Source organism: Curtobacterium sp. MCBA15_009 (assembly GCF_001864895.1).
Taxonomy (GTDB): domain Bacteria; phylum Actinomycetota; class Actinomycetes; order Actinomycetales; family Microbacteriaceae; genus Curtobacterium.
Map to the genome: position 1 here is coordinate 351854 of NZ_MJGO01000039.1, position 54217 is coordinate 406070.

Below are 54217 nucleotides of genomic sequence, written 5' to 3' on the forward strand. Positions count from 1 at the left end.
GGAGTCGTACCGTCACCAGGGGTCGTACCGTCGCCCGGAGTCGTGCCGGTCCCGGTGCCGGGAGTGGTCCCGGTGCCGGTGCCGTCACCGACGATGCCGATGCCGTTCCCACCGATGGTGATGGGCAGGTCGATCACCGGGGTGACCTGCGTCCCGGAACCCGTGCCGTCCGACCCAGAGGTCGAACCACCCACGACCGGCGCGGAGCCCGTCGAGGTCGACGAACCGGTACCCGTGCTGGTGCCGTCACCGACGACGCCGATGCCGTTCCCACCGACCGTCACCGGGACCGAGACCACCGGAGTGACCTGCGTCCCCGAAGCCGTGCCGTTTGAACCGGAGGTCGAACCACCCACGACCGGCGCGGAGCCCGTCGAGGTCGACGAACCGGTGCCCGTGCTGGTGCCGTCACCGACGACGCCGATGCCGTTCCCCCCGACCGTCACCGGAAACGAGACCACCGGAGTGACCTGCGTCCCCGAACCCGTGCCGTCCGACCCGGAGGTCGAACCACCCACGACCGGCGCGGAACCCGTCGAACCCGTCGAACCCGACGTGTCCGTACCCGTGCCGGTGCTCGTTCCGTCACCGATCAGACCGATGCCGTTCCCACCGACCGTCACCGGAACCGAGACCACCGGAGCGACCTGCGTCCCCGAAGCCGTGCCGTCCGACCCAGAGGTCGAACCACCCACGACCGGCGCGGAACCCGTCGAACCCGACGTGCCCGTACCCGTGCCCGTGCTGGTGCCGTCACCGACGACGCCGATGCCGTTCCCACCGACCGTCACCGGGACCGAGACCACCGGAGTGACCTGCGTCCCCGAAGCCGTGCCGTCCGAACCCGAGGTCGAACCACCCACGACCGGCGCGGAACCCGTCGAACCCGACGTACCGGACGCGGAGCCAGTGCTCGTACCGTCACCGATCAGACCGATGCCGTTCCCACCGACCGTCACCGGAACCGAGACCACCGGAGTGACCTGCGTCCCCGAACCCGTGCCGTCCGAACCAGAGGTCGAACCACCCACGACCGGCGCGGAACCCGTCGAACCCGACGTACCCGTACCCGTGCCGGTGCTCGTACCGTCACCGATCAGGCCGATGCCGTTCCCACCGATCGAGACCGGGACCGAGACCGCACCGAGCACCTGGGTGCCCGAGAGCAGTCCGTCCTGACCCGAGGTGCTGGCCGACGCGGGAGTGCCGGTCGAGGACGAGGAGCCGGTGGGCCGCGCCGAGTCGGTGCTCGTGCCGGCGCCGAGGACGCCGACTCCGTTGCCGGAGACGGTGACCGGGACGCTGACGACCGGGGACACCTGCGTCCCCGAGGCCGTGCCGTCCGACCCCGAAGTGCTCGGCGCCGCCGAAGACGACGCCGCCGAGGACGGGGCGGACGACGACGTGCCGGCGGGGGTCGACGTCGACGCAGCGTCGCCGCCGACGGCCACGGCATTGCCGGTGGCGGTGACCGGAGCGGTCACGTCACCGGCCACCTGCGTGCCGGAAGCCGTGCCGTCGGCACCGGACGTCGCCGGTGCCGAGGTCGCTGCTGCCGAGCTCGGTGCTGCCGGAGCCGGTGCAGCGGCGGGTGCTGCGGTGGAGGCGGCGTCGCCACCGACCGCGACGGCGTTGCCGCCGACGTGCACCGGAGCGGTCACCTGCGGCACGACCTGCGTGCCGGAGGCCGTGCCGTTCGCACCCGAGGTCGTCGGAGCCGTGGACGGCACCGCCGCGCTCGAGGGGGACGGCGAGGCAGCGGCCGGGGATGCGGTCGCCGACGACACCGCGTCGCCGAGCACCCCGAGTGCGTTGCCGGTGAGGGACACCGGGGCGTCCACGGACGGGACCACCTGGGTGCCCGAGACGGCGCCGTCGGCTCCGGAGGTCGTGGCCGCGTTCGCCGCAGCCGTCCCTCCGAGTGTGAGGCCGCCGACGCAGAGGGCGAACCAGAGCCCTCGCGAGACGTACTTGTTCATGGTCGTACTCCCTGATCGAGATGTCGTCCGACCGCGGTCGCGGTCGGGTGTGCGTGCCTGCCGTGGTGGACAGGTGCACCGATCTCAGTCAGGGGCGACGTCGTGCTCGCCGACGACCGATGCGGGGACCGCGTCGTCGGAGAGCGTGCCGCGAGACCCCGCGGCGAGGGAGAACGAGTCGTCGGTCGAACCGACGGTGCCGACGGCGGTCGCGCCGCCGGTGGTCGAGGAGGCGCTGCCACCGAGGACACCCGCGACGGGCGCGTCGGACGGGCCGCCGTGGCCGTTCCCGTCGGCGGGCACCCGGAGTGCCGTGCCGCCGACCGTCGCGTCCGCGACGTCCGCCGTCGCGCCGGGGGTCACCGTCACGCCGGAGATCACCGTCGTCGGCGTGACGGCCGAGTCGGAGATCCGCCCGTGGGCACCCGCCGGGCCCACCGGCTGCTGCCAGCGCGTCGAACGCGCAGCGGCATCCGGACCGGTCGTCGAGGCGACGGCCGGGCCAGCCGGGGCCGCAGCCGGCACGACGGAGCCGACCACCGGGGCGGTCGTGCCACCGGGCACGGGCGACGGAGCGCCGAGGACGGGATCCGAGCCTCCTGGCAGGGTCTCGCCGACGGACGGGACGACGCCGGTCACCGTGTCGGGGACCGATCCGACGACCGTCCCGACACCCGTCAGGGTGTCGTCCACGAGGTCCGTCACCGGTGCAGTGACGGTCCCGACCACGTCGTTGCCGACGACGTCGTCGACGGTGCCCACCACGGCGCTCACCGGGCGGCCGTCGGTGACGGCCTGCACGGTGTCGGTGACGGGACGGAGCGCGCCGGCGACGGTGTCGGTGACCGGCCGGGAGGCACGACTCACCGTGTCGACGACACCCTGCGTCAGGTGCGTGGTCGACCGGGCCGCAGGGGCGGCAGGGGCGGCGTGCGTCGGTGCCGCGGCCTGGTGGGGCGCGGGAGCCGGAGCGGGGCTCGACGGCGCGGCGGGCGCGGGCTTCGGGGCGACCGCCGCGGGTGCCGGAGCGGCGGGCGTCGGCTTCGTGGCCACCGGTGCGGGCTTCGTGGCCACCGGAGCGGGCTTCGCGGGAGCCGGAGGTGTCGGGACGACGGCCTTCGTGACCGGTTCGACGACACCGCCCACTGCGCTGCCGACGCCGTTCGTGACGTCGTCGACGGCCGAACCGAGACCCTCGGTCGCGTGGCCGAGGACGCCCTGGTGGGCGCTCGTCGTCGGCGGCGCGGACTCGGCCGCAGCCGCGGGGCGCGCCCCGAACAGCAGGGAGAGCAGCACGAGCGCGGCCAGTGTCCCGACGCCCACGAGGGCGATCCGGACGGCGGCGAGCCAGGGTGCACGAGTCGTCGTGTCCATGCGCTCACCTCCTGATCTCGGCTGCGCACGTAGAGTGGTTGACCGGCAATGTACGCCGCTCTGCGCCGAGACGGAACCCGTTTCGCAAGAAATCTTCAGGAAAGGCCGACCGTGGTCTCGATCTTCAACGCTCCGACCCGCAACATGGACGTCGTCACGCTCCACGAGGTCCTCCGACTGCGGCAGGACGTCTTCGTCGTCGAACAGGAGTGCGCCTACGCCGACGTCGACGGCCGCGACCTGGAACCGGGCACGGTGCAGTTCTGGGCCGGCCAGGGCTCGGTCGACGCCACGCTCCGCCTGCTGCGCGAACCCGACGGCACCGAGCGGATCGGGCGCGTCGCGACGGCGAAGCACGCCCGCGGCCAGGGCCTCGCCGGGCAGCTCATCGAGGCGGCGATCGCCGAGTCCCGCTCCCCCGTCATCGTGCTCGGCGCGCAGTCACACCTCGAGCAGTGGTACGCCCGGTTCGGCTTCGTGCGCTCGGGCGACGAGTACCTGGAGGACCGCATCTCCCACGTCCCGATGACCCGGACGCGCTGACGTCGGACCGCCCGGCCTGGGCGCAGCGGCCGCCTCAGGCGCGCCAGCGGCGGAGCTCGTCGAACGAGCGCCCCTGCCCGGAGCGGTCGGCGACGAGGCGCTCGAACACGATGTTCGTCTGGGTCGTCGCCACCGACGGGTCGCCGCTGAGCTCGTCGGCGACGAAGTCCCGGAGCTGTTCCGTCGACTCGCAGGCGATGTGCACGAGGAAGTCCTTGTCGCCGGCCAGGAACGACACGTCCTGCACGACGGGCACCCGGAGCAGCCGCTTCGCGAAGTCGCGGAGTTCGCGGCGGGCGGCGGCGTGCACCCGCACGGACACCATCGCCTCGATCGAGAACCCGAGCCGGGCGACGTCGACGTCGGCGCGGTACCCCCGGATCACCCCGGCGTCCTCGAGCGCCCGGACGCGGGCCAGGCACGTCGACGGTGCGATGCCGACCGCAGCGGCCAGTCGGTTGTTCGGGATCCGAGCGTCGGCCGCGAGCGTCCAGAGGATGCGTTCGTCGACCTCGTCGAGGCGCGGAGCGGGCTCGGGGCGACGGGCAGCGCGATCGGACACGACCCGACGCTACCGCGCGGACGCGGCACGGGCGACGGGACCGACCGCCGCGTCCGCGGCTCGGCAAGCTGGGAGGACACCGAGCACCTGCTCGGGAACGTGACCATCGTGGGTCCTGCTGCGTCGCAGGACCGGACGCGGACGACCGCACCCGGACAGGAGACCCCGTGAGCACCAGCGACCACGACGACGACCCGACCGCCAAGCCGTCGCTGCGCGAAACCGTCACCGCGGGCCTGGTCCAGAAGGCACTGGAACCGGTCCTGCGGGCAGTGCGCGACGAGGTGGCCTCGGCACGGCGGGAGATCGGCGAGCGCGTCGACGGGGCGAGGACCGGGCTCGTGCTGACCGGCATCGCCGTGGGCTCCGCGTTGACGACCCTCGTGCTGCTGGCGGGCCTCGTGGTCGCGCTCCTGGCACTGGTGCTGCCGGTCTGGGCGGCGACCGCCGTCACGTTCGTCCTGTTCGCGCTCGTCACCACCGTGCTGTTCGCGATCGGCATCCGGGGCATCCGACGAGGTGTGCCGCCGGTGCCGGCGGACACGGTCCGGGCCGCGAAGGACCGGGTGACGCACGCGGCCGACGCTCCGGCTCGACGCGACTGAGCCGTCCGGCGCTACATCGCGAGCGTCATGCCCACCACGGCGACCGTCATGGCGAAGACCTCGCCGCTGCGGACGGAGCGCCGGTCCGCACGGCCCCACTCGTACCGGAGCAGCCAGCCGCTGAAGGCGCAGTAGCCGACCACACCGGCCCCGAGCACGGCGGACAGGACCACGGCGTGCCCGCCGTGGTCACCGGCGACACCGACGGCGTGTCCCATCAGCAGCATCCCGGCCATCACGACGGACGAGAGCGCACGGTGGACGTCCATCGGCTCCGCCCGACGACCGTCGGCACGGCGGCGACGCATCACGGGCAGCGGTGCGAGCACCAGCAGCAGCGTCGCTGCGAGCAGGGTCCAGGCGGCGCCGGCGTGCACGACGGGCATGAGCATCGCGACGAGCATCACGGCCGCCGGCACGACGACGGCCGGGCGCGGACGGTACCGGTCGCCGACGATGCAGCACACCGACGCGAACTGCGGCACGACGAGCATGGCGTCGGCGACGGTCTCGTGCACGTCCGTGTCCTCGTCCCGGTGGGTGGTGCGGGGTCGGGGTGGGTCAGTCCTCGTCGCGGGCAGCGGCCTTCGCGGCGCGCTCCTGCTTCACCCGGGCGTTCTCGGCGTGCACCGCGGCCTGCGTGGCACGCTCGCGGACGAGCCACTCGGGCTTCTGCTCGAGCAGCGTCTTGATCTCCGCGGTGGTCAGCGGGTCCTCGATGCCGGCACGGGTGAGCCCGGAGATGGACACCCCCAGCTTCTGCGCCACGACCGGTCGCGGGTGCGGACCGTCGCGTCGGAGGTCCTCGAGCCACGTCGGGGGTTCGTTCCGGAGCTCGTCGAAGGCGGTCCGCGTGACGGGAGCGTCCCGGAAGGACTCCGGAGCGGCCGCCAGCAAGATGCCGAGCTTCTTCGCAGCCGTCTCGGGCTTCATGGTCTGTTCCTGCGCCATGGGGTCAAGGGTACGGCCCCTATGCTCGTCTGCATGACCGCGGCACTCACCATCGCCTTCGTGCCGGGGGTCTCCCCCGCCAAGTGGGCTCGCGTCTGGCGCGAACGATTCCCGACGATCGACCTCGTGCTGCGCCCGATCGGCGCCGGCGACGTGGACGACGCCCTGGCCGGCGAGGTCGACATGGCCTTCGCCCGCATGCCCGTCTCCCGCCAGCACAACGCGATCCCGCTCTGGACCGAGACGGCCGTCGTCGCGTTGCCGAAGGACTCCCCCCTGGCGGAGCTCGACGAGGTCGACCTCGGCGCCACCGAGGTGCACGTCGTCGACGCGGGCCCGGTGCCCGCCGACATCGACGGCGCGCTCGACCTGGTCGAGGCGAACGTCGGCGTGGCGGTGCTCCCGCAGTCGCTGTTCCGGGCAGCGAGCCGCAAGGACCTCGTCGCACGCCCCCTGACCGACGCGCCCGGCACCCGGATCGCCCTGGTCTGGCGCGACCAGGACGCCACCGAGGTGACCGAGGACTTCATCGGCGTCGTGCGCGGCCGGACGGCGAACAGCTCACGACGGGCACCGGACGCCTCGACGGACGCCGGAGCCCCCGGTTCGGGCTCGGCCTCGGCACGCAGTGCGAAGACCGGCTCGGGCAAGGGTGCCGGCGGCAACGCCGGCGCAGGTGCCGGCGGCAAGGCCAAGGCGAAGTCACCCGGCGGCGGCAAGTCGGGCAGTGGCAAGGGCTCGAACACGGGCAAGGGGCCGGTCCCCGGCCGGGGGCGCATGCGCGGCAAGCCGAGCCGGGGGTCGAAGGGCAACCGGTGACGGACACGCGGCTGGTCGCGATGCCGGCGACGCGCCTCCCGGCCTGGCTCGACCGCACCATGGCGGAGTACGTCGCGTCCCGGATGCAGGCGGGCGAGACCCGCGAGCAGGCCGAGGCGAACGAGCAGCAGTCGCGCGACCGCTGGTTCCCGGGCGGCTCCCCCGCCGACGGACACCTGGTGTGGGACGTCACCGACCAGGGCGGCACCGTCGTCGGGCACCTCTGGATCGGACCGTTCGCACCGGGCAGCCCGGACTGGTGGGTGTTCGACGTCGAGATCGCCGCGACGCACCGGCGACTCGGCCATGCCCGCCGCGCTCTCGAGCTCGGACACCGGGCCGCAGCGGAGCACGGCGCGACGAGCATCGGCCTCAACGTGTTCGGCTACAACACCGGCGCGGAGGAGCTCTACGCGGCGCTCGGCTACCAGGTGACGTCGGTGCAGATGCGCCGCCCCCTGGGGGACGACGACTAGCGCAGGACCGCGGCGGCAGCCCGCTCCACGCGGTCGCCGCGTGCGTCCTCGGCGGCAGCCCGGGCCCGGGTGACCACGACGGCGTCCGCGCGCTCGGCCGAGCCGGCGTCGAACGGTGGCTGCGGGTCGTACTCGAGCTGCAGCTGGATCGCTTCCGCCGCCGGACGCCCGGCGAGTTCCGCCGCGAGCCACAGCGCCATGTCGATGCCGGCGCTCACCCCGGCCGCCGTGACGACCGAACCGTCGTCGACCACGCGGTCGTCGACCGGCTGCGCACCGAAGGCCTCGAGCATCGGCCTCGACGCCCAGTGCGTCGTCGCCCGCTTGCCGGCGAGCAGCCCGGCGGCGCCGAGCACGAACGCCCCCGTGCAGACCGAGGTCACCCAGGTGGCACGCTCGGCCTCGCGCCGGACGAAGCCGATCACCTGCCGCTCGGCCATCGCGTCGAAGGCGCCCTCGCCGCCCGGCACGACGAGGACGTCCGCCGGGGCCGCCTCGGCGAACGTCGTGGTCGGCACGAGGGACAGCCCGCAGTCGCTCGGGACCGGGTCGAGCGTCGCGGCGACGTACTCGACGCGAGCACCGGGCACCCGGGAGAGCACCTGGGCCGGACCGGTCAGGTCGAGCTGCGTCAGGTGCGGGAAGAGCAGGAAGGCGATGCGCACCTCGTCCGGGCCGTGCGCCGGGGCGGTGCCGTCGGCCGCCGGCTCGGGCGTCGGGACCTCGGCGTCGAGCGGGACCGCCACGGTGTCCGCACGGACGGGGTGGACGGGCCGCACGCGCGGGTTCTCGGAGCTCATGCCGCGACCCTAGCCCCGCCGTCGTCCCCGTGGCTGCTCCGCGCTGCTCAGCGCTGCTCAACGCGCTGTTCAGCTCGCTGCTCAGCGCTGCTCAGCGCCAGACCCCGGACGTCCCGCGTCGGTGGCTGCCGACGAGGTGCGTGTCGACGATGCCGAGGGCCTCCATCAGGGCGTGCATCGTGGTCGGTCCGACGAACGCGAAGCCGCGCTTCCGGAGCGTCTTCGACAACGCGACGGACTCGTCCGACGTCGTCGGGACCTCGGCTGCGGTGACGGGCGCGGGGGTGACGGCCGGCCGGAAGGACCACACGAGGTCGGACAGCCCGCCGTCCGCGCGCAGGGCGACCGTCGCGTTCGCGTTCGTGATCGTCGCGGCGATCTTCGCGCGGTTCCGCACGATGCCGGCGTCGGCCATCAGCCGTGCGACGTCGTCCTCGCCGAAGGCCGCCACGGTGTCCGGGTCGAAGTCGGCGAACGCGGCACGGAACGCGGGCCGCTTCGCGAGGATCGTGCGCCACGACAGACCGGACTGGAACGCCTCGAGCGAGAGCCGCTCGAACACCCCGCGCTCGTCGCGGACCGGCATCCCCCACTCGGTGTCGTAGTAGTCACGGAGCAAGGCGTCGGACGACGCCCACACCGGACGGGCGAGGCCGTCGGCCCCGACGACGAGGTCCGGGGTCGCCGGTGCACGGTCGGGCAGGGGCTCTGGGGTCATGCACCCATCCTGGCGTGGTCAGCCGACACCGCCAGCCCCGCGGTCACTGCGCCGGCGGTCCGTCCTGCACGGCCTGCGGGTCCATCCAGACGTACTCCCAGCGGTGCCCGTCCGGGTCCGTGAAGCTCCGCTGGTACATGAAGCCGAGGTCCATCTCCGGGCGGTCCTCGGTGCCGCCGGCGGCGACCGCCGCGTCGACGATGCGGTGGACCTCGTCCTTCGAGGCCGCACTCAGCGAGGTGATCACCTCGATCGTGTCGGCGTCGGCGATGGCCTTGTCGGTGAACTGGGTGAACTTCGCCGCCGTCAGGATCATGACGAAGATCGTGTCGCTCACCACGACGCACGCCGCCGTGTCGTCGCTGAACGCCGGGTTGATCGAGTAGCCGAGCGCCTCGTGAAACGCCTTCGCGCGCTCCAGGTCGGCGACGGGCAGGTTGATGAAGACCATCGTGTCCACGGGGTCGTCCTTTCCTCGTGCTCAACCTGGCGCGGCGAGGGGCGGAGCGCAACTGTTCCTCGGCGGTACTGACCGGTACGCAATATACTAGGTCGATGGAGACGGCGTACGTGGACGAGTCGGAGCCGGGCGGCGGCCTCGACCACACCGTGTACGTCCTCGCCGCCGTCATCGTGACGGACGCGAACGCAGACGACGCGAGGGCCGCCGTCAGGAGGTGCACACCGCCGCGAATGCGGAAGCTGCACTGGTACGAGGGACTGCCCAGCCAACGGCTCTCGTGGCTCGATCTCCTGCTCCATGCCATCGAGGTGGTCGTCGTCCGCTACGAGGGTGTCGTCGCACGGGCGGAACGGCGTCGCCGGCGCTGCTTGGAACGACTGGTCTGGGAGCTCGAGCAGCGGGGTGTCAGGACCATCGTGCTCGAATCGCGCGGTCCGGCGAGGGACCGTGACGACCGTTCGATGTTCACGGCGCTCCGTGATCGCGGTATCGGGAGCCGTCTGCGCTGGATGCACGTGCAGCCGTCGGGCGAGCCGCTGCTCGCACTCGCCGATGTCGCGTGCGGCGCACATCGCGACGGCTCGCCACAGATTCCGCCGGCAGTGATCGTAGGCTGACCAGAACGCAAATCCCCGGGCCCGCGCTGGCTGCAGGACATCCGGGGATCACTTCCGGCCGAGAGCACCCGACCGACATTTCAATACTAGGACGCCCCGTCAGCGTCGTCAACCAGCCCGAGTCGGACGGGAGGCGCGGCGCCGACCGGCACCGCGCCTCCCGTCCGACGGTCAGGACCGTCTGCTCAGGCGAGCTCTCGGCCTTCGCCGGCCGCCTTCTGCTGCGTCTCGGCCTCTGCCTGGCCGATGATGTCCTCCGCCGGGACGGGGTTCAGCCGGTCCCAGAGGAAGAACAGCAGCCCGCCGACGAGCATCGACAGCCCGACCCACAGGTTGATGTGGATGCCGCCGGTCTTCTCGGGGTCGCTGTCCCAGTGGACGATGCCGACGACGGTCACGATGACGCCGTACAGGACGAACAGGCCGCCGAGGATGCGACGCAGGTCGAGTCGGCGGGTGGAACGGACGAGGGCGGCCTTCTGCTCCTCGGTCATGGCGGTGGTGGTGTCGCTCATGGGAGATCTCCTTCGCGGGTCTTCGCGGGCCTAGAGGAACGGGAGGTACAGGACGACGCAGAGCACCAGCGCGACCGTGCCGAGCAGCGCGGGCGAGCGGTACCAGGCGGTGTCGGTCGCGACGGAGTCGCCGTGCAGGTCGATCTTGCCGATGCCGTAGACCAGGCCGCTGAGCTCCTTCTCGTCCTTCGGCTTGGTGAGCATCGAGACGACGAAGCCGACGACGAGCACGGTGACGAACGAGATGATCGCGCCGTAGAGGGTCTCGGCGGTCGCGGTGGCGAACAGGTCCGGGTTCACGAGGTACGCGATCCAGGTGATCGTCGGGGTCACGATGCCGAGGACGTACCCCCAGAGCGCGCCCTGCGTCGTCATGCGCTTCCAGAGCAGGCCGAGGATGAACACGGCGAACAGCGGGGCGTTGAAGAACGAGAACAGCGTCTGCATGTACGTCATGATGTTCGACGCCTGCGCGGCGATGAACGCGGTCGCGATGCCGACCAGGACGCCGACGACGGTCACCCAGCGGCCCGTCTTCAGGTAGTGCACGTCGGGCATGTTCGGCTTGATGTAGCGCTGCCAGATGTCGTACGTGAAGACCGTGTTGAAGGACGACACGTTCGCCGCCATGCCGGCCATGAAGGACGCGAGCAGGCCGGTGACCGCGACGCCGAGCACGCCGGTCGGCAGGTACATCTGGATGAGCTTCGGGATCGCGTCGTTGTAGGTGAGCGAGCCGTCGGCGAACTGGTTGCCGACGACCGCGGCCGCGATGAGACCGGGGATCACGACGATGGCCGGGATGAAGAGCTTCGGGATCGCGGCGATGAGCGGGGTGCGACGGGCGGCGGACATGTTCTTCGCCGAGAACGCACGCTGGACCTCGGTGAAGTTGGTCGTCCAGTAGCCGAAGCCGAGGACGAAGCCCAGGCCGAGGACGATCGCGAGCCAGTTCGCACCGATCGGGTTCGTGACGTCGCCGAAGCCGGTGCCGGCCCAGGCCTGCAGGTGCTGCACGCCCTGCGTCTCGGTGATCGCCTTCGACAGGCCGTCCCAGCCGCCGACGCGGTGCAGGCCGACGATCGTCAGCGGGATGAGGCCCGCGATGATGACGAAGAACTGCATGACCTCGTTGTAGATCGCGCTGGAGAGCCCACCGAGGGTGATGTAGACGAGCACGAAGCCGGCGGACACGACGATGGCGAGCCACTCCGGCCAGCCGAGCATCGCCTCGATGACGATGGCCATCGCGTAGAGGTTGATGCCCGCGATGAGCACGTTCGACACGGCGAAGGCGATCGAGTTCACCAGGTGCGGGGCCTTGCCGAACCGGCGGAGCATGAACTCCGGCACCGAGCGGACCTTCGAGCCGTAGTAGAAGGGCATCATCACGAGCCCGAGGAACACCATCGCGGGCACGGCGCCGACCAGGTAGTAGTGCAGGGTCGCCATGCCGATCTGGGCACCGTTGGCCGCCATGCCGAGGATCTCGGTGGCGCCGAGGTTCGCGGACACGAACGCCAGGCCCGTGATCCACGCCGGCATCGAACGGCCGGACAGGAAGAAGTCCATGCTCGTCCGGACCTGTTTCCGGGCGGTGAACCCGATCCCGATGACGACCCCGAAGTACACGATGATCATCAGGTAGTCGACCCAGCCCAAGTCGAGCCGGATCCCTTCGTTCGCTGCAGCGAGAACCATTCAACATCTCCACGTCAGTGTGTTGCAGTCGGCAACTCAGCCGACCCGGACGGGAACGTTACACCGAATTGTGACCGTTCACATCGCCGCCCCGGCGGCGGTCGGGTCCGGCGCTGCCCGCCCTCGGTAGGCTCGCGACATGACCGAGCAGTCGCGCATCCTCGTCCTCAACGGCCCCAACCTGGACATCCTCGGCCGGCGCGACCCCGAGCAGTACGGCACCGTGACGCTCGCCGAGATCGAGGCGATCGTGCACACCGAGGCCGCCGTCCACTCGCTCGAGGCCGACTTCCGGCAGAGCAACCGCGAGGGCGAACTCGTCGAGTGGCTGCACGAGGCGCTCGACGACTTCGTCGGCGTCGTCATCAACCCCGCCGCCTACGCGCACACCTCGGTCGCGCTGCACGACGCCGTCGAGGCACTCACGGTCCCGGTCGTCGAGGTGCACCTGTCCAACACGTGGAAGCGCGAGCCCTTCCGCCACGTCGACCACGTCGCGACCGCCGCAACGGCGGTCATCGCCGGCGCGGGCGCCGACGGCTACCGCCTGGCGGTCGCGCACCTGGCGTCGCTGCTCGACTGACGCCAGGGCCTGGGTCCGGGTCCGGCGCTCGCTCCCGGCTCACGCCTCTCGGCCACGAGGCGGACGGGAGGCACGGGGTCAGCCCGCCCCGGGGCTCCCGTCCGGCGCCCCGCGCGTCCACCGCGCGCAGGTTCCGTCCCATCACACGCGACATGGGAAGCACTTCCGCGCGTAGGGAGCCGGAAGAACCGGCCCCCTACGCGCGGAAGGACTGCCCTCGCGCGGAACGACCTCCTACGCGCGGAACAACACCCCGGCACCCGCCTCCTCCGCCACGAGGCGGACGGGAGGCCCGGCGCCAGCCCGCCCCGGGCCTCCCGCCCGGCGCACCGCGCCCCGCGCATCCACCGCGCGCACCTTCCGTCCCATCACACGCGACATGGGAAGCACTTCCGCGCGTAGGGAGCCGGAAGAACCAGCCCCCTACGCGCGGAAAGACTCACCACGCGCGGAACGACCTCCTACGCGCGGAACAGCACCCGGCACCCGGAACCCGGCACCCGGGGCGTCAGAAGTCGGCGGGGCGGCGGACCTCGGTGAGTCCGGCGGTGGCGAAGCCTCCGCGGATGAGGGGGACGGCGCGGCGGACGGCCTGGTCGATGCGGAGCTCGAGGTCGATGCTGCCGATGTCGTAGCCGCCGTCGCGCTTCGTGAAGTCCCGCTCGTTGCCGAACACGCCGAGCGGCAGGGTCGTGGACTGGAAGAAGCCGAACAGCGGGCGCATCTGGTGCTCGACGAGCAGGGCGTGCCGGTCGCTGCCGCCGGTGGCGGTCAGGAGCACCGGGGTGTCGACGAGGTCGTACTGGCCGATCCAGTCGAAGAAGAGCTTGAAGGCGCCGGAGTACGCGGCCCGGAAGGCCGGGCTGCCGACGACGAGGACGTCCGCGGCCTCGACGGTCTCGAGCGCCCGTCGGGTGCGGTCCGACATCGCCTCGCGGGACGACGCCGCTCCGAGGTCGGCCAGCAACGGGCCGATCTCGATCGTCTCCGTCCGGGCACCCTCGATGTCCTGGGCCAGTCGCGCCACCGTCGCGCCGACCAGGGTGGACGTCCGCGAGGGGTCCGACGGGCTGCCGCTGACGCCGACCACCAGTTCTCCGCTCATGCACACGATGCTCACACGTCGGCCGCCGCCGGGGCCGGGTTGTGACGACTTGTGTCGGGTGCCAGCGTCGCCGGGTACCGTCCGGGCGATGCAGACCTTCCTGCCGTACGCCGACTTCCGGGCCTCGGCCGAGTCCCTCGACGACAAGCGGCTGGGCAAGCAGCGCGTGGAGACACTGCAGGTGATGCGGGCGTTGACGCTCCCCGACTACGGCTGGCAGCACCACCCGGTCACGGCGATGTGGCGCGGGTACCGCCCGGCGCTCATGGCCTACCAGGAGGCGACGTGCCGCGTCTGGCTGGAACGCGGTCACGCGGACACCTGCCTCGAGAAGACCCTGGCCGACCTCGCGCTGGTCCCCGAGGACCTGGAGACCTACGAGCACGGCGACGTGCCGATCCCGCCGTGGAACCGCGACGAGGCCCTGCACCGCTCGCACCGGTCGAAGCTCGTGCAGAAGGCGCCGGAGCACTACCGCGAGCTGTTCCCCGACGTGCCCGACGACCTCGAGTACCTCTGGCCCGGGGTGCCGGAGGCCGCCGTCCGCCCGAGCTGAGGCACCCGCTCAGGCGACCGGCGTCCAGCGCCCGCCGTCGCGCCGGGTGACGACGTCGGACCGGACCTCGACGACGTCGCGGAGTCCCGTCACCGCGGCGTCGCGGATCCCGGCGGCGGTCACGTCGTCCGGCGCCTCGAAGCGCACCACGGCGCACGGGACCCCGCGCAGCAGGCGGACGTCCTGCGCCTCGACGACGGTCTGCTCGGCGACGAGCCGAGCCGCGGCGGGCAGGACCGCGTCCGGAGCGGTGCCGGGGGCCAGGGCGCCGACGGCCAGGGTCACGCGGTACGAGGGCATGCGCCGACGCTAGCGCGCAGCGGCGACACCGCCGACCCGCCGTGGGCTGCAGGGGATCCGACGTCCGATCGGGGGTGGGACGTCGTGACCCACGGCGGGTCGTGGTGTGCGGCGGGACACGACGACAGGGGACGTCGCGCCCCGCGCCGGGCGCCGATCAGGGGTTCGACGTCCGGTCTGGGCCACCACACGGGTCGGGTGCCCGGGTGGTGGTGGACCTCAGGGGTGTCCGGTGTCCTCTCGGTACCGGTCCGTCTCGGTCGGCGCGGGCATCGACCGTCGGGTGGCGGACCCGACCCGTCGCTCCACGGCGGGTCGCACCGTGGGGAGCAGGGCGCTCCCGGCGGTGGCGAGGGCGCCGACGAGGGCGATGAGTCCGAGCGGCGCGCTGCCGAGGTCGTGCTGCGCGCCCAGGACGAGCGCGACGACCGTCGCCGGCGCGGGGAGGAGCTGCACCGCGCGGAAGCGGTCCTCCTGCCGGGTGCCGGTGGTCGTCGTGTTCGTCATGTTCCCACCTTGACGCACTTCTCGTGTCCGCAGAAGGGGGGACACGTACCCAGAGATGGAGTAGAACGTCTAGTACACGTCAGGCGAGGCTGCGGACCGCCGCCACGGCGTCGGCCACCGCGCCGACGACGAGCGGCACGTCGGCCGCCATGAGTGTCTCGTCGAAGGTCAGTCGGAGGGCCGTGCGGGCGACGTCCTCCGGGATGCCGAGGGCGGTGAGCACGTGCGAGGCCTCGGTGCTCCCGGCCGCGCAGGCGCTCCCCGACGACGACACGACGTCGCGCTGCTCGAGTTCGAGCAGGACCGTCTCGCCGTTGACGCCGGGGAAGCAGAACGACGCGTGCCCCGGCAGCCGGTGCGTACGCGACCCGGTGACGAAGGCCCCGGGGACCGCGGCGAGCACGCCGTCGAGCACGGCGTCGCGGGCGCTCGTGGCCGCGACGGAGGCAGCACCGGCAGCGCCACCGGAGGACCTCAGCCCGAGTGCCGTCGCCACCGCCACCGCGCCGGCGACGTCCTCGGTGCCCGACCGCCGTCCGCGTTCCTGTCCCCCGCCGTGCAGCAGCGGTTCGAGCGGGACGCCGGACCGCACGGCGAGCACGCCGGTGCCCTTCGGCGCGCCGAGCTTGTGGCCGGAGAGCGACACCGCGTCGACCCCCAGCGCGTCGGGCCCGACCGGCAGCCACGGAGCGGACTGCACGGCGTCGGTGTGGAAGCGCGCCCCGACCCCGTGGGCGACCGCGGCGAGCGCCGGGACGTCCTGCACGGTGCCGATCTCGTTGTCGGCGTGCGCGATCGAGACGAGCGTGGTGTCCGGCCGGAGCGCGGCGCGCAGGACCTGCGGGTCGACCCGGCCGTCCGACCCGACCGGCAGCACCGTGACCTGGAAGCCGTGGAACCGCGCGAGGTAGGCGCAGCTCTCCAGCACGGCCTCGTGCTCGATCGCGCTCGTGACGACGTGCCGGCCGCGGGGTGCGGCGAGGGCGATCCCCTTGACGGCGGTGTTCGCCCCCTCGGTGCCGCCGGTGGTGAAGACGACCTCGGCCGGTCGGCAGCCGAGCACCCGGGCGACCGTCGCCCGGGCGTCCGCGAGCCCCCGGGCAGCCTGGTCCCCGACGCCGTGGGTGGAGGACGGGTTGCCGAACGCCCCGGTCAGCCAGGGCCACATCGCCTCGAGCACCTCGCGGCGGACCGGTGTCGTGGCGGCGCGGTCCAGGTAGAACACGGTCAGTCCCGCACCGGCGCCGCGACGTCGATGTCGAGACCGAGGTCGAGTGCGCGGGCGGAGTGGGTGAGCGCCCCGACGGAGACGACGTCGACCCCGGTGGCGGCGATGGCCGCGACGGTGTCGAGGGAGACCCCGCCGGACGCCTCGACGAGCGCCCGACCGGCGACGATGTCGACCCCGGCCACGAGCTCGTCGGGCGTGAAGTTGTCGAGCATGATCGTGTCGACCCCGGCAGCCACGACGGGTTCGACCTGGTCGAGGCGGTCCACCTCGACCTCGACGTGCACCGTGTGTCCGAGCCGCTCGCGGGCCTGCCGGAGGGCGTCGCCGATCTCGGTGCCCCCGGCGAGCAGCACCGCGAGGTGGTTGTCCTTGGCGAGCACGGCGTCGGACAGCGAGGTGCGGTGGTTGTGGCCACCGCCGCACCGGACGGCGTACCGCTCGAGCGCGCGGAGTCCGGGCGTCGTCTTCCGGGTGTCGACGATCCGCGCGGACGTGCCGGTCGTGGCGGCGACGTACGCGGCGGTGGTCGTCGCGATCCCGGACATCCGCTGCACGAGGTTGAGGGCGACCCGTTCGGCGCGGAGCACGGCGCGCGCCGGACCGGTCACGGTCGCGAGGACGTCTCCCGCGACGAAGGCGCTGCCGTCGGCGACGTGCACGACGGCGTCGATCGAGGGGTCGACCGCGTGCATGACGGCGACGAAGACCCCGCCGCCGCTCAGGACGCCGGGCTCGCGGGCGCCGAGGGTCGCGGTCGCGGTCGCCTCGGCGGGGATGAGCGTCTCGCTCGTGACGTCGCCCCAGGGCGCGTCCTCCTCGAGCGCGGTCTCGATCACGCGGCGCAGGGCGTGCGGCGGGACGGTGCCGGGGTCGGTGGTCATGCGGGTACCTCCTGCTGGGCGGGGACGGAGACGGGGACGGCCTCTGCGACCCAGGCGTACGAGGCCGGGGCGGTCGGGTCGGTGTCGGGGTGGTCGGTGCGGGCGTGTGCGCCGCGGGACTCGGTGCGGGTCTCGGCGGCGCGGGCGACGAGTCGGGCGAGGTCGAGCAGCGCGCGGTCCTCGTGCTCACGCACGCCGCCGCCGGTCGCCGCGGTGAGCGCGTCGAGGTCGCGTCGCGCGCTCGCCAACCCGGCGGCGTCGCGGAGCAGGCCGACCCGGTCCGTCATGACGGACTGCACCGCCTGTCGGAGGTCGGCGGTCCCGTCACGGTGATCCGGGCCTCCCGTGCGGTCCGGACCGGACCCACGTTCGCCGGCTCCGGCGCGCTGCGGAGCGGTGTGACGGCCGAGCAGGTGGGGAGCGGCGCGACCCGCGTCGGCCGCTCGGGGCACGGTGGTGACGTGGAGACCGGCGTCGCCGCGCAGGCGGAGCAGGCCGGGTCGCGGCGCGGCGACCGCGTCCGCCGCGCGGACCGCGAAGACGAGTCCTTCGAGCAGGGAGTTCGAGGCGAGTCGGTTCGCGCCGTGCACGCCGGTGCAGGCCGCCTCGCCGACCGCGAGCAGTCCGGGCAGGCTCGTCCGGCCCTCGGCGTCGGTGGCGATGCCGCCCATCGCGTAGTGGGCCGCCGGGGACACCGGCACGCCCTGTCGGGTCCAGTCGAAGCCGGCCGCACGGGTGGCCCGGGTCAGCCCGGGGAAGCGTCCGGTCAGGAAGTCGGCGCCCAGCGCGGTGGCGTCGAGGAGCACGGGTGCGCCGCCCTGGTCGCGCACCGCGGCGGCGATCCCCCGGGCGACGACGTCGCGCGGGGCGAGTTCGGCGTCCGGGTGCACGTCGGTCATGAAGCGGTGGCCGGAGGCGTCGCGGAGCACGGCACCCTCGCCGCGGACGGCCTCGGACACCAACCCGCCACCCGGCACGGCGAGTCGCGTCGGGTGGAACTGCACGAACTCGAGGTCGGCGACGACGGCGCCCGCCCGCCAGGCCGCGGCGACGCCGTCCCCCGTCGCGACGAGCGGGTTCGTCGTCTCGCGGTACAGGTGTCCCGCTCCCCCGGAGGCGATGACGACGGCGTCGGCGTCGATCCGCCGGGGCTCGCCGAGCAGGTCGAGGACGTCGACGCCGACCACCGCCCCGTCGCGGACGACGAGGTCGGTCAGGCTCGTGCGTTCGAGGATCGTCACGTGTCGGCGGTGCAGCGCGTCGATCAGGGTCCGTTCGACGGCGGCGCCCGTCGCGTCGCCGTCGGCGTGCAGCACCCGCCAGCGACCGTGCGCTGCCTCGCGACCGCGGGCGAGGTCGTCGCCGTACCGGTCGAGGGTCGCCGGGTCCGACGAGCGGTCGAAGGGCACCCCGAGGGCGAGCAGGTCACGGACCCGGGCCGGGCCGTCGGTGCAGAGGACCGCGACGGCGCGGGCGTCGGCGCTCCCGGCCGCCGCGACGTGCGTGTCGGCCTGGTGCAGCGCCGACGTGTCGTCGGCGCCGAGCGCGACCGCGATGCCGCCCTGGGCGTACGCGGTGGCCCCGTCGGCGAGCGCCCCCTTCGTCACGAGCGTGACGTCGTGGGCGGTGCTCGCGCGGATCGCGGCGGTCAGACCGGCGATGCCGGACCCGACGACGACGACGTGCACGGCCGGTCCCCCGCCCGTCAGACCCGCGGCTTCGCCGCGAGCATGCGCTCGAGCGCCACCCGGGCGTCGGCCTGCACGTCGGCGGGGACGACGATCTCGTTGAGGACCTCGCCGCGGACGAGTGCCTCGAGCACCCAGGCGAGGTAGCCCGGGTGGATCCGGTACATCGTCGAGCAGGGGCAGACGACCGGGTCGAGGCAGAAGATCGTGTGCTGCGGGTACTCGGCGGCGAGCCGGTTGACCATGTTGATCTCGGTGCCGATCGCGAACGTGGTCGGCTCGGTGGCCGCGGCGACGGTCTTCCGGATGAGGTCGGTGCTGCCGGCGTGGTCCGCGGCGTCGACGACCGCCATCGGGCACTCCGGGTGCACGATGACCTGCACGCCGGGGTGCTCGCGGCGGGCCTGGTCGATCTGGTCGACCGTGAACCGGCGGTGCACCGAGCAGAAGCCGTGCCAGAGGATGACCTCGGCCTCGAGCAGGTCCCGCGCGGTGTTGCCGCCGCCCGGCAGCCGCGGGTTCCACATCGGCATGCGGTCGGTGCTGATGCCCATGGCCTTGGCGGTGTTGCGGCCGAGGTGCTGGTCGGGGAAGAACAGGACGCGCTGCCCGCGCTCGAAGGCCCACTCGAGCACCGTCGCGGCGTTCGACGAGGTGCACACGATGCCGCCGTTGCGCCCGCAGAAGGCCTTGAGGTCGGCGGCGGAGTTCATGTAGGTGACCGGGATCACCGGCACGCGGCCGTCGGCGTCGGGCTCGGTGCCGTAGACCGCGGTCAGCTCGGCCCACGCGGCCTCGACGCTGTCGATGTCGGCCATGTCGGCCATCGAGCACCCGGCGGCGAGGTTCGGCAGGATGACCCGCTGGTCGTCCCGCGCCAGGATGTCGGCGGTCTCGGCCATGAAGTGCACGCCGCAGAACACGATGGCCTCGGCGTCGGGCTTCGTCAGCGCCGCGTTCGCGAGCTGGAACGAGTCGCCGAGGAAGTCCGCGTGCCGGACGACCTCGTCGCGCTGGTAGAAGTGCCCGAGGACGACGACCCGGTCGCCGAGCGCGGCCTTCGCCCGCTCGATGCGCTCGTGCAGCTCGTCCGTCGGAGCCGTCTTGTACTCGTCGGGCAGGACACCCTGGCGCGGGGCGCTCGTGGGGATGACGTCGGACATCGACGAGCCCGGGCCGTACCCGGGTCGGGCGTCGAAGTCCCAGGTCGGCAGGGCGAGGTCGGGCGTGCAGGTGCTGCCGCCGGCCTGGCCGTTGGAGATGCGTTCGATGGTCGTGGCGATGGACACGGGAGGGTTTCCTATCGGTTCCGCTGCTGCTGATCGGCCCCGGTCTGCAGCGGGCCGTTGTCCGCGTAGGCCAGGTCGGGGTTCGAGCGGTACAGCCGGGCCGGACGGTGCCGGTCCCCGCTCGTGGTCTCGTCGGTCGGCAGGACCGCGTCGGTCTTCTCCACCTGTCGACGGAAGTTCGCGGGGTCGAGCGCTCGGCCGAGCACCGCCTCGTACACGCCGCGGAGCTCGGCGAGGGTGAACCGGTCGCCGAGGAACGCCTGCGCGATCCGCGAGTAGGACATCTTGTTGCGCAGCCGCCACAGGGCGTACTCGACGATGCGGTCGTGGTCGAACGCGAGCGGCGGGTGCTCGTCGGCCAGGAACCACCGGACGTTCCAGTCGTCGGGCACCGAGTTCGCCTCGTCCGGGTGCACGAGGGCCCAGTACACGATCGACACGACCCGCGACGGGGAGCGGTCGACGTCGCCGAACGCGTAGAGCTGCTCGAGGTAGCGGGGCTGCACGTTCGTCGTCTCGCGGAGGCGGGCGGCAGCGGAGTCCTCGAGCCCCTCGTCCGGCTGCACCCACCCGCCGGGCAGTGCCCACGACCCCTCGTACGGCTCGGCCACCCGGCGCACGAGCGGCATCCACAGTGCCGGAGCGCCGGTGTCCGGGTGCGGCCGCAGCGCGACGATCACGGTCGAGACCGCGACGCGGATGCCTGCCTGCTCCATCGGACACCTTATGGTCAGTTTGACCCGAACTGTTCGGGTAGGTGTGACACTATCACTCGCCGTCACGAACCGGAAACACATCGTCACCGGGACGAAAACTCCGGGGGTCCGCGCCCGCCTACGGTGAGCGACATGGCAACGGTGACGAGGATGCACGCGGTCGTGTCGGGGACGGTCCAGGGGGTCGGCTTCCGGTGGTGGACCGCACGGAAGGCGGACGCGCTCGAGCTCGTCGGCTACGCACGGAACCTGTGGGACGGCACCGTCGAGGTCGAGGCCGAGGGGCCGTCGCCCGCCGTCGAGGCGCTCATGGGCTGGTTGCGGACCGGACCGCCGTCGGCGACGGTGACCGCCGTCGAACTCCGGCCGGTCGTGCCGCACGGCGACGCCGACGGGTTCGCGATCCTGCACTGAGCGGACGGCGTCCGGCCCGGTCGGGTCGGGACGGCTCGGGCAGCGTCGGCACGGAAGCGGAATAATCGAATCCACTCAGGCGGTTGCCCTGTCTGCGCGGTCCGCGCCCCCTCGTCCCACCCCTCGCGATCCACCAGGAGCCCCCGCATGACCCAGGCCGTCGATTCCGCCCCGCGCACGGGGAGCGTCTCGCCGCCGTCCGCTGCCGAGACCCGTCTGGTGATCGGGCTGCTGCTCGTCTCCGCGTTCGTGGTCATCCTCAACGAGACGATCATGGGCGTGGCGCTGCCGCGGCTCATGGACGACCTGCAGATCAGCGCGGCGACGGGCCAGTGGCTCACCACCGGCTTCCTGCTCACCATGGCGGTCGTCATCCCGATCACCGGGTTCCTGCTGCAGCGCTTCGACACCCGCCCGGTCTTCCTCGCGGCGATGGGCCTGTTCTCCGCCGGCACCCTCATCGCGCTGCTGGCCCCGGGCTTCTCCGTGCTGCTCGTCGGGCGCATCGTGCAGGCGAGCGGGACGGCGATCATGATGCCGCTGCTCATGACGACGGTGCTGACGCTCGTCGACCCGGCGCGTCGCGGCCGCATCATGGGCAACATCTCGATCGTCATCTCGGTGGCCCCGGCCATCGGCCCGACGATCTCCGGCCTCATCCTCAACGCGTTCTCGTGGCGCTGGCTGTTCGGCTTCGTGCTCCCCATCGCGCTCGCGGCCCTCGTGCTCGGTGCGTTCAAGGTGCAGAACGTCTCGACGCCGCGCAAGGCCCCGCTCGACGTCCTGTCCGTCGTGCTGTCGGCCTTCGCGTTCGGCGGCATCGTCTACGGCCTGTCGAGCATCGGCGAGTCGGGTTCGACCGGCCTCGCCGTGCCGATCGGCGCGCTCGTCGTCGGCGTGGCGGCCCTCGTGGTGTTCGTCGTCCGACAGACGCGCCTGCAGCGCACGGACAGCGCCCTGCTCGACCTGCGCACGTTCCGCACCCGCGGCTTCACGGTGCCGATCGTCGCGATGGCGCTGAGCTTCATGGCCATGTTCGGCACGCTCATCCTGCTGCCGATCTACCTGGAACGCGTCCTCGGTCTCGAGGTCCTCAACGTCGGCCTCCTGCTGCTCCCCGGCGGGCTGCTCATGGGCCTGCTCTCCCCCGTCGTCGGTCGCGTCTACGACCGGTACGGCCCGCGCGTCATGCTCGTCCCGGGCTCGGTCATCGTCAGCGCCGTGCTCTGGGCACTCGCGACGGTCGGCACCGACACGAGCGTCTGGTTCGTCCTCGGCGCCCACGTCGTGCTGAGCATCGGCCTGGCCCTGACCTTCACGCCGCTGTTCACCGCGGCGCTCGGCGGCCTGCCGCCGAAGCTGTACTCCCACGGCAGCGCCGTGCTCGGCACCGCCCAGCAGCTCGCCGGCGCGGCCGGGACCGCACTGTTCGTCACGCTGCTCACGATCGGTGCCGCCACGGCGGCGACGGGCGCCGGTGCCGACGCCGTGGCCAGCGCGACCGCCTCGGGCGTGCGGACGGCGTTCCTGGTCGGCGCGTTCATCTCGCTCGCCGGGATCGTGGCGTCGCTGTTCGTCCGGCGTCCGGAGGTCCCCGAGGGCGCACCGACGCCCCCGCCCGCGCACTGACGCCCACTGCCCCGCGTGGCATGGTGGGCCCCATGCGGTCGACGTCGAGCGAACTGAACTGGTCCGGCACGGTCACCTACGGGGCCGAACGAGTGCTGCGACCGCGCTCCGTCGACGAGGCCGCCGAGATCGTCGCCGCGAACCGCCGCGTGCACGGCCTCGGCACGCGGCACTCGTTCAACGACGTCGCGGACGCACCCGGCGTGCTGCTCGACCTGACCGGGATCCCGACGGACCTCGTCGTCGATCCGGACGCACGGACCGCCACCGTCGGCGCCGGCACCCGGTACGGGACGGTCGCTCCGGACCTCGACCGCACCGGGTTCGCCCTGCACAACATGGGCTCACTGCCGCACATCTCGATCGGCGGCGCCACGGCCACCGGCACCCACGGGTCCGGGACGGCCCTCGGATCGCTGACGACGGCCGTCCGTGCGCTCGAGCTGCTCGGTCCGGACGGCACCCCGCGCACCGTCAGCCGCGGCGACCCCGGGTTCGACGGCGCGGTCCTGCACCTCGGGTTGACCGGCATCGTCACCCGGGTGACGCTCGACGTCGAACCGTCCTGGCGGATGCGACAGGACACCTACGGCCCGCTCCCCTGGCGGACCTTCCTGGACCACGTCGCCGAGGTCCACGCGGCCGGTACCTCGGTCTGCGCGTACACGGTGTTCGGCGACGAGGTGCGCGAGGTCCTGGTGAAGACCCGGGTGCCGGCGGACGGCAACGACGTCACGGTCCCCGACGAGCTGTTCGGCGCACCGCGGCTGCCCGGCTCCCCCGGCGACGGCCACCACACCGCCCGCGACGGGTCCGTCGGACCGTGGTGGGACCGCCTGCCGCACTTCCCGATCGAGTCGGTACCGAGCCACGGCTCCGAGGTGCAGAGCGAGCACTTCGTCCCGCTCCGGCACGCCGCCGCCGCGCTCGACGCAGTCCGCGGTCTCGCCGACCGGATCCAGCCGCACCTGCACGTCTGCGAACTGCGGACGACGGCCGCCGACGACCTGTGGCTCAGCCCGACCCAGGGCGAGGACGTCCTGTGCATCGCGTTCACCTGGCAGAAGCACCCGGACGAGGTCGCGGCGCTGCTGCCCGACCTCGAGGCGCGGCTCGCGCCGTTCGACGGCCGGCCGCACTGGGGCAAGATGAGCTCGCTCGACCGCGACGCGGTCGCCGCGCTGTACCCACGACTGCCGGACTTCCGCGACCTCGTCGCGCGCGCCGACCCGGACCGGACGTTCGCATCCGCGTTCGGCGAGCGGGTGCTCGGGACCTGAACCGGGCCTCCCGGCCGCGCAGCCTGCTGGCCTGCTGGCCTGCGGAACGCAGGTTCCGCGTCGGAGCCGTCCAGGAGGCCCGGTGCCGGCCCGCCAGGCCGGTCACCGCAGGCGGGTGACCACCTTCGCGTCCCCGTCCCAGTGGCGGAGACCGCCCACCGTGAGCACCTCGGGCAGGGGTGCGTCGGCCGTGAGGACCCGGAGCGCCGCGGGCAGGTCGACGTCGCGGATGCGACGGGCGAGGGTGACGTGCGGCGCCCAGCGGCCGGGCAGCGACGAGTCGGTCGATCCCGGAGCGGCGGCGTCGACCGCGCGGTGGAAGCGTGCGAGCGGCCCGTCGACGACCACACCGAGCCCGAGCACGTGCCGCCCGGGCCCTGCGGGGAAGAGCAGGACGCCGGCGACGCGCAGGGCCCCGGGCACCGGGGCGTCGAGGTCCGTCGGGACGGGCAGGGCCTCGCCCGCCACGAGGGTGACGTGCGGGTCGTTCGTGCCCGAGTGACCGAGGCTCGGCAGCTCCGCGGCGACCAGGGTCTGCCAGAGCGCCCGGACCGCTGCGTCCGAGGGACCGTCGAGGACGAGTTCGATGCTGCGCACCCGACCGAGTCTGCCCGGGCCGGCTGCGTGTAACACGGCGGAACGCAAGTCGCACCGCGCCCGTGGTCCGGCCACACTCGACTGCACGCCGCGGACCACCGCGGTGTCCCCGCAGCATCCCCCCACGAGGAGCACCAGCATGTCCGCAGCACCCGTCCTGCCCGAGAAGCCGAAGGGCAAGCGCCCGATCGGCTGGATCGTCGCCGCAGCGGTCGTCGTCGTCGCGATCGTCGTCGCCGTCGTGGTCGCCGCCGTCCGTTCCGGGGGCGACGAGGGTGGCGCTGCTGCCGGCGACGCCGCCCCGAAGACCGTCACGATCGGTGTCGCGGACAAGTCGCTGTCCTACTGGAGCACGTACACGAAGCTCGCGAAGGAGAAGCTCAACGTCACCGTCAAGCTGACGAACTTCGCGGACTACTCGCTGCCGAACCCCGCGCTGAAGGACGGCCAGGTCGACCTCAACCAGTTCCAGCACATCCAGTACCTGGCGGACTACAACGTCACCTCGGACGACGACCTGCAGCCGATCGGCTCGACCGCCGTCTACCCGCTGCCCCTGTACTCGACGAAGTACGACGAGCCCTCGGACCTGCCCGCGAACGCGAAGGTCGCGATCCCGAACGACTCGATCAACCAGGCCCGCGCGCTGCTCATCCTGCAGGCAGCGGACCTCGTCACGCTGAAGGACGGCGGCTCGGCGTTCTCGACCACCTCGGACATCGAGACGAAGAAGGTCGACATCCAGCCGCTCGAGGCCTCGCAGACCGCGAACGCGCTGCAGCAGGGCTCCGTCGCCGCCGCCGTCGTGAACAACAACTTCGCGACCGCAGCAGGCCTGCCGATCTCGGACGCGATCTACCAGGACGACCCCTCGAGCGCGAGCGCCGCCCCGTACGTGAACGTCTTCGCCGCCCGCGACGAGGACAAGGACAACAAGACCTACCTCGACCTGGCGGAGCTGTTCCAGGACGACGCCGTGCAGGAGGCCTTCGCGAAGGACCTGCCCGAGGCCGTCTCCCGCGACGAGAGCGCTTCGGAGCTGCAGGCCGAGCTCGCGAAGGTCGAGCAGGACGCGAAGGCGGCCAAGCAGTAGTGCCGGTCCTCGTCGAACTCCGCGGCGTCTCGAAGCACTACCGCCGCGCCGACACCGGCGAGACCGTGGTGGCCGTCGAGGACGTCTCCCTGGACGTGCACCAAGGAGAGGTCCTCGGCGTCATCGGGTACTCCGGCGCCGGCAAGTCCACCCTCGTCCGGCTGGTGAACGCCCTCGAGCTCCCCAGCTCCGGAACGGTCACCGTGGCGGGCAGGGAACTCACCGCCATCCCCGAGCGGGACCGCCGTCTGGCACGTCGCAACATCGGGATGATCTTCCAGCAGTTCAACCTGTTCCGGTCCCGCACCATCGCCGGCAACGTCGCGTACCCGCTCAAGGTCGCCGGTGTCCCGAAGGCCGAGCGCGACCGACGCGTCGCCGAACTGCTCGACTTCGTCGGGCTCCTCGACCGCGCCCACGCCTACCCGGAGCAGCTCTCCGGCGGGCAGAAGCAGCGCGTCGGCATCGCCCGGGCACTCGCGGCCTCGCCGGACCTGCTGCTCGCCGACGAGGCGACGAGCGCCCTCGACCCGGACACCACCTCCGAGGTGCTCGGGCTGCTCCGCCGCGTGAACCAGGAGCTCGGCGTCACCATCATCGTCATCACCCACGAGATGGACGCCGTCCGGCAGATCGCCGACCGGGTCGTCGTGATGGAACGGGGACGCGTCGTCGAGATCGGGGACGTCTACGACGTCTTCTCGGCGCCGCAGACGCCGGCGGCGCAGCGGTTCGTCCGCACCGCGTTGCACGACCGGCCCTCCACCGACACGCTGACCCGCCTGCACGAACGCCACCCGGGCCGCCTGGTGACGGTGCAGATCACCGACGAGGCCGGACTGCAGAACCGCATCGACCGCGTCTTCCGGTCCGCCGGGGTCAGCGCCGAGCTCGTCTACGGCGGGGTCGGCGAGATCCGCGAGCGCCGGATCGGTTCGCTCACGTACGAGCTGACGGCCGACGAGCCGGCGGCCGTCGACCGGGCCGTCGCCGCCCTGCGCGCCGACGGGGTCACGACCGACGAGGAGGCAGCCGCGTGAACGACTCGTTCCAGAGCGTGATCGACACGTTCGACGTCTTCCTGGCGGCGACGCGCGACACCATCGTGATGTCGCTCGTGTCGCTCGTCATCGCCGGCGTCATCGGCCTCGCCCTCGGGCTGCTGCTCTACGCGACCCGGCCGGGCAACCTGCTCGGCAACCGCACCGCGTACACCGTCATCAACGTCGTCGTGAACCTGGTCCGGCCGATCCCGTTCGTGATCTTCCTCGCCGCGATCGCCCCGCTGTCGCGCGTCGTGGTGCAGACCACGATCGGCGTGCCCGCGGTGACGTTCGCGATCTCGCTGGCCGCGGCCTTCGCGGTGTCCCGAATCGTCGAGCAGAACCTGCTCGCGGTGGACCCCGGCGTCGTCGAGGCGGCTCGGGCATCGGGCGCGCACCCGGTGTCGATCCTGTTGACGGTGCTCATCCCCGAGGGCCTCGGCCCGCTCATCCTCGGCTACACGTTCATCTACATCGGCATCGTCGACATGACGGCGCAGGGTGCGTTGGTCGGCGGCGGCGGGCTCGGCGAGTACGCGATCACCTACGGCTCGCAGCGCTACGACTGGTGGATCGTCTACGTCTCGGTCGCGGCGATCGTCGTCATCGTGCAGCTCGGCCAGTTCGTCGGCAACCGTCTGGCCCGCGCGACCTTGCGGCGCTGACGCGGGCGCGCGGGTTCTGCGGGCGACCGCCTGGAGGCCCGGTGCCGGTCCACGGGACCGACACCGGGCCTCCGGCGCGTCGCCGCCCCGACGGACGCGCCCAGAGTCGTCCGCCGAGCGGTCACGACTCCCCGCTCAGCTCCGCCGAGGTCGCACCGACCGTTGCCCGACGGCCGCGCGACCGACGGTTCCCGACCACTCGACGCCGCGCACGCGGCACGTCGTGCGACCTCGGTGCCGACCAGCCAGCGGCCGACGACCCAGGTCAGGCGGCCGGGGACTCGATCGTGGCGACGGTGCCGGTCTCGCCGGGGTGCTCGTAGTGCGCGCGGACCAGGATCGGACGGTGGTCCGAGATGCCGGCGGGCAGGGTCTCGACCCCTGCGATGTGCAGGCCGACGCTCGTCGCGAAGTCGAAGTGGCCGGTGAACTTGCGGTAGCGCAGGTAGGTCGGCTGGTCGGAGAGGGACAGCGCGAAGCCGTGCTGCTCGATCTTGCGGCGCAGGTTCGTCTGGAACCACGGGTAGTTGAAGTCGCCGACCATGACCGCGGGGACGTCCTTCGCCAGCTCGCGGAGGAACTGGTGCGCCGCCTCGATCTGCTTGCGGCGCAGGGAGTTCGTCGCGGTCAGCGGTGAGGCGTGGAACGACGCGACGACGACCTCGGCGTCGGCCTCGGTGTCGCGCAGGTGCATCGCGATGAGCCGCTCGTGCGCAGGGGCGAGCACGCGGTCGTGCAGGGACTTCTGCAGCGAGTGGATGCTGAAGTCCTGCACCTCGAAGCGGTCGTCGCGCTTGTAGATGGCCAGGCCGAGGCGGTTCGTCCGGGTGGACGCAGCGAGCGACAGGCCGCCGATGGACGGGGCCAGGTCGTTGCTGTCGCACTCCTGGACGCACAGGACGTCGGCCTCGGAGGACTCGGCCAACGCGGCGAGCTCGCTGTTCGCGGTGTGCTCGCGCAGGTTGTAGCTGACGACACGGAGGGACGTCGGCTGCACGGGCTCGTCGGTTGCCGTCGTGCTCTGCTGATCTGGCGCGGCCATGCTGCCTTCCTGTCCGGGTGGTCCGGTCACCCTGCCGCGGCAACCGTACTCGGGGTCCACAAACAGTTGCTGAGACTGTAACGCCTGCCGGCGTCCCTCGGAGCGCCCGCGTCGGAAACGGACACCGGCCGGTTCAGGCCCGGACGCGGCGCGCCGGGCGGACGGTCTCCCCCGCTGTACGACTCATCAGGACCCCCTCGACGCACGCGACGGCGAGGAGCACGGCGATCACCCAGAAGGCGACGGCGTAGGGGCCGTCACCGCCGAGTCCGCCGGCGGCCCGGATGACGACGGCGGCGACCGCGACGCCGAAGCCGGCGGCGGTCTGCTGCAGCGTCGAGGACAGCGTGTTGGCGGGGGTCATGTCGGCCTGCTCGACGTCGGCGAAGGCGATGGTGTTGTACGCGGTGAACCCGACCGAGCGTGCGGCGCCGCTCACCACGAGCAGCACGGCGAGCAGCCAGAACGGGGTGTCCTCGGTCATGAACGCCATCGCGACGACGGTGAGGGCCGCGACGGCCGACGACACGATGATCACCGGCCGGTAGCCGAACCAGCGCAGGAACGGGGTGGTCATCGGCTTGACGCCGAGGTTGCCGACGAAGACCCAGAGCACCGCCGACCCGGCGAGCACGGCGCTCCACCCCCAGGCGTCCTGGAACAGCAGGGGCAGCACGAACGGCACCGCCGAGACGGCCAGGCGGAACAGGCTGCCGCCGGCGTGCGACACCCGGAAGGTCTCGAGTCGGAAGGCGTCGAGCCCCATGATCGGGTGCGGCGCCCGACGGAAGTGGCGGATCGCGAACCAGGTGCACACGGCGCCGACGATCCCGGACACCACGACGGCGGCGACCGGGATCGTGTCGAGGGCGAGCAGCGACGCCATCACCACGAGCGAGCCGAGCCCGAAGCAGGCGAGCAGGGACCCGAACCAGTCGAACGGCACCCGCTGCGCCGCGCGCTCCTGCGGCACGAGCACGAGCGCCGCGACGAACGCGACGACGCCGAGCGGGATGTTGACGAGGAAGATCCAGTGCCACGACAGGGTGTCGACGAGCACGCCGCCGACGAACGGGGCGATGATCGGCGCGGCGAGGGCCGGCCAGGTGAGGATCGCGATCGCCGTGACGAGCTGCTCGCGTCCGGCGCTGCGGAGCACCACGAGCCGACCGACGGGCACCATGAGCGCTCCGCCGAGCCCCTGCAGGATCCGCCACAGGGTCAGGTCGACGAGTCCGGTCGACATCGCGCACAGTGCCGAGGCGACGGTGAACAGGGCGATCGCGCCGGCGAACACCGTGCGGGACCCGACGCGGTCGGTCAGCCAACCGGAGACGGGGATGAACACCGCGAGCGTGACGAGGTACGCGGTGATCGCGACGCCGACCGCCGCGGAGTCGACCCCGAGGTCGCGTCCCATCGCCGGGGCGGCGGTCGCGAGGATCGTGCCGTCGAGGAGCTCCATGAAGAAGGTCCCCGCGACGAGCACGGCGACCGCCGTGCTGCCGGCCCGTCGCCGGCTGGGCGTCGATGTCGTCGTCGTCATGTCACAGGCGATCGTATGCCCGCCCCGGAGCACCCCGGCCGCCCTGCGTTCTGCGTTGCAGAATGGTCGGGGTGTGGGCGTTGTCGGCGGCACGGGGACCCGGCGAGGCTGGCACGACCAGCACCCGCTGGCACGCCGCACCAGCACGACCAGCACCCGCACCAGCACGAGGAGGCCCGATGACGAAGCACGTGCTCGACGACGTCCTGCTGCCCGCGATGACGCTCCGCGAGTCGGCGCTCGCCGCGAACGCCGCCGTGATGCAGGCGTACGTCGACCGCCACCGCCTGCGCTTCGCCCCGCACATGAAGACGCACATGGCCCCGGCCCTCGCCCGACGGCAGATCGACCTCGGCGCGTGGGGCGTCACCGTCGCCTCCGTGCAGCAGGCGCTCGTCGCGTGGCGCCACGGCATCCACCGGGTGTTCATCGCGAACGAGGTCCTCGACCCGGCCGGCCTCGCCTGGATCGCCGGCCGGCGCGCCGAGGACCCGGAGGCCGACGTGCTCTTCCAGGTCGACTCCGCGGCCGGGGTCGCAGCGGCGGCCGAGCACGGCGCGCTCCCCGTGCTCGTCGAGATCGGGTTCCCCGGGGGCCGCACGGGCGTGCGCTCCCCCGAGGCCGGTGTCGCCCTGGCCCGCACCGCGCGTGACGCGGGCCTCGACGTCCGCGGCGTCACCGGCTACGAGGGCGGCCTGCCCGGTCCCGACGAGGCCCGCGAGTACGTCCGCGGCGTGCTCGGCGCGACCGAGGCGGTCCGCTCGCTCGTCACGGCTCCCCGCACCCTGCTCGGCATGGGCGGCAGCGCCTGGTTCGACGCCGTCGTCGACGCGGTCGCCGACCGCCCCGACGACGTCGACGTGCTGCTGCGGTCCGGCGCCTCGCTCACCCACGACGACGGCTTCTACGCCGAGCGCACGCCCTTCGGACGGCACCCGGAGGAAGGCCGGCTCGAGTCCGCGATCCGGGTCTGGGGCCGGGTCACCTCGACCCCCGAGGCCGGCCTGGCCATCGTGGCCGTCGGCAAGCGGGACATCAGCTTCGACGAGGGGCTGCCGGTCGTGCGCGAGCTCCGGCCGGGAGGCACGGCGCACGCCCGCCCCGTCGCCCCCGCCCCCGGGTCGGTCACCGTCGCCCGCCTCGACGACCAGCACTGCTACCTGCGGCTGACGGACGCGGCGCCGGCGATCACGCCGGGTGACGTGGTCGTCCTCGGCATCTCCCACCCCTGCACGGTGTTCGACAAGTGGCGACGGGTGCTCGTCCTCGCCGACGACGACACGGTGACGGACACCATCGAGACGGAGTTCCGGTGACGACGACGCCCGACGTCCCCGTGCGCAACGCCGCACTGTCGCTCCGGCGCGGGCTGCGCCTGCTCGACTGCATCGCCGACCGCACCCGGAACGGCGAGGTCTCGGTCAGCCTCGGCGCCCTCGCGGACGAACTCGGCACGTCGAAGTCGACCGTGCTCCGCCTGACCGCGCCGATGGTCGAGACCGACCTGCTCCGACGCACCGCCGACACCGGGTTCACGCTCGGGCTCGGCGCGCTGCTGCTCGGCCAGAGCTACCTCGAGGGCATCGACCTCCGGGCGGCCGCCGCGCCGTTCCTCCGCCGCACCGCGGAGCAGACGGGCCTGACGTGCCACCTGGTCGTCCCGGACGGCACCGACATCGTGTACGTCGACAAGGTCGAGACCCGCGGGACCGTGCGGATGGGGTCCCGGATCGGCAACCGCCTGCCGATGCGCAACACCGCCTCCGGCAAGGCGATCGTGGCCTTCGGTGAGCCGGACCTGCTCGCCCGGGTGCTCGCCGAACCCGCTCGGGCGATGACCGACCACACGATCACCGACGACGAGCGCTGGCGGCACGAGGTCGAGCGGACCCACGGCCGCGGCTACGGCGTCGACGACCGCGAGAACGAACCGGACATCCGGTGCGTCGCGGCGCCCGTCCTCGACCACGCGAACCAGGTGGTCGGCGCGATGAGCATCTCGGGGCTGGCGTCCCGCTTCCCCGCCGCCGCGGTGCGCGAGCTCGGGGCGGGCGTGGTGCGCACGGCGCACGAGATCTCCGTCGCCCTCGGTTCGTCCTCGGCGCAGCTCGCCCTGACGAGGTCCGTACGGTGACCGGCCGCGTCGTCACCGTCGGCGAGACCATGCTGCTGTTGAGCGGGCAGGCCGTCGGCGCCGTGCCCGACCTCGACGCGATGCGGATCGACACGGGCGGTGCCGAGAGCAACGTCGCGATCGGGCTCGTCCGCGCCGGCGTCCCGACGACCTGGGTCGGCCGCGTCGGCACCGACCCCGCGGGCGACCGCGTCCTCGCCGACGTGCGCGGCGCCGGGGTCGACGTCGTCGCCGTCCCGGACCCGGAGCACTCGACCGGGCTCATGATGAAGGAACGGCTCACCGACGGTCGGACGCGGGTGACGTACCACCGCCGTGGCTCGGCGGGCTCGGCACTCGTCCCGACGGACGTGCCCGCGAGCATCGTCGAGCAGGCTGCGCTCGTGCACCTGACCGGCATCACGGTGGCCCTGTCGGACACGGCGCGGGCGACCGTCGACGCGGTGCTCGACCGCGCCGCTGCCGCCGGCGTCCCGGTGTCGTTCGACGTCAACCACCGCCCGAAGCTCATCGACCCGGAACGGGCCCGTGCCAGCTACCGACACGTCGTCGCCCGCTCGGCCGTGGTGTTCGCCGGCGACGACGAGGCCCGGCTGGTCCTCGGCCGCGACGAGCGCCCGGACGACGAAGAAGCCCTCGCGCACGACCTCGCCGCACTCGCCGACGGCACGGCCGTCGTGAAGCTCGGCTCCCGCGGCGCGGTCGCCTCGGTCGACGGCGTCCTGCACCGGCGGGCCGCGACACCCGTCCGCGTCGTCGACCCCGTCGGCGCCGGCGACGCGTTCGTGGCCGGCTGGCTCGCCGCGGTGCTCACCGGCACGGACGCCACCACCGCGCTCGACCGTGCGGCCGACGCCGGTGCGCTCGCCTGCAGCGTGGCGAGCGACTGGGGCCGACCGGACCCCGACGCCCTGGTCTCCGTCGAGGACGCCCCCGACACCGACCACACCGTGCACGACCGGGTGGACCGCTGATGGTCCCGCCCACGAACCGAGAGGCCCCCGTGACCGACACGACGCCCGCCGCAGCACCGCCCCGCCACCGCCACGAGGCCGGCCCCGCGATCGCGATCCTCCGCGGCGGGACGGGCGAGCACCTGGAGGACGTCATCGGCGTGCTCGTCGAGTCCGGGGTCCGCGCGATCGAGATCACCACGAACACCCCGCGCTGGCGCGAGGGCATCGCCTGGGCCACCGAGCAGTACGGCCGGTCGGCGGCGATCGGGGTCGGGACCGTCCTCGAGCCACGACAGCTCGACGAGGCAGCAGCGGCCGGGGCGTCCTTCGCGGTCAGCCCGCACACCGACCCCGCGATCGGGCACCGGGCCCACGAACGCGGTCTCGGCTGGTACCCCGGTGCCGCCACGCCGACCGAGATCGTCACGGCCTGGCAGCACGGCGCCCGCGCGGTGAAGGTGTTCCCGGCTGCGCAGCTCGGCGGGCCGGGGTTCCTCAAGCAGGTGCTCGCCCCGCTCGACTTCGTCGACGTCATCCCCACCGGCGGCATCGGGGTGGACGACGCCGCCGACTACCTGGCAGCGGGGGCCGTGGCGGTCGGTCTCGGCTCACCGCTCGTCGGCGACGCCCTGCGCGACGGCGACCTCGACGCCCTCCGCGCCCGGGCCGGACGACTCGTCGCGGCGCTGCGCCGATGACGGCGACCGCGGCACCGGTGCACCTGGCCGGCGGCTCCGTCGTCGGCGACGACGGCGCGTTCCGTCGGGCGGACGTCCTCGTCGTCGACGGTGCGGTCGCCGCCGTCGGCACACGGCTGGACGTCCCCGAGCACGCCGAGGTCGTCGACTGCACGGGCCGCGTGGTCATGCCGGGCTTCATCGACGCCCACTCGCACGCGGGGTCGCTCGTGTTCGACGACGGGGTCCAGCTCGCGCTCCTCCGCCAGGGCGTGACGACGATCATCACCGGCCAGGACGGCGTCGGACCGGCACCGGGCGACGGGTCGTACGCCGCCCGGTACTTCGCGGCGATCGACGGGCCGCACCCGACGTACCGCGGCGACGGCGTGGCCGGGCTGCTGGCCACCTACGACGGCACCACCGCGCTGAACGTGGCGACCCTCGTCCCCGCGGGCACCGTGCGGCACGAGGTGATGGGCGACCAGCAGGGACCGGCCGACCGCAGACAGCTCGACGCGATGCGCGCCCTCGTGCGACAGGGCACGGCCGACGGCGCCGTCGGTCTCGCCACCGGTCTCGACTACGTGCCCGGGCTCTTCGCCGGCACCGACGAGATCGCCGAGCTCGCCGCCGAGGCGGCACCGGCCGGGGTCCCCTACGTCACCCACATGCGCGGCGGGTACGAGACGAACGCGGCAGCGGGCATCGACGAAATCGTCGCCATCGCCGGCACGGCGGGCGGCAGTGCTCACATCTCGCACCTGCACGCGCCGGTGGAGCTCGCGCTCGCCGAACTCGACCGCGCCGCCGACCGGGGCGTCGCGCTGTCCTTCGACGCCTACCCGTACTCACGCGGCTGCACGATCCTGTCGATGCTGCTCCTGCCCGCCGAACTCGCCCGCCCCGGCACCGACGACCTGGCCCGGGCGCTCGACACCGCCGGGGGTCGCGAGCAGATCCGGGCCGCGGTGCTCGACCGGGTGCTCGGTCGAGCGGACCTCGGCACCGGGTGGGCGGACCAGATCACGCTCTCCCACGTGCCGGCCGCCGAGTTCCACGTGCTGCAGGGACGGACCCTCGCCGAGGCCGCCGACGCCACCGGGACCGACCCGGTCGACCTCGCGCTCGACGTCCTGGTCGACTCCGACCTGCAGGTCACGGTCGTCATGCGCGTGCCGCGTCCCCGCACCCCCGCGCAGCTCGCGGGACTCTTCCGCCACGACGGCCACACCGGCGGGTCGGACGGCATCTTCGTCGGCACGCACCCGCACCCGCGGGCGTACGGCACGTTCGCGCGCTACCTCGGCGAGTACGCCCGCGCCGGCCTGCTGTCCTGGGCCGCGGCGCAGCAACACCTTTCCACCCGGTCGGTGGAGCGATTCGGGCTCGGTCGCCGGGGCGTCGTCGCACCGGGGTGGACGGCCGACCTCGTCGTCGTCGACCCCGAGCGCGTCGCGGCACGGTCGACCTACGCCGAGCCGATGCGCCTGGCCGAGGGCATCGACGACGTCCTGGTGGCGGGCGTCCCGGTCCTGCGCGACGGCACCCTGACACACGCGACGCCCGGAGCCGGTCTCCGCCGGACGAGCACCTGACGACCCGCGCCCCCGTACGGTCGTCGCGTCCCGACTTCTCGGGGCACGACGTCCGCACGGGGGCGCGCTCGTGCGGGCTCCCGCGGGTAAGCGTTCCGAGCGGACGCGCCGGGTGCGGATCTACTCAGCCGAGGGCAGCACCGCGACGACGTCGATCTCGACCAGGATGTTCGCCAGGTGCGACTGCACGGTGGTCCGGACGGGGTAGGGCTGCGAGAAGTGCTTGGCGTACTCCTCGTTGAAGGCCGGGAAGTCGCGGTCGGAGTGCTCGAGGTGCACGGTCGCTTTCACGACGTCGTCGAGGGTGGCACCGTGCTCCGCCAGCACCGCGGCCACGTTCGCGAGCACCTGCGCGGTCTGGCCGGCGACGTCGTCCGCGATCGCGCCGGTCGACGGGTCCTGCGGGCCGAAGCCGGCGGTGTAGATGAAGCCGTTGGCGACGATGCCCTGGCTGTAGGGGCCGGCGGGCTTCGGGGCGTTGTCGGTCACGATGGCGGTCTTCGGCACGGTGGCTCCTCGTCAGTCGGTGGATGAGGACTCCAGGCTAGGCGGGCCGCTCGCTCCGGAGCCGACCACGGGACGGACGCGTTCCGACATGCAGAACGCTGGACGGGCCTCCCGTCCGACGCCCGCACACCCGCGCGTTCCGTGAGGACCACGCGGGTCGACCGGCTAGCCTGTCCCGGTGCCGACCCCGATGCCCGCCCGCCGAGGAGCCCGCGCGTGAGCCGCCTGGACGGCGACGCCGTCGCCGTCGCGCCCGGACGGCGTCGAGTGCTCGACACCGTGGCGTCGTTGCCGGCGTGGGCCGCGGTCCTGCTCGTGTGGACCGGCGGTCGTCTGCTCTCGACGCTCTGGTTGGCGCTCGCGTACCCACTGATCGGTCGCGCGCTGCCGGAGAACGCGATCTGGGGCAACGGCCACGGGTTCGGGGCGTTCCTCTCGGCGTGGGACGGGCAGTACTACGAGCAGATCTCGCTGCACGGCTACCCCGCCGTGCTGCCGGTCGACGCCGCCGGGAACGTCGCACAGAACGCCTGGGCGTTCCTGCCGGCGTTCCCGTTCACGATCCGGATGCTGACGGCCTCGACCGGGGTGCCGTTCACCATCGGTGCGCCGCTCGTCGCGCTGGTCGCCGGGCTGGTCGCCGCGTTCCTGCTGCACCGGTTGGTCCGCGACCGGGCCGGTCACGCCGCCGCCATGTGGGCCGTCTTCTTCTTCACCTGCGGGCCGCTGTCGTTCCTGCTGCAGGTGGGCTACGCGGAGAGCATGTTCCTCGCGCTGTCGTTCGGGGCGCTGCTCGCCCTCGAACGCCGCCGGTACGGGTTGCTCACGCTGCTCGGGGTCGTCGCGGCCTTCACGCGGCCCGGGGCCCTCGCCATCCCGCTCGTCCTCGGGGTCGTGGCGCTGATCCGTTGGGTCCGTGCTCGGCGGTCGGACGGACGGCTCCTCGACACCTTCCCGCTGCGCGAGCAGGTCCGGGTGGTCGCCGCGGGCCTCGCGATGGGTGCTGCGGGGCTGGCCTGGCCGGTCATCGCGTCGCACGTGACCGGGATGCCGAACGCCTACCTCGAGACCGAGATGTCGTGGTGGGTGAACTTCATCGGACGCGTGGACTTCGTGCCGATGACGCCGTGGTTCCTCATCGCGTCGCGGTGGCTCGGCGTCGGGGGCGTGCTCATCGTCCTGTTCCTGCTCGTCGGCTACCCGGTGTGGCTGCTCCGCCGGTCGACGCTGCGCCTCGGCCAGACGACCGTGCTGTACTCGGCGGCCTACGCGCTCTACGTGTTCGCGGTCTCGCTGCCGATGGCCTCGACGCCCCGCCTGCTCATGCCGCTGGCGCCGCTGTTCGGTTCACCGGAGCTGGTCGCACGGCCCTGGATGCGCCGGACCCTCGTCACCGCCGCGCTGGCCGGGCAGCCCGTGCTCGTCGCAGTGCTCTGGCTGCTCGGCCCGCCGTAGGCAGCGGTTGCACCGTCCGGGCAGGGGTGGCCCCGTGCGGACAGGGATGGCCCGTGCGGACGCGGGGGTGGCCCCGTGCGGACGCAGAACGACGAGATCGCTGTCGCACGACGTCGATCTCGTCGTCCTGCGTCTGGCCGGCCGGGCAGTGCTCCGCGGTCGGCGCTCCGCGGTCAGAGCTCGACGGTGCCGTGGTCGCCGGTGTCCGGCTGGCTCTGCTTGCCGATCGCGGCCTTGAACATCTGCACGAGGCTGCCGACCGGACCGGTGTCCTGCGTCCAGTACTCGACCGAGACGCCCTCGACGGTGAGGAGTCGGATCGACGGGTCCTGCCGCCCCTCGGGGAACCACGCCTCGGCGAACGGGGACCACAGCTCGTCGACGACCGAGTCGTCCTGTGTGACCGTGGCGGTGCCGGCGATCGACAGGTAGCCGCCCTGCGACTCGATGGCGACGTTGACGTGCGGGTTGCGGGCGATGTCCTCGACCTTCTCGCTGCCGTCCTGCACCAGGAACCGCAGCGTCCCGTGGAAGGTCTTGTCCTGCACGGCGAGCGGACGGGCGTGCAGGTGCCCGTCCTCGCTCACGGTGGTGAGCAGTGCGGTGTGGGCCCCGTGGACGATGTCCGAGATGGCGGCGCGCTGGTCGGTCTGCGTGTCGGTCATGATGCTCCTTTGCGTCGTGCGCCCCGCCGTGCCCGAGGGCTGACGGAGCCGAACCGTTGCGTCCAGTGTGCCCCTCCGAGGGCGGGTGTGTCTGGGGCGGGGGTGTGTGGCGGGGCGGTGGGCGGCGCGGGGGCGCTTTCGCGCGTGGGGAGTCGAATCGCGCGTAGGAGGCCCGGACGAACGACCTCCTACGCGCGGATCTGCTTCCCACACCACGCGCGATGAGACAGAACACCCGCGGGCACCACGCCGTGGCCGGAGCGCACGCCCGGGGACCACGGTCAGCCGCGCCCGGCCGGCGCGGGCGGTGGGCAGTTCCGCGCGTGGGAAGACGAACCGCGCGTAGGAGGCCTGAACGAACGACCTCCTACGCGCGAAAGCGCTTCCCACACCACACGCGATGGGACAGAACGACCGCGGGCACGACCTCGTGGCGGAGCGAACGCCCGGACACTACGGTCAGCCGTGCCCGGCCGGCGCCGTCGGCGGAAGTCCCGCGCGTAGGAAGACGAATCGCGCGTGGGAAGCCCGAACGAACGACCTCCTACGCGCGGATCTGCTTCCCACACCACACGCGATGGGACGGAACGCACCCCAGGCGACAGGCCGCAGAACCCGCACCGCCCCGAGGGTCAGGCCGGCTCGCGGATCGTGGTCTCGACGTCGACCACCTGCGGGATCCTCGGCATCGAGGCGAAGCCGAACGCGACGGGCGGGTTGAGCGGGGCGAGTGACCCGAGCGGCTCCCCCGCCCAGGTGCCGCGGACGCCGGTGACGTCGTGCGCCCCGGTCACGCCGTAGTACTCGCGACGGCCGTTGCCCGCCGAGCCGGCCGTACCGGACCCGGGGGCGACGAGCCGGGCGACGGGGTCGATCGCGGCGAGCCACCGGGGGTCGCGGGCGATGGGCTTCGGGACGATGCGGAGCAGACGCCCGAGCGGGGAGATCGCTCCGACGTCGATCGACGCCTCGAGGGCTCCGGCCGACAGTTCCAGCCCGCGGGCGGTGCGGCGGGTGCGGACGTCGACCACCGAGACGGTGTCGAAGCGGTAGGTGCCGGAGACGTAGGCGGCGACGATCTCGTCCGGGGCCAGGAGCACGCTGGTGCCGTCCGGCAGTTCGAGGAACACGTCGGTGAATGCGCCGAACGGCGACCGCTCCCACATCCCCACGACGATGCGCACGCCGGACGTCGTGCCGACGCCCATGATGCGTCCTCGGAACCGGCGTTCTGGTGCGGTGGAGCGTGGCGACATGCCCTGGACCGTACCCGCGGCGCCCGTGAGCGGCGTCGCGGACGCGCCCCGGGCCTCCCGGCCGTCCCGCGACGCTGGCTGCGCCCCGGAAGAAGCGCCAGACGTCAGGCGACCGGGACGGCCTCGGCCAGCAGCTCGCGCACCCGCGGGGCGACCCGCGTGCCGTAGAGCTCGATGGAGCGCATCATGTCGTCGTGCGGCAGGCGGCCCGTCGCGTAGCGCATGTCGAACCGGGAGACCCCGAGGATGCGCATGTTGCGGGCGATCTTGCGCGCCACGGTCTCCGGCGACCCGACGTACAGCGAGCCGCCGGCCGACAGGCCTGCGCGGTAGCCGGCGACGTCGAGGGGCGGCCAGCCGCGCTCCCGGCCGAGCTGGTCGGTGACGGCCTTGTGGTAGGGCCAGTAGCGCTCCGCGGCTTCCTCGTCGGTCTCGGCGATGAAGCCCGGCGAGTGCATCGCGATGGGCTGCTGCGGCAGCTCGAGCTGGGCGAGCGCCTGGCGGTAGAGCCGCGAGAACGGGGCGAACTGGGCGGGCTGCCCGCCGATGATCGCGAGGAACAGGGGCATGCCGTACGAGGCCGCGCGGATGACGGACTGGGGCGAGCCGCCGACGCCGATCCAGGTCGGGATCGGGCCGTGCTCGAGCTTCGGGAAGACGTCCTGCTCGACAAGCGGTGCGCGCTTGGTGCCGGACCAGGTGACCTTGTCGCCGCCGCGCAGGGCGGCCCAGAGCTGGACCTTCTCCTCGAACAGGACCTCGTAGTCGGACAGCTCGTAGCCGAAGAGCGGGAACGACTCGGTGAAGGAGCCGCGGCCGAGGATGACCTCGGCGCGTCCGTCCGAGATCGCGTCGACGGTGGCGAAGCGCTCGTAGACGCGGACCGGGTCGTCCGACGAGAGCACGGTGACGGCGCTGCCCATCCGGATGCGGGACGTCGACGCGGCGATCGCGGCGAGGACGACCTCGGGCGCGCTGACGATGAAGTCCGCGCGGTGGTGCTCGCCGACGCCGATGAAGTCGATGCCGATCTGGTCGGCGAGGACCGCCTGCTCGACGACGTCGCGGATGCTCTGCGCGTCGGACTTGACCGAGCCGTCGGGCAGTTCGGTGACGTCGCCGAAGGTGTCGAGGCCGAGCTGCACGGGGCCGACCCGGTCGGGTGCGGGCGGCGGGACGTCCGAGGGACGGTCGGTGCCGAATGCGTTGCTCATGCGAGCCTCCAGTTCGATGCGTTTGCATAAAACTACCACGAGGGCAGCACGAACCACCACGGGGGCAGCACGAACCACCACGAGGACGGCACGAGCCGCCAGCCGCCAGCCGCCCCGAGTACGGTCACGGGCATGCCGAGACTCCCCGACCAGACCGGACGCCGCATCGTCGTCACGGGCGCCAACAGCGGCACCGGCAAGGAGGCCGCACTGCGCCTCGCCGAGGCCGGCGCGAGCGTCGTGCTCGGCGTCCGCACCGTCGCGAAGGGCGAGACCGCCGCCGCCGAGATCCGTGCGGCGCACCCCACCGCCGACGTCGAGGTGCGCGAGCTCGACCTGGCCGACCTGGCGAGCGTGCGGACCTTCGCCGAGCGCATCGTCGGCGAGGACCGCCCCGTCGACGTGCTCGTCAACAACGCGGGCGTGATGGCTCCCCCGAAGCGGTTCGAGACGGTCGACGGCTTCGAGCTGCAGTTCGGCACGAACTTCCTCGGCCCGTTCGCGCTGACGAACCTGCTGCTGCCCTCGCTCCTGCGTGCCGAGGCACCCCGGGTCACGACGATGTCGAGCCTGGCCGCGATGGGTGGCCGCATCCGCTTCCGCGACCTGCAGTGGGAGCGCGGCTACAACGGCTGGCGCGCCTACGGGCAGTCGAAGCTCGCCGACCTGCTCCTCGCGCTGCACCTGCACCGCCTGACGGTCGAGGCCGACGTCCCGCTCGTGAGCACCGCCGCGCACCCCGGCATCACCCGCACGAACCTCATGACGGCCGGCCGGTCGCTCGGGCGCTCCGGTCCGGCACGCGCGAACCGGCCGATGCCCTTCGCGCAGGACGTCGAGCAGGGCACCGAGCCGCTGCTCTACGCCGCCGTCGGTCCGAACGCGGTGGGCGGCGCCTACTACGGCCCGTCGGGCGCGTTCGGCATGACCGGTCCGACCACGTCCGCGTCGATCCCGGGCTCGGCGCGCAGCGCCGACCTGGCGCGCTCGCTCTGGGCGGTCGCCGAGGACCTCACCGGGACGCGTCCGCCGCTTTGACCCGGGTGGGTGGCGGCGGTCGGCCGGGAGGCCCGTGCCCCGCCCGCCCCGCCGGTCGCCTCAGGCGCGGTGCAGCTCCACCGCCGTGTCCAGCCGGCCGGGTTCGACCAGTCGTGCGTGCTGCAGGACGGTCCGGTCCGGACCGATCGCCGCGGCGACGACCGAGAGCGTCGTCATGTGACCCTCGGCCTCGTGCACGTCGCGCAGGATCGCGTCCGGGTGGTCGACCGGCAGCGCTGCCGAGTCGGCGAGCACCCCGAACCAGCCGCTCCACCCGTCGCCGGGGTCGGTGTCGGTGTCGCTGTCGGCGCCGCCGCGTCCGAGCGCGCGGAGCTCGTCAGCGGGTCCGACCTCGGGTGGCCCCGTCGGGGCGTCGACGGCCCGGAAGGCCTCGAGCCAGCGGCCGATGCGCGGCGCCCCGGGGTCGTCGGCCTCGCCGTGGGTGACCATGTGCACGCCGGGACCGAGGTCGGTGGTGCGGACCGCGGTGCCGTCCCAGGTCAGGACCGTCGCACCCTCGGCCGTCGCCCGCACCAGGTTGAAGGCCCGGGTGGTCGGCAGCGTGCCGTCGTGCCCGGGGAGCAGACCGTCCGCGACGGCGTCGACCGGCACCACGCCCCGGGTCGTCCACGTCCCGTCGTCGCTCGGGACGGGTTCGGAGCGGTTGAGCACGACCGCGAGACCGGCCCGGTCCGAGGCCGCGAGCCACGCGCCACCGGCGGAACGGTCGCGGACACCGCGGACGTCCGGGTCGCGGTCGGGCCACCACGCGGCGGGCGGGTCCCACGGGCGCTCCGGTGACTCGTCGCGCAGGGCGAGCACGGTGACGGGCCACGGGGACCCGGGCTCGACGCGGACGACGACGGTGCACATGGCGACGATCCTCGCACGCGCCGGTAGCGTGATCGACGTGAACGCAGCAGCAGAGCGCGCCCTGACCGTCATCGTGGGGATCACCGGGGGGATCGCCGCCTACAAGGCCGTCGGCGTCGTCCGCGACCTCGTGAAGCGCGGCCACGAGGTGCACGTCGTCCCGACCGAGGGCGCCCTCCGCTTCGTCGGGCTGCCGACGCTCGAGGCCCTGAGCCGGAACCCCGTCACCACGAGCGTCTGGGACGACGTCGCCGAGGTCCGCCACGTGGCCCTCGGCCGTCGTGCGGACCTCGTCGTGGTGGCGCCCGCCACCGCCGACTCCCTGGCGCGGATGGCCGCCGGCCTGGCGAACGACCTGCTCGGCACGACCCTGCTCGCCACCGACGCCCCGGTCGTCGTCGCACCCGCGATGCACCCGCAGATGTGGGAGCACCCGGCGACCCGTGCGAACGTCGCCACGCTCCGCGCGCGCGGCGTCCACCTCGTCGGTCCCGTGGTGGGTGCGCTGACCGGCGACGACGCCGGCATCGGGCGGATGGCGGAGCCCGAGGACATCGTCACCGCCGCGCTCGCGGTGCTGGACGAGCCGACCACGCCGGGTCGGCGCACCGGCGACGACCGGCTCCCGACGTCCGGCGGTGCCCGCGGCGAGCAGGGCGACCTGGACGGCGTCCGCGTCGTCGTCAGTGCCGGCGGGACGCGCGAGCCCTTCGACCCGGTCCGCTTCGTCGGCAACCGCTCGAGCGGACGGCAGGGCCTGGCGATCGCGGCGGCGGCCGCGGCCCGCGGCGCAGAGGTCATGCTCGTGTCGGCGAACATCGAGGCGGGGCTCCTGCAGGGGCTCGACGCGACCGTCGTGCCGGTCGGGTCCGCGCTCGAACTCGCCGACGCCGTGCACACCGCCGCCGCCGAGGCCGACGTCGTGGTGATGACCGCGGCGGTGGCCGACTACCGACCGGCCGAGGTGCTCGAGGAGAAGCTCAAGAAGGACGCCCAGGGCGAGCGGATGTCGCTCGAGCTCGTGCGGAACCCCGACGTCCTCGCCGACCTCGTCGCCGCGCGGCGCGCCGGACAGGTCGTCGTCGGCTTCGCCGCCGAGACCGAACCGGACCGTGCCGCGCGCATCGAGCTCGGTCGCGCCAAGATCGCCCGCAAGCCAGCCGACCTGCTCGTCGTGAACCACGTCGGCTGGTCGGCCGGCTTCGAACGCGAGGAGAACGCGATCGAGGTGCTCGTGCCCGGCGGCGAGGTCGTCCGCGAGACCGCGGGCACGAAGGCCGAGGTCGCGACGGCGGTCCTGGACCTCGTCGCGACGGCGCTCGTCTGACCTCCGGGCGCTCCCGAGGCGCGACGGGCACGATGGGGACATGCGACGACGCGATCGGATCCGACGTGCCACCCGGACCGCCACCGTGCTCGCGGTGCTGCTCGGCGGCGCCGGGGCCACCCACTTCCTGCGGCCGCGCGGCTACGACCGGATCGTGCCGGACGCACTCCCGCCGCGCCTGACGACCGTGGCGTCCGGAGTCGCGGAGCTCGGCATCGCGGCGGGGCTCGCGTTCCCGGCCACCCGACGGGCGTCGGGGTGGGCGGCCGCGGCGCTGTTCGCCGCGGTGTTCCCCGCGAACGTCAAGATGGCGGCCGACGTGCTCGACCACCCCCGGTCGAGCCGGACGATGCGGATCGTCTCGGTGCTCCGTCTCCCCCTGCAGGCACCCCTCGTGCTCTGGGCCGTGCGCGTGGGCCGACACGCGCCGAAGCGGTGACCGACCGGGCGCGCGAGCGCGCCGCCGGGCCGCTGCTGCACCGCCCGGTCACCGTGCACGCCTGGCAGGACATCGTCTTCGCGCACTGGCGCGGCGACCCCGGGGCGCTCGCACGACTCGTCCCCCGCGGCACCCGGCCCGACGTCGTGGACGGCAGCGCCTGGGTGGGGCTCTCGGCCTACGTGTTCGACGAGACACGCGTGCCGCCGTTCCCGTCGGCGGGCCGGCTCGGCCGGATGACCGAGGTGACGCTCGAGGTGCTGACGGTCGACGACCAGGGACGGCACGGTGTGACCTACCGGACCGTCGACACGGCGAACGTCCCGGCGATCGTCGCCGCGCACGCGCTCCTCGGCGTGCCGTACACCTTCGCACGCGCCGGGTCGCGACGGCGCGGGGACACCGTCGCACACCGCTCCGTCCGGCACAGCGGTCGCGTCCGGTCCCCACTGCGGTGGGCACGCTCGCTGCGCCGGGACCGACCCACGGGGGTCCCCCGACACCGAGGGGCCGCCTCGGTGCGGGTGCAGGCCGGGGACGTCGTCGACACGCCCCTCGCCGCCGAGCTCACGACCCGCGCCGGCATCCACGCCCGCTACCTGACGCAGACCCTCTTCTGGCAACGCCAGCACGCGCCGCTCACCGTCCGGTCCGCACGGCTCGACCAGCTCGAGGGCGACCTGCCCGCGGCGGTCGGCCTGCCCGGGCTGTTCGACCGCGAACCGGACTCGCTGCTCGTGGTCGACGGCACGACCGTCCGGTACGGCTGGGGCGGGGTGGTCCGGTGACCGGGCGACGTGCGGACGACGACCCGTTCGACCTCGACCGCTTCGTCCGGGCGCAGGACGGGGTGCACGGGTCGGCGGTGGACGAGCTGCGGCGCGGTCGGAAGACCTCGCACTGGATGTGGTTCGTGTTCCCGCAGCTCGCGGGGCTCGGCCGGAGCGCGACCGCTCTGCGGTACGGGATCTCCGGGCCCGACGAGGCGCGGGCGTACCTCGCCCACCCCGTGCTCGGCGTCCGGCTGTGCGAGGCCGCCGGGGTCGCGGCCGCGGCACCCGCGCGGACCGTCGAGGAACTGCTCGGCGCGACCGACGCGCTGAAGCTCCGGTCGTCGGCCACGCTGTTCGCCCGGGTCGCCGACGAGCCGTCGCCGTTCCGAGCGGTGCTCGACCGCTGGTACGACGGCGACGAGGACCCGGCCACCCTCCGGCTGCTCGGGGACCGCTGACACCACCCCGCGGCACCGGAGTGCCGAGCGCAACACCGGTCGTATATCAGGTACGGTGATGCCGGACGGCGCAGTGCTGCGCCATCCGATCCCGAACCGACGCCCCCGGCGCCACGACCACGAAGGAACCCGCATGCCGGTCCCCAGCAGCGCCCCGACCGAACACCAGCTGCTCCGCGACACCGTCCGCCACAAGATCCACGACGCGATCATGGACGGCACGCTGGTCCCCGGCGAGCGGCTCAACGACGACGAGCTCATCGCCTGGCTCGGCGTCTCCCGCACGCCCATCCGCGAGGCCCTCAGCCAGCTCGCCCGCGCCGGCCTGATCGAGATGGCGCCGAACCGCTACACGCGTGTCACGACCCCGAAGCCCGACGAGGTCGTCGAGGCCATCCAGACCCTCGGCGTGCTGTTCGGCGGCGTCGTCCGCCTGGCCGTGCCGCGCCTGGGCGCCGGCGCGCGGAAGAAGATCCTCGCGCAGCTCGACAAGACCGTCGCCGACTTCCGGGCGCACGACGTCGGTGCCGTCAACCACGACGCCCTCGACGTGTTCGCGCTGTACGTCGCCGAGTGCGGCAACGCGAACCTGCAGCGGGTCTGCCGCGACACCATGGACGGCCTGGCCTTCCGCCTGCGGCTGCCGAACCTCGACGAGCTCGTCGACTGGGACCAGATGACCGAGGACTTCCTGCGCCTGCGAGCCGCCACCGAGTCCGGGGACAACGTCGCCGCCGAGATGGCGACCGAGGCGATCCACCTGCTCCCCGGCGAGAAGCGCTGAGTCTGCCTGTACCCTCGTACAGGAACCGCCCGTCCTGCCGTCGCAGGACGGGCAGCGGGCGCACCACGGGCCTCCCGGTCGACACGTCCGGACCGTCGCGCAGCCGCTCACAGAGTCCGGGTCCGGCCAGCCGGTAGCATCGGCCGGACCACCCGATCGCCCACCCGGAGCACCACATGAGTCCCCGATCGACGGACCGAACCGCAGTCGCCGCACGTCTGGCCCAGGCGGTCGGCAAGATCAACCGGCGAGCCCGGTCCGACTCGGCCTCGCTCGGCTACGGACTCGTGTCCGCCCTGGCGACGATCCAGAGCGACGGACCCCTGCGCCCCGGCGACCTGTCGCGGATCGAGGTGGTCACGAAGCCGACGATGACGCGCATCCTGACCGAGCTCGAACAGCGCGGGTTCATCGAGCGCGAGGCCGATCCCACGGACGGCCGCGCCTTCATGGTGACCGCGACCCCCGAGGGCATCGCGGCGGTCGAACGCGCACGCTCCGACCGCACCGGGATCGTCGCGGAGCTCATCGCGGAGCTCGACGAATCGGACGTCTCGGCCATCGCCGGAGCGCTCGACGCTCTCGAGCGGGTCGCGCAGGGCGACGGCGTCCAGGAACCTCACACGTCCTGACTGCTGATCGGCCGTTACCGAACCGTTACCGACGGGTGGACGGACGGTTCTGCCAGCGACCCTGGACGCGCTGTCCAGCCCGACGCGTCATGGTGTCGGCTCCGCCCACCGGCTGCCTCCCCCACGGCCGCCCGGGCGGACGGACGGGCCCCACACCACCGTCCGGTCCTCCCCGGCTGGCGGACCTCCCCACGACGACCGTGCCGAGCGCGGCGTCGACGTGTGCCCCCGCAGGGCGCGCGAGGAGTCCGCCGACGAGCCGCCCGACCACCGGAACCGATGTCAGGACACACCCCCGAACCCACCCCGACCACCGCCTCGACTCGACGCGAGGCGCTGAACACCCCCGCCCGACGGGCTCGCCGGGCACTCCGCCACCGTGCGACCCTCGTCGCCGGTGGTGCCGCGGTCCTCGCGATCGCCGGCGGCGCCCTCACCGTGGGCACACAGCCCGCGATCGGCGAGGCGCTCGGACTGCCGAGCGGCTCCGCCAGCGCCTCGGCCGCGGCGACGCCCCGACCCGCCCTGAGCGGCACCGCCCTCGACCGTGCGCAGGCCGCCGCGACGATCTCCACCGCGCGGACCGTCATGCGGACCGCGAACGACAAGACGGACACGAGCGCGCTCGCCCGCCGCGTCGACGCCCTGAGCGACTACCGGCAGCTGTCCGGCGCCGCGCTGACGACCCGGATCTCGTCGACCGTCGCCTCCACCGCCCACGTCGAGCAGGCGAGCGCGACGCAGGACCGACGGGACGTCGACGCGAAGGCCGCCGCGGCGGCGAAGGCCACCGCCCGTGCGCGTGCCGCCGCCGAGGCCGCCGAGCGGGCACGCGCCCTGGCCGCCGGCAACACGGTCGCGGGTGCGAAGGCGACCGCGACCTCGCTCGCGTCGTCCGGGTACGGCTGGGGCGCGGACCAGTTCCAGTGCCTCGACAACCTGTGGACCAAGGAGTCCGGCTGGGACTACCGGGCCGTCAACCCGAACGGCGGCGCGACCGGCATCCCGCAGGCGCTCCCCGGCTCGAAGATGGCGACGATCGCTCCGGACTGGCAGACGAACGCGACCACCCAGATCACCTGGGGGCTGCGCTACATCAGCGAGGCGTACGGCACGCCGTGCGCCGCGTGGGCGCACTCGCAGGCGAGCAACTTCTACTGAGCCGACCCCGGGGTGCGCGGTGACCGCGTGCCGGACCGACGCCGCGGCGCACCGCGCACCACGGGCCTCCCGGCCGCCAGCCCGCCGGGGTCACCCCACCCGCGCGACGCGCACGTCGACGCGGGACAGCGGCAGCCCGTGCTCGGCGGCCGCGTCGAGGACGACGTCGTGGACGTCGCACGCGACGTCGGGTGCCGGCCGGACGCCGTCGGTCCCGATGACGACCCGGAGGACGTCGCCGTCGACGACGACGCGGGCGGGCGCACTGCTCGTCGACAGCCCGCGGACGGCCTGGACGGCGCTCGCGACCGTGGGTCGGGCGCGGTAGAGCTCGGCGACGCCGGGGACACCGGTGATCGCGCGTTCGAGGGCGGCGAGGACGTCGTCGGTGGTGCTCATCGGGTCCCCTCCGTGTCGGTGGTGTCGGTGTCGTCGGTGGTGCCGGCCGCGGCGGCGGTCTCCGGCCCGGCCGCGGTGGGCGTTTCCGGCTCGGCCGCGGTGGGCGTCTCCGGCAGCAGGTCGCGGACCACGACGTCGACGCCCTCGACGACCAGGTCGGTCTGCTCGGACACGGCCCGGGCGACCGCGCCGCGGACGAGGTCGGCGGTCGACGGGATCGCCGCGCCGGGCACGATCGCGAGTTCGACGACGACCCGCACCGGCGACCCGAGCACCGTCACGTCGCCGTCCAGGTGGCAGCGGGCGATGAGCACACCGGGGACGCCGTCGCCGGTGCGACGGATGAGCGACCGGATCGCGCCCTCGGTCATCACCGGCTGCTCGGACGCCGACCGGGGGCGGAGCGGCACGTCGCGGCCGGAGCGGCTCTCGATCGAGATGTTCGCGAGCACGTTGCCGATCCACGACTCGTCGGCCGGGGCCTCGACGAGTGCCGCGGCCTCGAGCGAACCGTGCGACGCCTGCCGGACCCGCAGGATCGCCGCGAGGGCGTTCTGACAGGCCGCGGAGTCGTCGATGCTCGGGTCGGCCGGGCGCATGCCGGCGTCCAGGTAGTCGGCGAGCTCGTCGATCGTGTGACCGTCGAGGTCGTCGGGCTCGAGCGCGTCGAGCCGGGTTCCGTCGGGGGCGGTCATCGCCAGGCCTCCATGAGTCGGATCATGTTCTTCCTCGCTCGGGACAGGAGCCCGCGGACCGTCGAGGGCGGCAGGTCGAGTTCGGCGGCGATCTCCTCGTACCGGTACTCGAGCACCTCCTTCATGATCCAGCACCGTCGTTGTGCGTCGGGGAGCTCGGCGAGCGCGCGCTCCACCGCTTCTTCTCGGGACCGGGCCTCGGCGACGCGTTCCGGGGCGTCGTCGGAGGGTGCTGCCACCTCGAGTTCGGTGACGTCGTCGTGGTCGCGTCGGGCACGGATGCGGTCGAGGCACTTCCGGCTCAGGATCCGCATGAGCCACGACTTCACGCGGGCCTGCTCGACCAGCCCGTCCAGGCGGTCCCACGCGGTGATGAAGGTCTCCTGCACGACGTCGTCGAGTTCGTCCGTCGAGCCGAGGGTGCGACGGGCGTAGGCGCGGAGCAGTGGGGTGTAGCGACGGATGAGGACCTCGAAGGCCCGGACGTCGCCGTCGGACGAACGGCCGGCGAGGACCGCGTCGTCGAGCTCGTCGAGGGGCTGGTGGTGCACGACTTCCTTCTACTGGTGGTGGATGGGGTTCAGCTGGGCACGGCCGTGCGAGCGCGGTCGGCCGGACGCACCGGCGTGCGCGACCCGGAACGGACCGACCGGCCGGACCGTGAGCGCGTGCACCCGTGCCTGCGCCAGCAGGTGCGCGGGCGCCGCACGGCCGTGCGACGTCGTCCGGACGGTGTCGGGTTCGAGCATGGTGACTCCTGTGTCGGACCAGCGGGTCTGGATCCTCACCGGTGGGACGCACCGACGAGCCGTTTCGTCACACCCCGCTCGGCTTCCGTCGCAGCGGTCGGTGCGCGAGAGTGGAACCATGTCGCTCGTCACCGCCGTCTGCCGCGTCGACCGCCTGCTCCCGGACTCGGGGACGATCGGGGTCACCGCCATCGACAAGCGCCCGGTCACCGGGGGCGTGCGGGTCCGGCCCCTCGGCCTGTACGCGGACGTCCAGGCGGACCGGAAGCACCACGGCGGCGAGGACCAGGCCGTCTACGCCTACGCCGACGAGGACGCCGCGTACTTCGCCGATGCGCTCGACCGCGAGGTCGCGCCCGGGCTGTTCGGCGAGAACCTGCGCACGAGCGGGGTCGACGTGACGGGAGCCGTGACCGGCGAACGCTGGCGTGTCGGCGAGACCCTCGAGCTCGAGGTGACGATCCCCCGGATCCCGTGCGGCACGTTCGCGCGGCGGATGCGCGAGGACAAGTGGGTCCGGCGCTTCACGGACGAGGGGCGTCCGGGTGCCTACCTGCGGGTCGTGCGCTCCGGCACCGTCACCGCGGGCGACCCCGTGGTCGTGACCCACCGGCCCGCGCACGGCGTGACGATCGGCGAGATCTTCGCGGGGCTCACGCCGGAGCGCGCCCGCGCTGTGCTGGAGTCGGGCGAGCGGCTCGCGCCGAAGGTGGTCCGGGACGTCTCGAAGGCGCTGGGCCGGTCGGGCGCCCGGTCCGGCGCGCGGTCGGGGGCGACCGCTCCGTGAACCGGGCCGGTCGGGTGCGCGGCGACGCACCGGCCGACGCCGCTCAGTGAGCGCTGCCGTCGCGGCGGGCCGGGTCGAGCGGACGCTTCGCACGCGGCAGGCCGGCCACCACGAGGTCGTAGGCGTTCGCCACGAGGTCCTCGACCAGGGTCTCGTCGACGCCGTCCCCCGGAGCGATCGTGATCCAGTGCCGCTTGTTCATGTGCCACCCCGGCCAGATCTCGTCGTGGTCGCGGACCAGTGCGGCACCGTGCGGCGGCGCGCACTTGAGGTTCACGATCGGGACCCCGCGCAGGGCGGTGGCCATGAGGAACATCTTGTCGACGACCTTGAACACCAGGGCGCCCTCGCCGAAGGGCTCGGTCTCGCGCACCGCGGGCAACCCGGCCGCCGTGCGGATCGCGACCTCGTGCAGCTGCTCGCCGTCCATCTCCCCAGGATGCCGCACCGATCCCGCACGATCCCCGTTCGGGGGTAGGTCGTGAGGGACGGTCAGGTCGTAGGATCGCCTCGCCGCGCACCCGACGCGGCCGTCGCCCGCGACGACCACGAACCGTTCCAGGGGGAACCCGTGCGCATCATCCGAACCCTCGGCGTCGCCGCCGCCACCGCCGTCCTCGCGACCACCGTCGTCGTCGGGGGCGCCACCAGCGCGCAGGCCGCGCCGAAGAGCTACGCGAACTGCACCGCCGTGCACAAGGTGTACTCCGGTGGCATCGCGAAGAAGTCCGTCACGAAGAACAAGGTCGTCTCCGGCGGCAAGACCACCTACCGTGCGCTCAAGGGCACCGTGAAGAAGGACGACGCGCTCTACCGCGCGAACACGAAGCTCGACCGCGACAAGGACGGCATCGCCTGCGAGAAGAGCTGAGCCGGCGCGTGCCGACGTCCTAGAGCGTCGGCACGCCCTCGTGGCCGGAGCGCGGCCGAGCGGTGCCCGCGACACCGGTCACGACCGAGCCGGCGGGGACGTCCTTCGTGACGACCGTGCCGGCACCGACAACTGAGTCGGACCCGACCGTGATGCCGCCGATCAGCGAGCACCCCGCGCCGAGGACCACCCGGTCCCCCACCACCGGGTGCCGCCGGGCCCGCGGGCTGTCCCCGCCCCGGCCCCCGAGCGTGACCCCGTGGAACACGAGCACGTCCTCGCCGATCACCGCGGTCTCGCCGATCACGACACCCATGCCGTGGTCGATGAAGAAGCGGCGCCCGATCCGGGCCCCGGGGTGGATCTCGATGCCCGTCAGCGAGCGGGCGAGCTGGCCGAGCACCCGCGCGGCGAACCGCGAGCCGGGCAGGCCCTGCGCCGTCCAGAGCCGGTGCGTCAGCCGGTACACCCAGATCGCGTGCAGCCCGGAGTAGACGATCGCGTTCTCCAGGTCCCCCCGCGCGGCGGGGTCACCGCGGCGTGCCGCGGCCAGGTCCTCCCGGATGGTCCGCAGCACGCCTGGTCGACCAGGACGACTCACGCAGTGAGCCCCTCGAAGAGCACCGTCGACAGGTAGCGCTCGCCCGTGTCGCAGACGATGGCGACGATGCGCTTGCCGGCGTTCTCGGGCCGAGCCGCGATCTCGAGTGCGGCGTGCACGATCGCGCCGGACGAGATGCCGGACAAGATGCCCTCCTGCGTCGCGAGTGCCCGTGCCACCCGCAGGGCGTCGTCGAGCTCGACGTCGAAGACCTCGTCGATGACGCTGCGGTCGAGGACCTCCGGCACGAAGTTGGCGCCGATGCCCTGGATCTTGTGCGGGCCGGCCTTGCCCTCGGAGAGCAGGGGCGAGTCCTTCGGCTCCACGGCGACGATCTGCACGCCGGGAACGCGTTCCTTGAGGACCTGGCCGACACCGGTGATCGTGCCGCCGGTCCCGACACCCGCGACGAACACGTCGACGTGCTCCTCGGTGTCGCGCAGGATCTCCTCGGCGGTGGTCTTCCGGTGGATCGCGGCGTTCGCAGCGGTCTCGAACTGGTGGGCGAGGACCGCGCCGGGGGTGTCCGCGACGATCGCCTCGGCCCGGGCGACGGCGCCCTTCATGCCCTCGGGGCCGGGGGTCAGCACGATCTCGGCGCCGTAGGCGCGCATGACGGCACGACGCTCGACGCTCATCGTCTCCGGCATCGTGATGACGACCCGGTAGCCGCGGGCGGCGCCGACCAGGGCGAGCGCGATGCCGGTGTTGCCGGACGACCCCTCGACGATGGTCCCGCCGGGCTGCAGCGCCCCAGCGGCCTCGGCGGCGTCGACGATCGCGACGCCGAGGCGGTCCTTGACGCTCGCGCCGGGGTTGTAGAACTCGAGCTTCGCGAGGACCTCGGCACCGCCGGGCTTCGGCAGCCGGTTGAGGCGGACCAGCGGGGTGTTGCCGAACGCCTGCGAGATGTTGTCGTGGATGGTGCCGTTCATCTGGTCCGTCCTCTGCAGCTCAGGTCGCGCCGCCGTCTTCCCGGCGGCGCGGTGTCGCCCGATCCTAGCGACCGCAGCCCTGCTCGACCCGTTCGTGACGGGAGCCGCACGCCGGGCACGACCCGCGCCTCCGGGCCGTCGCCGTCCGGGCCGACGAGGCGAGGCGTGGCGTGGCGTGTGCAGCGCACGGACGGCGTCCGCGCGCCCCTCCGCGTCAGCGCACGGACGCCGTCCGTGCGAACCGCTCGTCCGTCGCCTCGAGGACACGCAGCACGTTGCCCCCGGCGAGCGCCCGCAGGTCCTGCTCGCCCCAGCCGCGCCGCTGCAGTTCCGCCGCGAGCACCGGGTAGCGGGACACGTCCCGCAGGTCCGGTGGGAGCACCGGCGTGCCGTCGTAGTCACCACCGAGGCCGACGTGCCGGACCCCGGCGACGTCGCGGGCGTGCTCGACGTGGTCGGCGACGTCGGACACGGTGACCAGGGGCGGCTCGCCGACCTGACCGGCTTCCTCCCAGTCCGCCCAGGCCCGCGACACGAACTTCGGCACGAAGGTGATCATGACCACGCCGCCGTTGTCCGCCAGGCGGGCGAGCACGTCGTCGGGGACGTTGCGGGGGTGGTCGTCCACGTGGACCGTGGACGAGTGGCTGAAGACGACGGGCTGGGTCGCGACGTCGAGGGTGTCCCGCATCGTCGACGGGGCGGTGTGCGACAGGTCGACGAGCATGCCGAGGCGCTCCATCTCGGCCACGACCTGCCGGCCCCGGTCCGTGAGACCGCCGTGCGCCCGCGCGCCGGTCGCCGAGTCCGCCCAGGGGGTGTCGTCGTTGTGCGTCAGCGTCATGTACCGGACGCCGAGGCGTGCGAAGGCCCGCAGCACCGCCAGGTCGTCGCCGATGGAGTGTCCGCCCTCGGCGCCGAGCAGCGACGCGATGCGACCGGAGT

General features: G+C 73.3%; 63 protein-coding genes (1 of these 63 only partly in view). 29 read left to right on the forward strand and 34 right to left on the reverse strand.

All coding sequences use genetic code 11. The annotated features are described in order from the left end of the window. Together BIU97_RS18190 and BIU97_RS14905 are read right to left on the reverse strand one after the other, a co-directional pair. The coding region (locus BIU97_RS18190) for a beta strand repeat-containing protein (protein WP_071290565.1) at positions 1-1979 on the reverse strand (1979 nt) is incomplete at its 3' end. Between the two features lie 84 nt (positions 1980-2063). Then, a complete protein-coding gene (locus BIU97_RS14905) occupies positions 2064-3353 on the reverse strand; it encodes a hypothetical protein (RefSeq protein WP_071298036.1) in 1290 nt (429 codons plus the stop codon). 111 nt (positions 3354-3464) lie between these two features. On the opposite strand from BIU97_RS14905, the gene BIU97_RS14910 reads away from it, so the two are divergent. Then, on the forward strand, positions 3465-3896 hold the full coding sequence (locus BIU97_RS14910; RefSeq protein ID WP_254783006.1) for a GNAT family N-acetyltransferase: 432 nt from the start codon (positions 3465-3467) through the stop codon (positions 3894-3896). Between the two features lie 34 nt (positions 3897-3930). Here the strand turns inward: BIU97_RS14910 and BIU97_RS14915 are convergent, their stop codons facing one another. Beyond that, a complete protein-coding gene (locus tag BIU97_RS14915; protein WP_071261071.1) occupies positions 3931-4458 on the reverse strand; it encodes an Lrp/AsnC family transcriptional regulator in 528 nt (175 codons plus the stop codon). Positions 4459-4625: 167 nt separating this feature from the next. Between BIU97_RS14915 and BIU97_RS14920 the strand changes: the two genes are divergently transcribed. Beyond that, positions 4626-5063, forward strand: coding sequence for a phage holin family protein (locus BIU97_RS14920; RefSeq protein ID WP_071298037.1), 438 nt, complete (start codon positions 4626-4628; stop codon positions 5061-5063). 11 nt (positions 5064-5074) lie between these two features. Here the strand turns inward: BIU97_RS14920 and BIU97_RS14925 are convergent, their stop codons facing one another. Together BIU97_RS14925 and BIU97_RS14930 are read right to left on the reverse strand one after the other, a co-directional pair. Next, on the reverse strand, positions 5075-5581 hold the full coding sequence (locus BIU97_RS14925) for a hypothetical protein (RefSeq protein WP_071298038.1): 507 nt from the start codon (positions 5579-5581) through the stop codon (positions 5075-5077). Between the two features lie 43 nt (positions 5582-5624). Further along, a complete protein-coding gene (locus tag BIU97_RS14930) occupies positions 5625-6014 on the reverse strand; it encodes a DUF5997 family protein (protein ID WP_071261065.1) in 390 nt (129 codons plus the stop codon). 33 nt (positions 6015-6047) lie between these two features. Between BIU97_RS14930 and BIU97_RS14935 the strand changes: the two genes are divergently transcribed. Both BIU97_RS14935 and BIU97_RS14940 read left to right on the forward strand, forming a co-directional pair. After that, on the forward strand, positions 6048-6833 hold the full coding sequence (locus BIU97_RS14935) for a LysR family transcriptional regulator substrate-binding protein (RefSeq protein ID WP_071298074.1): 786 nt from the start codon (positions 6048-6050) through the stop codon (positions 6831-6833). Further along, positions 6830-7309, forward strand: a complete 480-nt coding sequence (locus BIU97_RS14940; RefSeq protein WP_083420976.1) for a GNAT family N-acetyltransferase — start codon at positions 6830-6832, stop codon at positions 7307-7309. Before BIU97_RS14935 ends, BIU97_RS14940 begins: the two co-directional genes overlap by 4 nt. Here BIU97_RS14940 and BIU97_RS14945 read toward each other — a convergent pair. The 3 genes from BIU97_RS14945 to BIU97_RS14955 all read right to left on the reverse strand — a co-directional run bounded on the left by BIU97_RS14945 (position 7306) and on the right by BIU97_RS14955 (position 9278). Beyond that, entirely contained in the window at positions 7306-8109 is an 804-nt protein-coding gene (locus BIU97_RS14945) for a DJ-1/PfpI family protein (protein ID WP_083420977.1), read from the reverse strand. The genes BIU97_RS14940 and BIU97_RS14945 overlap by 4 nt on opposite strands. A 91-nt stretch (positions 8110-8200) precedes the next feature. After that, positions 8201-8827: a DNA-3-methyladenine glycosylase I gene (locus tag BIU97_RS14950; protein WP_071298039.1), complete on the reverse strand. Its 627-nt coding sequence runs from the start codon at positions 8825-8827 to the stop codon at positions 8201-8203. Between the two features lie 43 nt (positions 8828-8870). Then, the gene (locus BIU97_RS14955; RefSeq protein ID WP_071262026.1) at positions 8871-9278 is read right to left on the reverse strand and encodes a VOC family protein; all 408 of its coding nucleotides are present in this window, start codon (positions 9276-9278) and stop codon (positions 8871-8873) included. A gap of 104 nt (positions 9279-9382) precedes the next feature. On the opposite strand from BIU97_RS14955, the gene BIU97_RS14960 reads away from it, so the two are divergent. Beyond that, the gene (locus BIU97_RS14960) at positions 9383-9907 is read left to right on the forward strand and encodes a DUF3800 domain-containing protein (RefSeq protein ID WP_071298040.1); all 525 of its coding nucleotides are present in this window, start codon (positions 9383-9385) and stop codon (positions 9905-9907) included. A gap of 185 nt (positions 9908-10092) precedes the next feature. Here the strand turns inward: BIU97_RS14960 and BIU97_RS14965 are convergent, their stop codons facing one another. Together BIU97_RS14965 and BIU97_RS14970 are read right to left on the reverse strand one after the other, a co-directional pair. Then, complete coding sequence (locus tag BIU97_RS14965; protein WP_071261038.1) at positions 10093-10422, reverse strand: hypothetical protein; 330 nt, start codon at positions 10420-10422, stop codon at positions 10093-10095. A gap of 30 nt (positions 10423-10452) precedes the next feature. Beyond that, positions 10453-12123 carry a sodium:solute symporter family protein gene (locus tag BIU97_RS14970; RefSeq protein ID WP_071261036.1) on the reverse strand — a complete coding sequence of 557 codons (1671 nt, stop codon included), beginning with the start codon at positions 12121-12123 and terminating at the stop codon, positions 10453-10455. Positions 12124-12262: 139 nt separating this feature from the next. Here BIU97_RS14970 and aroQ point away from each other — a divergent pair, with 139 nt between their 5' ends. After that, the gene (gene aroQ / locus BIU97_RS14975; RefSeq protein ID WP_071261034.1) at positions 12263-12706 is read left to right on the forward strand and encodes a type II 3-dehydroquinate dehydratase; all 444 of its coding nucleotides are present in this window, start codon (positions 12263-12265) and stop codon (positions 12704-12706) included. 508 nt (positions 12707-13214) lie between these two features. On the opposite strand, the gene BIU97_RS14980 is transcribed toward aroQ, so the two are convergent. Next, positions 13215-13811: an NAD(P)H-dependent oxidoreductase gene (locus tag BIU97_RS14980; RefSeq protein ID WP_071262024.1), complete on the reverse strand. Its 597-nt coding sequence runs from the start codon at positions 13809-13811 to the stop codon at positions 13215-13217. An 88-nt stretch (positions 13812-13899) separates the two neighbouring features. Here BIU97_RS14980 and BIU97_RS14985 point away from each other — a divergent pair, with 88 nt between their 5' ends. Beyond that, the gene (locus BIU97_RS14985) at positions 13900-14367 is read left to right on the forward strand and encodes an MSMEG_6728 family protein (protein WP_071261032.1); all 468 of its coding nucleotides are present in this window, start codon (positions 13900-13902) and stop codon (positions 14365-14367) included. Between the two features lie 9 nt (positions 14368-14376). Here the strand turns inward: BIU97_RS14985 and BIU97_RS14990 are convergent, their stop codons facing one another. The 7 genes from BIU97_RS14990 to BIU97_RS15020 form a co-directional block, all read right to left on the reverse strand. Further along, entirely contained in the window at positions 14377-14667 is a 291-nt protein-coding gene (locus tag BIU97_RS14990; RefSeq protein ID WP_071261030.1) for a hypothetical protein, read from the reverse strand. 219 nt (positions 14668-14886) lie between these two features. Further along, positions 14887-15174, reverse strand: coding sequence for a hypothetical protein (locus BIU97_RS14995; RefSeq protein ID WP_071261028.1), 288 nt, complete (start codon positions 15172-15174; stop codon positions 14887-14889). A 79-nt stretch (positions 15175-15253) separates the two neighbouring features. Continuing rightward, positions 15254-16399 (reverse strand): cysteine desulfurase family protein, encoded by a 1146-nt coding sequence (locus tag BIU97_RS15000; protein WP_071298041.1) that lies wholly within the window; start codon positions 16397-16399, stop codon positions 15254-15256. Positions 16400-16401: 2 nt separating this feature from the next. Next, complete coding sequence (gene nadC, locus BIU97_RS15005) at positions 16402-17286, reverse strand: carboxylating nicotinate-nucleotide diphosphorylase (RefSeq protein WP_071261024.1); 885 nt, start codon at positions 17284-17286, stop codon at positions 16402-16404. Beyond that, complete coding sequence (locus BIU97_RS15010) at positions 17283-18974, reverse strand: L-aspartate oxidase (protein WP_071298042.1); 1692 nt, start codon at positions 18972-18974, stop codon at positions 17283-17285. The genes nadC and BIU97_RS15010 overlap by 4 nt, the downstream gene beginning before the upstream one ends. Positions 18975-18991: 17 nt before the next feature. Next, the gene (gene nadA, locus BIU97_RS15015) at positions 18992-20263 is read right to left on the reverse strand and encodes a quinolinate synthase NadA (RefSeq protein WP_071298043.1); all 1272 of its coding nucleotides are present in this window, start codon (positions 20261-20263) and stop codon (positions 18992-18994) included. Between the two features lie 11 nt (positions 20264-20274). Continuing rightward, complete coding sequence (locus BIU97_RS15020; RefSeq protein WP_071298044.1) at positions 20275-20979, reverse strand: NUDIX hydrolase; 705 nt, start codon at positions 20977-20979, stop codon at positions 20275-20277. A gap of 132 nt (positions 20980-21111) precedes the next feature. Between BIU97_RS15020 and BIU97_RS15025 the strand changes: the two genes are divergently transcribed. The 3 genes from BIU97_RS15025 to BIU97_RS15035 all read left to right on the forward strand — a co-directional run bounded on the left by BIU97_RS15025 (position 21112) and on the right by BIU97_RS15035 (position 24302). Further along, positions 21112-21393 (forward strand): acylphosphatase, encoded by a 282-nt coding sequence (locus BIU97_RS15025; protein ID WP_254783007.1) that lies wholly within the window; start codon positions 21112-21114, stop codon positions 21391-21393. Positions 21394-21540: 147 nt separating this feature from the next. Beyond that, positions 21541-23022, forward strand: a complete 1482-nt coding sequence (locus BIU97_RS15030; protein ID WP_083420978.1) for an MDR family MFS transporter — start codon at positions 21541-21543, stop codon at positions 23020-23022. A 32-nt stretch (positions 23023-23054) separates the two neighbouring features. Then, entirely contained in the window at positions 23055-24302 is a 1248-nt protein-coding gene (locus tag BIU97_RS15035; protein ID WP_071298045.1) for a D-arabinono-1,4-lactone oxidase, read from the forward strand. A 102-nt stretch (positions 24303-24404) separates the two neighbouring features. Here the strand turns inward: BIU97_RS15035 and BIU97_RS15040 are convergent, their stop codons facing one another. Beyond that, positions 24405-24899, reverse strand: coding sequence for a 2'-5' RNA ligase family protein (locus BIU97_RS15040; protein WP_071298046.1), 495 nt, complete (start codon positions 24897-24899; stop codon positions 24405-24407). Positions 24900-25038: 139 nt separating this feature from the next. Here BIU97_RS15040 and BIU97_RS15045 point away from each other — a divergent pair, with 139 nt between their 5' ends. Genes BIU97_RS15045 through BIU97_RS15055 form a run of 3 tightly spaced genes read left to right on the forward strand, consistent with a single transcriptional unit; the run spans position 25039 to position 27700 of the window. Then, the gene (locus BIU97_RS15045) at positions 25039-25992 is read left to right on the forward strand and encodes a MetQ/NlpA family ABC transporter substrate-binding protein (protein ID WP_071298047.1); all 954 of its coding nucleotides are present in this window, start codon (positions 25039-25041) and stop codon (positions 25990-25992) included. Further along, complete coding sequence (locus BIU97_RS15050; protein ID WP_071298048.1) at positions 25992-27032, forward strand: methionine ABC transporter ATP-binding protein; 1041 nt, start codon at positions 25992-25994, stop codon at positions 27030-27032. Before BIU97_RS15045 ends, BIU97_RS15050 begins: the two co-directional genes overlap by 1 nt. After that, entirely contained in the window at positions 27029-27700 is a 672-nt protein-coding gene (locus BIU97_RS15055; protein ID WP_071298049.1) for a methionine ABC transporter permease, read from the forward strand. The genes BIU97_RS15050 and BIU97_RS15055 overlap by 4 nt, the downstream gene beginning before the upstream one ends. Before the next feature lie 265 nt (positions 27701-27965). Here BIU97_RS15055 and BIU97_RS15060 read toward each other — a convergent pair whose 3' ends face one another. Together BIU97_RS15060 and BIU97_RS15065 are read right to left on the reverse strand one after the other, a co-directional pair. Continuing rightward, positions 27966-28742, reverse strand: a complete 777-nt coding sequence (locus BIU97_RS15060; protein ID WP_071261007.1) for an endonuclease/exonuclease/phosphatase family protein — start codon at positions 28740-28742, stop codon at positions 27966-27968. Positions 28743-28875: 133 nt separating this feature from the next. Further along, positions 28876-30288: an MFS transporter gene (locus BIU97_RS15065; RefSeq protein ID WP_071261005.1), complete on the reverse strand. Its 1413-nt coding sequence runs from the start codon at positions 30286-30288 to the stop codon at positions 28876-28878. A 179-nt stretch (positions 30289-30467) separates the two neighbouring features. Between BIU97_RS15065 and BIU97_RS15070 the strand changes: the two genes are divergently transcribed. From BIU97_RS15070 to BIU97_RS15090, 5 genes are read left to right on the forward strand one after another with little or no spacing between them, the layout of a single operon-like run. Next, complete coding sequence (locus tag BIU97_RS15070; protein WP_071298050.1) at positions 30468-31604, forward strand: alanine racemase; 1137 nt, start codon at positions 30468-30470, stop codon at positions 31602-31604. Further along, positions 31601-32422, forward strand: a complete 822-nt coding sequence (locus tag BIU97_RS15075; RefSeq protein ID WP_071298051.1) for an IclR family transcriptional regulator — start codon at positions 31601-31603, stop codon at positions 32420-32422. Before BIU97_RS15070 ends, BIU97_RS15075 begins: the two co-directional genes overlap by 4 nt. After that, on the forward strand, positions 32419-33396 hold the full coding sequence (locus tag BIU97_RS15080; protein ID WP_083404821.1) for a sugar kinase: 978 nt from the start codon (positions 32419-32421) through the stop codon (positions 33394-33396). Before BIU97_RS15075 ends, BIU97_RS15080 begins: the two co-directional genes overlap by 4 nt. A 29-nt stretch (positions 33397-33425) precedes the next feature. Further along, complete coding sequence (locus tag BIU97_RS15085) at positions 33426-34076, forward strand: bifunctional 4-hydroxy-2-oxoglutarate aldolase/2-dehydro-3-deoxy-phosphogluconate aldolase (protein ID WP_175472222.1); 651 nt, start codon at positions 33426-33428, stop codon at positions 34074-34076. Next, entirely contained in the window at positions 34073-35653 is a 1581-nt protein-coding gene (locus BIU97_RS15090) for an N-acyl-D-amino-acid deacylase family protein (protein WP_071260996.1), read from the forward strand. The genes BIU97_RS15085 and BIU97_RS15090 overlap by 4 nt, the downstream gene beginning before the upstream one ends. 120 nt (positions 35654-35773) lie before the next feature. Here the strand turns inward: BIU97_RS15090 and BIU97_RS15095 are convergent, their stop codons facing one another. Next, entirely contained in the window at positions 35774-36160 is a 387-nt protein-coding gene (locus BIU97_RS15095) for a RidA family protein (protein WP_071260994.1), read from the reverse strand. A gap of 216 nt (positions 36161-36376) precedes the next feature. On the opposite strand from BIU97_RS15095, the gene BIU97_RS15100 reads away from it, so the two are divergent. Next, positions 36377-37615 (forward strand): mannosyltransferase family protein, encoded by a 1239-nt coding sequence (locus BIU97_RS15100; RefSeq protein ID WP_083404820.1) that lies wholly within the window; start codon positions 36377-36379, stop codon positions 37613-37615. A 173-nt stretch (positions 37616-37788) separates the two neighbouring features. On the opposite strand, the gene BIU97_RS15105 is transcribed toward BIU97_RS15100, so the two are convergent. From BIU97_RS15105 to BIU97_RS15115, 3 genes are all read right to left on the reverse strand, one after another. Continuing rightward, complete coding sequence (locus BIU97_RS15105; protein WP_071260992.1) at positions 37789-38280, reverse strand: pyridoxamine 5'-phosphate oxidase family protein; 492 nt, start codon at positions 38278-38280, stop codon at positions 37789-37791. A 632-nt stretch (positions 38281-38912) separates the two neighbouring features. Next, positions 38913-39536 (reverse strand): hypothetical protein, encoded by a 624-nt coding sequence (locus BIU97_RS15110; protein WP_071260990.1) that lies wholly within the window; start codon positions 39534-39536, stop codon positions 38913-38915. A 104-nt stretch (positions 39537-39640) separates the two neighbouring features. Beyond that, entirely contained in the window at positions 39641-40750 is a 1110-nt protein-coding gene (locus BIU97_RS15115) for an LLM class flavin-dependent oxidoreductase (RefSeq protein WP_083404819.1), read from the reverse strand. Between the two features lie 132 nt (positions 40751-40882). On the opposite strand from BIU97_RS15115, the gene BIU97_RS15120 reads away from it, so the two are divergent. After that, complete coding sequence (locus BIU97_RS15120; RefSeq protein WP_071260988.1) at positions 40883-41788, forward strand: SDR family oxidoreductase; 906 nt, start codon at positions 40883-40885, stop codon at positions 41786-41788. Between the two features lie 60 nt (positions 41789-41848). Here BIU97_RS15120 and BIU97_RS15125 read toward each other — a convergent pair whose 3' ends face one another. Next, complete coding sequence (locus tag BIU97_RS15125) at positions 41849-42661, reverse strand: NRDE family protein (protein WP_071260986.1); 813 nt, start codon at positions 42659-42661, stop codon at positions 41849-41851. A 61-nt stretch (positions 42662-42722) separates the two neighbouring features. Between BIU97_RS15125 and BIU97_RS15130 the strand changes: the two genes are divergently transcribed. The 7 genes from BIU97_RS15130 to BIU97_RS18390 all read left to right on the forward strand — a co-directional run bounded on the left by BIU97_RS15130 (position 42723) and on the right by BIU97_RS18390 (position 48235). Then, the gene (locus tag BIU97_RS15130) at positions 42723-43988 is read left to right on the forward strand and encodes a bifunctional phosphopantothenoylcysteine decarboxylase/phosphopantothenate synthase (protein ID WP_071298078.1); all 1266 of its coding nucleotides are present in this window, start codon (positions 42723-42725) and stop codon (positions 43986-43988) included. 40 nt (positions 43989-44028) lie between these two features. Then, a complete protein-coding gene (locus BIU97_RS15135; RefSeq protein WP_071260984.1) occupies positions 44029-44427 on the forward strand; it encodes a DoxX family protein in 399 nt (132 codons plus the stop codon). Further along, entirely contained in the window at positions 44424-45215 is a 792-nt protein-coding gene (locus BIU97_RS15140; RefSeq protein ID WP_071260982.1) for a YqjF family protein, read from the forward strand. The genes BIU97_RS15135 and BIU97_RS15140 overlap by 4 nt, the downstream gene beginning before the upstream one ends. Continuing rightward, a complete protein-coding gene (locus BIU97_RS15145; RefSeq protein ID WP_071260980.1) occupies positions 45212-45658 on the forward strand; it encodes a DUF1810 domain-containing protein in 447 nt (148 codons plus the stop codon). Before BIU97_RS15140 ends, BIU97_RS15145 begins: the two co-directional genes overlap by 4 nt. Positions 45659-45791: 133 nt before the next feature. Further along, positions 45792-46442 (forward strand): GntR family transcriptional regulator, encoded by a 651-nt coding sequence (locus tag BIU97_RS15150; RefSeq protein ID WP_071260978.1) that lies wholly within the window; start codon positions 45792-45794, stop codon positions 46440-46442. A 176-nt stretch (positions 46443-46618) separates the two neighbouring features. Further along, positions 46619-47074: a MarR family winged helix-turn-helix transcriptional regulator gene (locus BIU97_RS15155; RefSeq protein WP_071260976.1), complete on the forward strand. Its 456-nt coding sequence runs from the start codon at positions 46619-46621 to the stop codon at positions 47072-47074. Positions 47075-47353: 279 nt separating this feature from the next. Beyond that, the gene (locus BIU97_RS18390) at positions 47354-48235 is read left to right on the forward strand and encodes a phospholipase (protein WP_254783008.1); all 882 of its coding nucleotides are present in this window, start codon (positions 47354-47356) and stop codon (positions 48233-48235) included. A gap of 90 nt (positions 48236-48325) precedes the next feature. On the opposite strand, the gene BIU97_RS15165 is transcribed toward BIU97_RS18390, so the two are convergent. The 4 genes from BIU97_RS15165 to BIU97_RS15180 are packed head-to-tail and all read right to left on the reverse strand — an operon-like array spanning position 48326 to position 50078. After that, positions 48326-48634 (reverse strand): hypothetical protein, encoded by a 309-nt coding sequence (locus tag BIU97_RS15165; protein ID WP_071260974.1) that lies wholly within the window; start codon positions 48632-48634, stop codon positions 48326-48328. Continuing rightward, positions 48631-49329, reverse strand: a complete 699-nt coding sequence (locus tag BIU97_RS15170) for a hypothetical protein (RefSeq protein ID WP_071260972.1) — start codon at positions 49327-49329, stop codon at positions 48631-48633. Before BIU97_RS15170 ends, BIU97_RS15165 begins: the two co-directional genes overlap by 4 nt. Next, on the reverse strand, positions 49326-49880 hold the full coding sequence (locus BIU97_RS15175) for an RNA polymerase sigma factor (protein WP_071260970.1): 555 nt from the start codon (positions 49878-49880) through the stop codon (positions 49326-49328). The genes BIU97_RS15170 and BIU97_RS15175 overlap by 4 nt, the downstream gene beginning before the upstream one ends. 9 nt (positions 49881-49889) lie before the next feature. Continuing rightward, a complete protein-coding gene (locus BIU97_RS15180; RefSeq protein WP_071260968.1) occupies positions 49890-50078 on the reverse strand; it encodes a hypothetical protein in 189 nt (62 codons plus the stop codon). Positions 50079-50196: 118 nt separating this feature from the next. On the opposite strand from BIU97_RS15180, the gene BIU97_RS15185 reads away from it, so the two are divergent. Next, positions 50197-50865 (forward strand): MOSC domain-containing protein, encoded by a 669-nt coding sequence (locus BIU97_RS15185; protein ID WP_071260966.1) that lies wholly within the window; start codon positions 50197-50199, stop codon positions 50863-50865. Positions 50866-50908: 43 nt separating this feature from the next. Here BIU97_RS15185 and BIU97_RS15190 read toward each other — a convergent pair whose 3' ends face one another. Beyond that, on the reverse strand, positions 50909-51295 hold the full coding sequence (locus BIU97_RS15190) for an MmcQ/YjbR family DNA-binding protein (protein WP_071260964.1): 387 nt from the start codon (positions 51293-51295) through the stop codon (positions 50909-50911). Positions 51296-51436: 141 nt separating this feature from the next. On the opposite strand from BIU97_RS15190, the gene BIU97_RS15195 reads away from it, so the two are divergent. Further along, entirely contained in the window at positions 51437-51736 is a 300-nt protein-coding gene (locus BIU97_RS15195; RefSeq protein ID WP_217639510.1) for an excalibur calcium-binding domain-containing protein, read from the forward strand. A gap of 19 nt (positions 51737-51755) precedes the next feature. On the opposite strand, the gene epsC is transcribed toward BIU97_RS15195, so the two are convergent. From epsC to BIU97_RS15210, 3 genes are all read right to left on the reverse strand, one after another. Then, a complete protein-coding gene (epsC, locus tag BIU97_RS15200) occupies positions 51756-52337 on the reverse strand; it encodes a serine O-acetyltransferase EpsC (protein WP_071260961.1) in 582 nt (193 codons plus the stop codon). Then, complete coding sequence (gene cysK, locus BIU97_RS15205; RefSeq protein ID WP_071260959.1) at positions 52334-53272, reverse strand: cysteine synthase A; 939 nt, start codon at positions 53270-53272, stop codon at positions 52334-52336. The genes epsC and cysK overlap by 4 nt, the downstream gene beginning before the upstream one ends. 214 nt (positions 53273-53486) lie before the next feature. Then, positions 53487-54217: the 3' portion of a dipeptidase gene (locus tag BIU97_RS15210; RefSeq protein WP_071298052.1), read on the reverse strand. Its footprint extends 307 nt past the window's final position; 731 of the gene's 1038 nt are visible here — the last part of the coding sequence; the start codon falls outside the window, past its right edge — the gene reads right to left on this strand; the stop codon is at positions 53487-53489.

Excerpts from the sequence above, each read along its gene's own strand:
- BIU97_RS14905 (WP_071298036.1), bottom strand. The coding sequence starts at position 3,353 with ATGGACACGACGACTCGTGCACCCTGGCTCGCCGCCGTCCGGATCGCC.
- BIU97_RS14930 (WP_071261065.1), bottom strand. The coding sequence starts at position 6,014 with ATGGCGCAGGAACAGACCATGAAGCCCGAGACGGCTGCGAAGAAGCTC.
- BIU97_RS14935 (WP_071298074.1), top strand. The coding sequence starts at position 6,048 with ATGACCGCGGCACTCACCATCGCCTTCGTGCCGGGGGTCTCCCCCGCC.
- BIU97_RS14945 (WP_083420977.1), bottom strand. The coding sequence starts at position 8,109 with ATGAGCTCCGAGAACCCGCGCGTGCGGCCCGTCCACCCCGTCCGTGCG.
- BIU97_RS14950 (WP_071298039.1), bottom strand. The coding sequence starts at position 8,827 with ATGACCCCAGAGCCCCTGCCCGACCGTGCACCGGCGACCCCGGACCTC.
- BIU97_RS14955 (WP_071262026.1), bottom strand. The coding sequence starts at position 9,278 with ATGGTCTTCATCAACCTGCCCGTCGCCGACCTGGAGCGCGCGAAGGCG.
- BIU97_RS14960 (WP_071298040.1), top strand. The coding sequence starts at position 9,383 with ATGGAGACGGCGTACGTGGACGAGTCGGAGCCGGGCGGCGGCCTCGAC.
- BIU97_RS14965 (WP_071261038.1), bottom strand. The coding sequence starts at position 10,422 with ATGAGCGACACCACCACCGCCATGACCGAGGAGCAGAAGGCCGCCCTC.
- BIU97_RS14970 (WP_071261036.1), bottom strand. The coding sequence starts at position 12,123 with ATGGTTCTCGCTGCAGCGAACGAAGGGATCCGGCTCGACTTGGGCTGG.
- aroQ (WP_071261034.1), top strand. The coding sequence starts at position 12,263 with ATGACCGAGCAGTCGCGCATCCTCGTCCTCAACGGCCCCAACCTGGAC.
- BIU97_RS14980 (WP_071262024.1), bottom strand. The coding sequence starts at position 13,811 with ATGAGCGGAGAACTGGTGGTCGGCGTCAGCGGCAGCCCGTCGGACCCC.
- BIU97_RS14985 (WP_071261032.1), top strand. The coding sequence starts at position 13,900 with ATGCAGACCTTCCTGCCGTACGCCGACTTCCGGGCCTCGGCCGAGTCC.
- BIU97_RS14990 (WP_071261030.1), bottom strand. The coding sequence starts at position 14,667 with ATGCCCTCGTACCGCGTGACCCTGGCCGTCGGCGCCCTGGCCCCCGGC.
- BIU97_RS14995 (WP_071261028.1), bottom strand. The coding sequence starts at position 15,174 with ATGACGAACACGACGACCACCGGCACCCGGCAGGAGGACCGCTTCCGC.
- nadC (WP_071261024.1), bottom strand. The coding sequence starts at position 17,286 with ATGACCACCGACCCCGGCACCGTCCCGCCGCACGCCCTGCGCCGCGTG.
- BIU97_RS15020 (WP_071298044.1), bottom strand. The coding sequence starts at position 20,979 with ATGGAGCAGGCAGGCATCCGCGTCGCGGTCTCGACCGTGATCGTCGCG.
- BIU97_RS15025 (WP_254783007.1), top strand. The coding sequence starts at position 21,112 with ATGGCAACGGTGACGAGGATGCACGCGGTCGTGTCGGGGACGGTCCAG.
- BIU97_RS15030 (WP_083420978.1), top strand. The coding sequence starts at position 21,541 with ATGACCCAGGCCGTCGATTCCGCCCCGCGCACGGGGAGCGTCTCGCCG.
- BIU97_RS15035 (WP_071298045.1), top strand. The coding sequence starts at position 23,055 with ATGCGGTCGACGTCGAGCGAACTGAACTGGTCCGGCACGGTCACCTAC.
- BIU97_RS15045 (WP_071298047.1), top strand. The coding sequence starts at position 25,039 with ATGTCCGCAGCACCCGTCCTGCCCGAGAAGCCGAAGGGCAAGCGCCCG.
- BIU97_RS15060 (WP_071261007.1), bottom strand. The coding sequence starts at position 28,742 with ATGGCCGCGCCAGATCAGCAGAGCACGACGGCAACCGACGAGCCCGTG.
- BIU97_RS15065 (WP_071261005.1), bottom strand. The coding sequence starts at position 30,288 with ATGACGACGACGACATCGACGCCCAGCCGGCGACGGGCCGGCAGCACG.
- BIU97_RS15070 (WP_071298050.1), top strand. The coding sequence starts at position 30,468 with ATGACGAAGCACGTGCTCGACGACGTCCTGCTGCCCGCGATGACGCTC.
- BIU97_RS15090 (WP_071260996.1), top strand. The coding sequence starts at position 34,073 with ATGACGGCGACCGCGGCACCGGTGCACCTGGCCGGCGGCTCCGTCGTC.
- BIU97_RS15105 (WP_071260992.1), bottom strand. The coding sequence starts at position 38,280 with ATGACCGACACGCAGACCGACCAGCGCGCCGCCATCTCGGACATCGTC.
- BIU97_RS15110 (WP_071260990.1), bottom strand. The coding sequence starts at position 39,536 with ATGTCGCCACGCTCCACCGCACCAGAACGCCGGTTCCGAGGACGCATC.
- BIU97_RS15115 (WP_083404819.1), bottom strand. The coding sequence starts at position 40,750 with ATGAGCAACGCATTCGGCACCGACCGTCCCTCGGACGTCCCGCCGCCC.
- BIU97_RS15120 (WP_071260988.1), top strand. The coding sequence starts at position 40,883 with ATGCCGAGACTCCCCGACCAGACCGGACGCCGCATCGTCGTCACGGGC.
- BIU97_RS15125 (WP_071260986.1), bottom strand. The coding sequence starts at position 42,661 with ATGTGCACCGTCGTCGTCCGCGTCGAGCCCGGGTCCCCGTGGCCCGTC.
- BIU97_RS15135 (WP_071260984.1), top strand. The coding sequence starts at position 44,029 with ATGCGACGACGCGATCGGATCCGACGTGCCACCCGGACCGCCACCGTG.
- BIU97_RS15150 (WP_071260978.1), top strand. The coding sequence starts at position 45,792 with ATGCCGGTCCCCAGCAGCGCCCCGACCGAACACCAGCTGCTCCGCGAC.
- BIU97_RS15155 (WP_071260976.1), top strand. The coding sequence starts at position 46,619 with ATGAGTCCCCGATCGACGGACCGAACCGCAGTCGCCGCACGTCTGGCC.
- BIU97_RS18390 (WP_254783008.1), top strand. The coding sequence starts at position 47,354 with ATGTCAGGACACACCCCCGAACCCACCCCGACCACCGCCTCGACTCGA.
- BIU97_RS15165 (WP_071260974.1), bottom strand. The coding sequence starts at position 48,634 with ATGAGCACCACCGACGACGTCCTCGCCGCCCTCGAACGCGCGATCACC.
- BIU97_RS15170 (WP_071260972.1), bottom strand. The coding sequence starts at position 49,329 with ATGACCGCCCCCGACGGAACCCGGCTCGACGCGCTCGAGCCCGACGAC.
- BIU97_RS15180 (WP_071260968.1), bottom strand. The coding sequence starts at position 50,078 with ATGCTCGAACCCGACACCGTCCGGACGACGTCGCACGGCCGTGCGGCG.
- BIU97_RS15185 (WP_071260966.1), top strand. The coding sequence starts at position 50,197 with ATGTCGCTCGTCACCGCCGTCTGCCGCGTCGACCGCCTGCTCCCGGAC.
- BIU97_RS15190 (WP_071260964.1), bottom strand. The coding sequence starts at position 51,295 with ATGGACGGCGAGCAGCTGCACGAGGTCGCGATCCGCACGGCGGCCGGG.
- cysK (WP_071260959.1), bottom strand. The coding sequence starts at position 53,272 with ATGAACGGCACCATCCACGACAACATCTCGCAGGCGTTCGGCAACACC.